38 protein-coding genes and 1 pseudogene are annotated in these 41,324 nt (G+C 66.5%); 20 read left to right on the forward strand and 19 right to left on the reverse strand.

Features of this window, described 5'->3' with window-relative positions:
- Positions 1–452: 452 nt before the first annotated feature.
- Entirely contained in the window at positions 453–917 is a 465-nt protein-coding gene (locus FV220_RS08555) for a hypothetical protein (protein WP_187273361.1), read from the forward strand.
- Between the two features lie 162 nt (positions 918–1,079).
- The gene (locus tag FV220_RS08560) at positions 1,080–1,421 is read left to right on the forward strand and encodes a hypothetical protein (RefSeq protein ID WP_147830742.1); all 342 of its coding nucleotides are present in this window, start codon (positions 1,080–1,082) and stop codon (positions 1,419–1,421) included.
- A gap of 1,268 nt (positions 1,422–2,689) precedes the next feature.
- Here the strand turns inward: FV220_RS08560 and FV220_RS08565 are convergent.
- Positions 2,690–3,889 carry a serine hydrolase gene (locus FV220_RS08565; protein ID WP_147830743.1) on the reverse strand — a complete coding sequence of 400 codons (1,200 nt, stop codon included), beginning with the start codon at positions 3,887–3,889 and terminating at the stop codon, positions 2,690–2,692.
- A gap of 6 nt (positions 3,890–3,895) precedes the next feature.
- Positions 3,896–4,225 carry a multidrug efflux SMR transporter gene (locus FV220_RS08570; RefSeq protein WP_018045616.1) on the reverse strand — a complete coding sequence of 110 codons (330 nt, stop codon included), beginning with the start codon at positions 4,223–4,225 and terminating at the stop codon, positions 3,896–3,898.
- A gap of 430 nt (positions 4,226–4,655) precedes the next feature.
- Between FV220_RS08570 and FV220_RS08575 the strand changes: the two genes are divergently transcribed.
- Complete coding sequence (locus tag FV220_RS08575) at positions 4,656–4,907, forward strand: hypothetical protein (RefSeq protein ID WP_056141265.1); 252 nt, start codon at positions 4,656–4,658, stop codon at positions 4,905–4,907.
- A gap of 21 nt (positions 4,908–4,928) precedes the next feature.
- Here the strand turns inward: FV220_RS08575 and FV220_RS08580 are convergent, their stop codons facing one another.
- Entirely contained in the window at positions 4,929–6,287 is a 1,359-nt protein-coding gene (locus tag FV220_RS08580) for a sigma-54 dependent transcriptional regulator (RefSeq protein ID WP_147830745.1), read from the reverse strand.
- Complete coding sequence (locus tag FV220_RS08585; RefSeq protein ID WP_147830747.1) at positions 6,284–8,161, reverse strand: ATP-binding protein; 1,878 nt, start codon at positions 8,159–8,161, stop codon at positions 6,284–6,286. Before FV220_RS08585 ends, FV220_RS08580 begins: the two co-directional genes overlap by 4 nt.
- A gap of 309 nt (positions 8,162–8,470) precedes the next feature.
- Between FV220_RS08585 and FV220_RS08590 the strand changes: the two genes are divergently transcribed.
- The gene (locus FV220_RS08590) at positions 8,471–9,814 is read left to right on the forward strand and encodes a dicarboxylate/amino acid:cation symporter (protein ID WP_056141256.1); all 1,344 of its coding nucleotides are present in this window, start codon (positions 8,471–8,473) and stop codon (positions 9,812–9,814) included.
- Positions 9,815–9,944: 130 nt separating this feature from the next.
- Here the strand turns inward: FV220_RS08590 and FV220_RS08595 are convergent.
- Positions 9,945–10,663: pseudogene (locus tag FV220_RS08595) on the reverse strand (sulfite exporter TauE/SafE family protein).
- A gap of 133 nt (positions 10,664–10,796) precedes the next feature.
- On the opposite strand from FV220_RS08595, the gene FV220_RS08600 reads away from it, so the two are divergent.
- The 3 genes from FV220_RS08600 to FV220_RS08610 all read left to right on the forward strand — a co-directional run bounded on the left by FV220_RS08600 (position 10,797) and on the right by FV220_RS08610 (position 13,038).
- A complete protein-coding gene (locus FV220_RS08600) occupies positions 10,797–11,711 on the forward strand; it encodes a LysR family transcriptional regulator (RefSeq protein ID WP_056141371.1) in 915 nt (304 codons plus the stop codon).
- A gap of 139 nt (positions 11,712–11,850) precedes the next feature.
- A complete protein-coding gene (locus FV220_RS08605) occupies positions 11,851–12,606 on the forward strand; it encodes a glucose 1-dehydrogenase (protein WP_056141248.1) in 756 nt (251 codons plus the stop codon).
- A 33-nt stretch (positions 12,607–12,639) separates the two neighbouring features.
- On the forward strand, positions 12,640–13,038 hold the full coding sequence (locus FV220_RS08610) for a cupin domain-containing protein (RefSeq protein WP_056141246.1): 399 nt from the start codon (positions 12,640–12,642) through the stop codon (positions 13,036–13,038).
- 60 nt (positions 13,039–13,098) lie between these two features.
- Here FV220_RS08610 and FV220_RS08615 read toward each other — a convergent pair whose 3' ends face one another.
- From FV220_RS08615 to FV220_RS08630, 4 genes are all read right to left on the reverse strand, one after another.
- Positions 13,099–15,210, reverse strand: a complete 2,112-nt coding sequence (locus FV220_RS08615) for a peptidase domain-containing ABC transporter (protein ID WP_147830749.1) — start codon at positions 15,208–15,210, stop codon at positions 13,099–13,101.
- 4 nt (positions 15,211–15,214) lie between these two features.
- A complete protein-coding gene (locus FV220_RS08620) occupies positions 15,215–16,492 on the reverse strand; it encodes an HlyD family efflux transporter periplasmic adaptor subunit (protein WP_147830751.1) in 1,278 nt (425 codons plus the stop codon).
- Between the two features lie 129 nt (positions 16,493–16,621).
- Positions 16,622–16,825 (reverse strand): hypothetical protein, encoded by a 204-nt coding sequence (locus tag FV220_RS08625; protein ID WP_018045605.1) that lies wholly within the window; start codon positions 16,823–16,825, stop codon positions 16,622–16,624.
- Between the two features lie 69 nt (positions 16,826–16,894).
- On the reverse strand, positions 16,895–17,098 hold the full coding sequence (locus FV220_RS08630) for a hypothetical protein (protein ID WP_018045604.1): 204 nt from the start codon (positions 17,096–17,098) through the stop codon (positions 16,895–16,897).
- A gap of 799 nt (positions 17,099–17,897) precedes the next feature.
- Here FV220_RS08630 and FV220_RS08635 point away from each other — a divergent pair.
- Together FV220_RS08635 and FV220_RS08640 are read left to right on the forward strand one after the other, a co-directional pair.
- Positions 17,898–18,794, forward strand: a complete 897-nt coding sequence (locus FV220_RS08635; RefSeq protein ID WP_147830753.1) for an AraC family transcriptional regulator — start codon at positions 17,898–17,900, stop codon at positions 18,792–18,794.
- A 103-nt stretch (positions 18,795–18,897) separates the two neighbouring features.
- Entirely contained in the window at positions 18,898–19,134 is a 237-nt protein-coding gene (locus FV220_RS08640; RefSeq protein WP_187273362.1) for a hypothetical protein, read from the forward strand.
- Between the two features lie 122 nt (positions 19,135–19,256).
- Here the strand turns inward: FV220_RS08640 and mepA are convergent, their stop codons facing one another.
- The 6 genes from mepA to FV220_RS08670 form a co-directional block, all read right to left on the reverse strand.
- Complete coding sequence (mepA, locus tag FV220_RS08645) at positions 19,257–20,186, reverse strand: penicillin-insensitive murein endopeptidase (RefSeq protein WP_018045601.1); 930 nt, start codon at positions 20,184–20,186, stop codon at positions 19,257–19,259.
- 46 nt (positions 20,187–20,232) lie between these two features.
- A complete protein-coding gene (locus FV220_RS08650) occupies positions 20,233–20,766 on the reverse strand; it encodes a hypothetical protein (RefSeq protein ID WP_238253980.1) in 534 nt (177 codons plus the stop codon).
- 109 nt (positions 20,767–20,875) lie between these two features.
- Positions 20,876–21,190, reverse strand: a complete 315-nt coding sequence (locus tag FV220_RS08655) for a DUF2293 domain-containing protein (RefSeq protein WP_147830755.1) — start codon at positions 21,188–21,190, stop codon at positions 20,876–20,878.
- Positions 21,191–21,200: 10 nt separating this feature from the next.
- Positions 21,201–21,704, reverse strand: coding sequence for a TIGR00645 family protein (locus tag FV220_RS08660; protein WP_056141226.1), 504 nt, complete (start codon positions 21,702–21,704; stop codon positions 21,201–21,203).
- 85 nt (positions 21,705–21,789) lie between these two features.
- Positions 21,790–22,449: a peptide-methionine (S)-S-oxide reductase MsrA gene (msrA, locus tag FV220_RS08665; RefSeq protein ID WP_056141223.1), complete on the reverse strand. Its 660-nt coding sequence runs from the start codon at positions 22,447–22,449 to the stop codon at positions 21,790–21,792.
- A 99-nt stretch (positions 22,450–22,548) separates the two neighbouring features.
- Positions 22,549–22,869 (reverse strand): PetM family of cytochrome b6f complex subunit 7, encoded by a 321-nt coding sequence (locus FV220_RS08670; protein WP_147830757.1) that lies wholly within the window; start codon positions 22,867–22,869, stop codon positions 22,549–22,551.
- A gap of 179 nt (positions 22,870–23,048) precedes the next feature.
- On the opposite strand from FV220_RS08670, the gene FV220_RS08675 reads away from it, so the two are divergent.
- Both FV220_RS08675 and FV220_RS26040 read left to right on the forward strand, forming a co-directional pair.
- Positions 23,049–23,741 (forward strand): HAD family hydrolase, encoded by a 693-nt coding sequence (locus tag FV220_RS08675; protein WP_147830759.1) that lies wholly within the window; start codon positions 23,049–23,051, stop codon positions 23,739–23,741.
- 425 nt (positions 23,742–24,166) lie between these two features.
- On the forward strand, positions 24,167–24,496 hold the full coding sequence (locus tag FV220_RS26040) for a hypothetical protein (RefSeq protein ID WP_238253983.1): 330 nt from the start codon (positions 24,167–24,169) through the stop codon (positions 24,494–24,496).
- Between the two features lie 62 nt (positions 24,497–24,558).
- On the opposite strand, the gene FV220_RS08685 is transcribed toward FV220_RS26040, so the two are convergent.
- Positions 24,559–25,464, reverse strand: coding sequence for a GlxA family transcriptional regulator (locus FV220_RS08685; protein WP_238253984.1), 906 nt, complete (start codon positions 25,462–25,464; stop codon positions 24,559–24,561).
- Positions 25,465–25,686: 222 nt separating this feature from the next.
- Here FV220_RS08685 and FV220_RS08690 point away from each other — a divergent pair, with 222 nt between their 5' ends.
- The 4 genes from FV220_RS08690 to FV220_RS08705 are packed head-to-tail and all read left to right on the forward strand — an operon-like array spanning position 25,687 to position 30,900.
- Positions 25,687–26,937, forward strand: coding sequence for a sarcosine oxidase subunit beta family protein (locus FV220_RS08690; RefSeq protein WP_147830763.1), 1,251 nt, complete (start codon positions 25,687–25,689; stop codon positions 26,935–26,937).
- Between the two features lie 30 nt (positions 26,938–26,967).
- A complete protein-coding gene (locus FV220_RS08695) occupies positions 26,968–27,255 on the forward strand; it encodes a sarcosine oxidase subunit delta (protein ID WP_056164073.1) in 288 nt (95 codons plus the stop codon).
- On the forward strand, positions 27,252–30,290 hold the full coding sequence (locus FV220_RS08700) for a sarcosine oxidase subunit alpha family protein (RefSeq protein WP_147830765.1): 3,039 nt from the start codon (positions 27,252–27,254) through the stop codon (positions 30,288–30,290). The genes FV220_RS08695 and FV220_RS08700 overlap by 4 nt, the downstream gene beginning before the upstream one ends.
- Entirely contained in the window at positions 30,283–30,900 is a 618-nt protein-coding gene (locus FV220_RS08705; protein ID WP_147830767.1) for a sarcosine oxidase subunit gamma family protein, read from the forward strand. The genes FV220_RS08700 and FV220_RS08705 overlap by 8 nt, the downstream gene beginning before the upstream one ends.
- A 14-nt stretch (positions 30,901–30,914) precedes the next feature.
- Here FV220_RS08705 and FV220_RS08710 read toward each other — a convergent pair whose 3' ends face one another.
- The gene (locus FV220_RS08710) at positions 30,915–31,520 is read right to left on the reverse strand and encodes an XRE family transcriptional regulator (RefSeq protein ID WP_056141207.1); all 606 of its coding nucleotides are present in this window, start codon (positions 31,518–31,520) and stop codon (positions 30,915–30,917) included.
- Between the two features lie 427 nt (positions 31,521–31,947).
- Here FV220_RS08710 and FV220_RS08715 point away from each other — a divergent pair, with 427 nt between their 5' ends.
- The 5 genes from FV220_RS08715 to FV220_RS08735 all read left to right on the forward strand — a co-directional run bounded on the left by FV220_RS08715 (position 31,948) and on the right by FV220_RS08735 (position 39,255).
- Positions 31,948–32,841, forward strand: a complete 894-nt coding sequence (locus FV220_RS08715; RefSeq protein ID WP_147830769.1) for a glutamine amidotransferase family protein — start codon at positions 31,948–31,950, stop codon at positions 32,839–32,841.
- A complete protein-coding gene (locus FV220_RS08720) occupies positions 32,841–33,530 on the forward strand; it encodes a protein glxC (protein ID WP_018045584.1) in 690 nt (229 codons plus the stop codon). Before FV220_RS08715 ends, FV220_RS08720 begins: the two co-directional genes overlap by 1 nt.
- Positions 33,530–34,891: an FMN-binding glutamate synthase family protein gene (locus FV220_RS08725; protein WP_018045583.1), complete on the forward strand. Its 1,362-nt coding sequence runs from the start codon at positions 33,530–33,532 to the stop codon at positions 34,889–34,891. Before FV220_RS08720 ends, FV220_RS08725 begins: the two co-directional genes overlap by 1 nt.
- Before the next feature lie 87 nt (positions 34,892–34,978).
- Positions 34,979–36,277, forward strand: a complete 1,299-nt coding sequence (gene glnT / locus FV220_RS08730; RefSeq protein ID WP_147830771.1) for a type III glutamate--ammonia ligase — start codon at positions 34,979–34,981, stop codon at positions 36,275–36,277.
- A gap of 224 nt (positions 36,278–36,501) precedes the next feature.
- A complete protein-coding gene (locus FV220_RS08735) occupies positions 36,502–39,255 on the forward strand; it encodes a PAS domain-containing protein (RefSeq protein ID WP_147830773.1) in 2,754 nt (917 codons plus the stop codon).
- A 60-nt stretch (positions 39,256–39,315) separates the two neighbouring features.
- Here the strand turns inward: FV220_RS08735 and FV220_RS08740 are convergent, their stop codons facing one another.
- Together FV220_RS08740 and FV220_RS08745 are read right to left on the reverse strand one after the other, a co-directional pair.
- Positions 39,316–39,774, reverse strand: coding sequence for a response regulator (locus tag FV220_RS08740; protein WP_147830775.1), 459 nt, complete (start codon positions 39,772–39,774; stop codon positions 39,316–39,318).
- Positions 39,771–40,838, reverse strand: coding sequence for an HWE histidine kinase domain-containing protein (locus FV220_RS08745; protein WP_147830777.1), 1,068 nt, complete (start codon positions 40,836–40,838; stop codon positions 39,771–39,773). Before FV220_RS08745 ends, FV220_RS08740 begins: the two co-directional genes overlap by 4 nt.
- Positions 40,839–41,324 lie beyond the last annotated feature (486 nt).

The raw sequence follows: 41,324 nt of genomic DNA on the forward strand, positions 1-41,324 counted from the left end.
CCAGGCGGCGTAGGCGGCGGGACGGGGGTGGGTCGGTCTGGGATCCGATGGGGTCGCCCCGACCTCGGAGCGTTCGGGCGACCATTGCTATGATGGGGATAGGCAGATTCCCACGTTACCCAACCACAGCGTCGCCGTGTCAGCGTGCCGGAGCGACAAGACCCGCTTCCGCTGGTCGGTGACGACGGCCGGGTTCCATGCCTGCCGTTCGACGACCTCCTCTTCGTCCGCCGCCATGGCATTGGCCGCCGGCATGTCTCACGCCCACGTCCTGGCGGAGCCGCATCGTATCAGGGCGCGGATCAACGATGGCGGGTGGATCTAGTCGGCGCTCCTGCGTGTTTTTGGGATGTCGTTGATCGCGTGGTCGCCATCTGACGGATGGTCCCCGCGCCTTGAGCGTCCGAAATGGGCGGATTGCGGACCCTGCGCCGTTGGTCATGATCACCCCTATGACCGACTGGATCCAGCACTTCCGCACGGCGGCTTGTGGGTTGGCCGTAGCACATGTCTGGCGTGGGCATGGCTCGGCGCTGTTCGTGGAGCTTGGCGCGCTGACATCAACCACGCGCCGTAATGGCTTCCCCGGTCAGCCAGAGGGCGAGATCGGCCTGATGATTGAGTGGAGTTGGCGAATCGAGGAGGGAAGGTCCATCGCCTGCGGTAGTTGGAGCGACGAGAACCTGTGGTCCCCGACCTTTGCGCTCCTCCTCGGCCGCACGGTCCAAGACCTCTCGATGTTTGGCCATCTACCGGAGGTGGTTCTATCGGTGACAGGCGATCTGCGGCTGGCATCGTTCATGACGGCGGGAGGCGATCCGGCATGGGCGCTGTTCGACCGGCGTGGCCCTCGCCCCGTCGCCGTAGGCTGTCGGTCGGGAGTGGTCTGCGTCGAGCCGTATGACTGTAAAGAATGAGATGCGGACCTTATGCGTGAGGCGCGCTGGGCTCATCCACCTTGAAGGTGATCGCGACTGAGCGGGCACGGATCGGGCCGTCCCAAGGCTTAAGTTCGATCTCGATGTCCTGCGGGAACGGGCCGACCGTAATGCATGACGGGCGATAGGAGGTTATCGAGAGTGAACGACTCTGAACGGAAGCTCGTCGATGCCATTCGAGCTATGACGAATCAGTACGTGAGCACAAAGGCATCAAAGAACTTGGCTCTCCCTGGCGCCGAAGGTAGGAGCTTCGAGGCGCGCGAGCCGGAACTAGTAAAGTTGTTGGCTGCGATGTGCTCGAAGTACCTTGAGCGGACGGACACGGGCGAGGTCGTTCTAGACAATGGAGCTATATCGGCCGGTGAGCATGCCTACGAGCAATTGGAAGCACGAGGACTGATCGTCATTGAACCGACCGGATATCGGTTCGCCCGTTGGACCGAGGCGGGAAGCAAGCTCATTGCCAAGCGCGCCCTATAGTCGGAGTTTGACTGTTCCGGCGCCACAATGATTCACTAAGGATAGATATATGGCTGGCAGTTGCAAGGCATGAAAAGCCTGAACATGTCTCGGGTCGGCATACCTTTATCCTGCGCGATTGCTGCAGCTGGGCTGGGGTGGGGCTGGATGATGGTCGAAGGGTTCTCTTGTACCGTTGGAGACCCTCCCTACGAGCAGGGATGTCCTGATATCGATTTCCGGCTCGTCTGGCTCAAATCCTCAGTCTATGTTTTTGTCGTACTATACGCGATCTACTACTTTGCTCTGGTGGCTTCATACGCAATCGGTAAGGCGGCCCGCGCATTGGCGAAATCGCGTAGACAGCAGAGCACCCCGCGTAACGAGCCAAAGGTCCATTAAGGGTGGCAAGCGGACCTTAGCTTTTTGTCCTGAAGCGGACGTTCCGCATCCAGTCTAAAAGTATATGCTTGGTATTTTTAGAGAAAGATTATGAGTTGGCAATTTCTAAAGACGTAACACAATTAGCGTATCGCTATTAAGATCAGCCACATGGTTCCAAATAAAAAAAGCATCCAAGATACTCCGTATTCCCATCTCATGATGCGACGAAACCGAACCGGATCGTCACGTTTCGAAACAGGGACCAATCCTTTTATATAAACAAATCCTTTTATATCGCGCTTTAATGAGTAATAGTATCCAAAAATACTGAGCGCGATTGAAACAAATCCGATTGTCATGTTTCCGATTGAGGTCATGGAGTTGCTTTGCAAAAAATCTATCGTCCGCCTTATCTTCTAATATCTCATTGTCCGCTTACCACCCAACCCAGTCTTAGGTCATCGACCACCAAGCCGCCGCGAAGCGGACGTTCCGAAGGTCGCTGAAGGATCGAAAGCAGCCCCGGCAGCGGGTGTCAAACGTCAGATTTTCACCACTCGATCGATATAGTCCTATTCAAGTTGTTCTTCCCAACGCTTTACCTCATCCTGAGGTGCCGCGGAGCGGCCTCGAAGGAGGGCTCCAGGGATCGCGCGACCACTGGAGGGCTCCTTCGAGGCCCGCTGATGCGGGCACCTCAGGATGAGGTGGTCTGATGGGATGATCGGACTGAGCATGAAAATCCGCTGATACATCCACTCCAACACGCCCTCGGCACACGCATCAAGGCTGAAGATGCCTCTGTGCAAATCCATGCCGAACACCTGAGCTTGCGTATCGTCGGCCTATACCCTTGGCTCCGACGACGGAGAGAGCCGTGTGTTCCCGCCGCCCGGCCCTTCGCCTCAGCGCGCCGACCGTGAGCCAGCGAGCTCCCGCGAGATCGCCAGCATCACCGCCAACGTGTCCGCCTCGTCCTGCTCGGCGCCGTGATCGCTGAGCTTGACGATGACCGTGCCGGTGTCGCGGTTGATGTAGATGTACTGGCCGTAGACGCCGATGGCGGAGATGTCGTCGTCCCCTTCCGGCACGTGCCACCATTGCGCCGAGTAGGGCCAGCCGTCGACATCCCGGCGCGCCGGGGTCTCGATCCGCTCGATCCAGCGTGCCGGGACGATGTGCGTGCCGCCGACGCGGCCATGGTCGGCCACCATCAGCCCCAGGCGGGCAAAATCCCGCGCCACGGCATTGATGCAGCAGAAGGCCTTCTCCGTCCCCCCCGGCCGGTCGAGATTCCAGGTCGCCTTCGCCTCCGCGCCCATGGGCTTCCAGATCGCCTCCGAGAGGAGGTCGGCCAGGGGCTTCTTCTGGACCTCCGCGAGGATCAGGCCGAGGATCTCGGTGTCGATGCTGCGGTAGTGCCCCGTGCTGCCGGGCTTCGACGACAGGGTGGCGTGGTCGCGCACGAACTCCCGGATGTCGCGGGTGAGGTACATGCCGGCGGTGCCCGTGAGCGGGTCCCACGGGTCGTAATTCTCCGGCACCGCGAGTCCGCTCGTCATGTCCAGGAGGTCGCGGACGGTGATGCGGCCGAAGGCCGGCTCGTCCCGCAGATACGGCAGCAGGGCCGCCACGTGGTCGGTCTCGGCGAGTTTCCCCTCGGCGATCGTCTGTCCGACCAGCAGCGAAACCACCGATTTCGCCACCGACCAGGACGGGAACAGCGTCGCCGGCCCCGAACCGGGGCGGTACCATTCGTGGACGAGAACGCCGTCCTGGGTCACCAGCAGGGCGTTGGTATGGGTCGCCCGCAGCATCTCCGCCAGGGGAACGCTCCGTCCCTTCCAGGGAACCCGGTCGGGAATCGCGTGGAGCCGGACGGGCAGGGGGCGGGACGAGGGCGGCGCCGCCACCACCCGGTTCGCGAACCAGGTGCCCACGGAGGAGGGCTCGACGATGGCGAGGGCGGCGAGCGTGATCGGGTTCGGCACGCCGAGCAGCGGCCCGATGGCGGCCGCCAGCCCGCCCAGCGCCAAGGCGCAGATCAGCGCCCCGGCGAGCCGGGGGCGGCGAAAGCGGGGCCGGAGGCGGGCAAATCGCGACATCACCCCTCAGTGATGCGCGGTCTGGCCCGAGGCGAGGATCGTCACGCCGACGGCGATCACCGCGATCCCGATCATCATCGGCAGGGTGATCGGCTCCTGAAACAGCAGCGCGCCGCCGACCGCCGCGCCGACCATGCCGACCCCGGCCCAGATCGCGTAGACGATCCCGATCGGCAGCATGTTCATGCTGTTCGACATCAGCCAGAACGCCGTGCCGTAGCCCAGCACCACGATGATCGTCGGCACCGGCTTGGTGAGACCGTCGGCCGCCTTGAGGGCGAGGGTCGCCGTCACTTCGGCGCCGATGGCCAGGGCGAGGAGGAGATAGGGGTTCATCCGTGGGTCGTCCGTGCGGTCGGCGGGCTGAAGGCGGGTCGGGCGGCCATCCGCATGGCGATGGCCGCGTCGTGGCCGATACCGGGGGGAAATCCACCGGTACGGCTCCGGATTTCCAAGAGCACGCCGGCCGTTAATGTCCCGTGTGGATGGCGCATGAAAGGCCGCCCGATGGCGGTCGAAGCAGGGTGCGCGTGGCGGTGGCGATCCGGCTCGGGTGGCGCGCGCCGGATTCGAAGTCCGCCCGTCGATGGCGTCTTGCCCCGGTCGGGGTCTCACGGCACAGATCGAAGACGGACTGCGCGAGATTCTCTTTCGTCCTTTCGGCGCCGGCGAGTCCGCAAGGGGAAGGGGCTCCCGGCACGATCTTCGTCACCACCGCGACCCTTCCCCTCCCTATGTCCCTCTCCCCGCGACGGAATCCGACACCATGCGCACGACCCTGACCGCCTTTCTCCTCATCGCTTTCACGGGTGCCGCCCTCGCGCAGCAGGTGAACGAGCCGCCGATCCAGAGCCCGCAGGACGCCGCCTGTCGCGAACAGGCCAGGGCGCAGGTGTTCAGCGCCGCCAACCCGAACAACCTCAGCCTCTACGACCTCGGCTCGCAGATCTATCACGCCTGCATGGCCAGCTATCACACCACCGGCCCGAACCCGGACCGCAAGGACCGCCGCTTCTGAGGAGAGCCAAGCCCTTCCGTCTCAACGATAATCGGTGGGCGTCAGGCCGTGCCGGGCGATCTTGTCGTAGAGGGTCTTGCGAGGTGTGCCGAGGGATTCGGCGGCGATGCGGACGTCCCCGCCGGCCATGATCAGCTCCTCGCGGATCAGGCCGCGCTCGAACCGGTCGACCTGTTCGGCCAGGGTTCCGGCGGTGGCGGCCTCGGGCGGCGACACCTCGTTCTGCCCGAGGCCCAGGGCGTGACGCTCGGCGAAATGGCCGAGTTCGCGCACGTTGCCGGGCCAGTCGTGCCGGCGCAGGTGCTCCCGCACGGCCGGCGTGATCGGCGCGGGCTCGCGGCCGAAGCGCGTCGCCGCCCGGGTCAGGAACTCCTGGAACAGCAGCATCACGTCCTCGCGCCGGTCGCGCAGGGGCGGGATCGCGATCGTGATGACGTTGAGCCGGTGGTAGAGGTCGTCGCGGAAGGTGCCCTGCGCCGCCGCCTGGCCGAGATCGACCTTGGTCGCCGCCACCACGCGCATGTCGATGGGGCGGATCTCGTTGGTGCCCAGCGGCTCCACCGCCCGTTCCTGCAGCACGCGCAAGAGCTTGACCTGGAGACCGAGCGGCATGCTCTCGATCTCGTCGAGGAACAGCGTGCCCCCCTGCGCGTGCTCGATCCGGCCGACGCGGCGCTTGAGGGCGCCGGTGAAGGCGCCCGCTTCGTGGCCGAAGAGCTCGCTCTCGACGACGCTGTCGGGCAGCGCCCCGCAATTCATGGCGACGAAATTCCGGCCGGCCCGCCGGCTCCAGCGATGCAGGGCGCTCGCCACCACCTCCTTGCCAGACCCGGTCTCGCCGAAGACGAGCACGTCCACATCGGCCTGGGCGACCTCGCGCACGAGGCGGCGCAGGCGCACCATTTCGGGTGAGATGCCGAGGAAGGCCGGGTCCTCCTCCACCGCCGCGTCCAGCCGGGCGCGCAGGGTGCGGTTCTCGAGGACGAGCCGGCGCCGCTCCAGGGCGCGGCGCGCCGAGGCGACGAGGGATTCGGCCGGATAGGGCTTGGCCAGGAAGTCGTAGGCCCCGTCGCGCATGACGCCCACCGCCATGCGGATGTCGCCATGCCCGGTGATCAGGATCACGGGCAGTTCCGGATCGATCGCCTTGATCCGCCCGAACAGGGCGATGCCGTCGAGATCGGGCAGGCGCACGTCGGTGACCACAAGGCCGGGCGGATCGGCGAGGATGGCAGCCAGCGCCGGTCCGGCGGCCCCGAAGGTCTCCACCGTGAACCCGTCGAGCTCCAGGCTCTGGCGGTTGGCGCGGCAGACATCCGTCTCGTCGTCGATGAAGACGACCCGTTCGGCCGACCCGCCCGCACCCTCTTCAACGCTCACGGTGTCGTCTCCACGGGGGCTTTGGCCAGTTCCATCCGAAACACCGCGCCGCCGGCCGGATCGTCCATGGCGTTCAGGCTGCCGCCGCAATCCTCGACGATTCCGCGCGCGATGGCGAGCCCGAGACCGAGCCCATCGGATTTGGTGGTGAAGAAGGCATCGAAGACCTGCGCCCGGATGGTCTCGGGGAGGCCCGGCCCGGTATCGCGGACCTCGATGGCCACGCGATTATCGGGCACGTCCCGCACCAGAAGGGAGACCCGTGGATCGGTGCTCCCCGCCGCCGCGTCGAGGGCGTTCTGGAGCAGGTTCACCACGACCTGTTCGAGGCGCGGCCCGTCGCCGAGGACGTAGAGGCCGGGAGCCGGCCTCTCCGCCGAGACCGCAATCCGGGCCGCCTGCGCCCGTGCTTCCACCAGTTCCAGGCTGTTGGCGAGGATATCGGCGAGCGCCACGGGCTCGCGCCGCGGCGACGAGCGCCGGGCGAACCCCTTGAGCTGCCGCGTCAGCCCGCCGATGCGGTCGGTGAGGCGGCCGATGGCGAAGGCGTTCTCCGCCGCCTCCTCGCCCCGGCCCCGCCGCACCAGGATCGCCGCATTGTCGGCGTAGGAGCGGATGGCGGCCAGCGGCTGGTTGATCTCATGCGCCATGCTGGCGGCGAACTGCCCCAACGCTGCGAGCCGTCCGGCCTGGGCGAGTGCGCGGCCCAGGCGCTCCCGCTCGGCTTCCGCCTGTCGTCGTTCCTCCTCCGCCCTCCGCCGCTCCTCGATCTCCAGCCGAAGCATCCTGTTGGCGTCGGTGAGCTCCAGCGTCCGCTCGCGTACGCTCCTCTCCAATTCTTCCCGGCGCGCCGCAGCCTGAGCGAGGTGCTGGCGGGTCCGCCGCCGACGGCCCGCCAGGGTCGCGATCCCGATACAGGCCAGGCCGGTGCCGAGGGCGGCGATGATCCAGGCCTGCACCCGCTCGCGGTCCACGGCAGGGCCCACGGGCGTCAGGGTATGGAGCCGCCAGTCGGTGCCCGGAATGGGGGCATCCAGGGCGAGGGCCGTCCGGGCGGGCCGCGATCCCCGGCCGACGCGGACGAGATCCCGCATCCCCCCGACCGGATGGAGCGGGAGCGCCGAGAGCGGCGCCTCGCCGAATTCCAGCGCCGCGCGGATGCGCTTCCGCTCGTCGTCGCCGACCTCGCGCAGGGTGGCGAAGCTCCAGGCGGGATCGCTCGCCACGAGGACGATGCCCCGCGCATCGGCCACGAACACCCCGTCTCCCGATTGCCGCCACGCGGCCTCGACCCCATCGAACTCGATCTTCACCACGACGACGCCGCCAGCCTCGCCGATCCGCCGCGACAGGTAGAGCCCCGCCCGGCCGCTCACCGTGCCCAAGGCGAATTGCGACCCGGCGCCATCGGCCATGGCCTGCCGGAAGTAGGGTCTGAACGCGTAGTCCCGGCCGACGAAGCTGCGCTCGGCCTCCGCGTTGCTCGCGGCCACGGTGATGCCGTCGGGGCGAATGACGTAGATCACCGCCGAGCCCGTGGCGGCCGCCACCTGGGCGAGGCGCTTGCTCACCTGCTCGACCATGGCCGGCGTCGGATCCGGCCCCGCCACGGCGGCGATTTCCGGGTCCGCCGCGAGGGCGAGGGGGAGCGAGGCCTGCTTCTGCATCTCCGCCCGCAAGGCGCCGACCTGCAGCGCCAGGGTCGACTGTGCCGTGCGGCGCAGGTCGGACAGCGCCCAGCGTTCGGCGGCCTGCCCAGCCAGCCACGCCGCGACCCATACGAGGACGAGGCTGGCGGCGAGGGCGAGGCTCCGGCGCGACCGTTTCAGAAATCCGCGATCGGTTCCCTCGCGAGGCGGGACATTCGAATTCAAGGGGCTCGCTCCAGTGCGGAATTCCGGACGGAATTTCGCGGCGGGGTGCGGATAACCGCATTCGACGTGAGGAGGAGATTGGCGACCATCTGAAAAATATGTCTCAAATCAATGTTTTAACGAATTATTTCAGGAGTTCCCGATCTGGCACGGCGGTTGCCATTCTCAGACCGAAACGCAGGCCTGCGTTCATCGCAGAGCTGTGCGCCGAAGGGGTCTAGCCCCGGACGCCAAGACCAAAAGACGACGAGGCCCGGACACCCCGGCGCTTCGATCCGAACCGATCTATTCCCAAGGGAGAAGCCCGCCATGGCCGCCATACCGTCACCGCTCACCGCGCCGCACGCGCCGGCAAAGCCCAAGCCCCTCTATCGCACGCTGTATTTCCAGGTTCTCGTCGCCGTGGCGATCGGCATCACCCTCGGTCACTTCTACCCGCAGGTCGGCGCGGACATGAAGCCGCTCGGCGATGCCTTCATCAAGCTCGTCAAGATGATCATCGCGCCGGTGATTTTCCTCACGGTCGTCTCCGGCATCGCCGGCATGACCAATCTCGAGAAGGTCGGGCGCGTCGGCGGCAAGGCGCTCATCTACTTCATCACCTTCTCGACCCTGGCTCTCATCGTCGGCCTGATCGTGGCGAACCTCGTCCAGCCGGGCGCGGGCATGCACATCGATCCGAAGTCCCTCGATCCGAAGTCGATCGCGATGTACGCCGACAAGGCGAAGACGCAGTCGATCACCGACTTCCTCATGAACATCATCCCGACCACGGCGGTGGGTGCGTTCTCGGGCGGCGAGATCCTTCAGGTCCTGTTCTTCTCCGTGCTGTTCGGCTTCGGCCTCGCCTTCCTGGGCGATCGCGGCAAGCCGGTCCTCGACATCATCAAGGTGCTGTCGGAAGCCATCTTCGGCGTCGTCAACATCATCATGAAGGTCGCGCCCATCGGCGCCTTCGGCGCCATGGCCTTCACCATCGGCAAGTACGGCATCGCCTCGCTCGCCAACCTCGCCTACCTCGTCGGCGCCTTCTACCTGACCTCGGCGATCTTCGTGCTCGGCGTGCTCGGCCTCGTCGCCCGCTACAACGGCTTCTCGATCATCAAGCTCATCCGCTACATCAAGGAGGAGCTCATGCTTGTCCTCGGTACCTCGTCCTCCGAGTCGGCCCTGCCTTCGCTGCTCGAGAAGATGGAGCGCGCCGGCTGCTCGAAGCCCGTCGTCGGCCTCGTGGTCCCCACCGGCTACTCGTTCAACCTCGACGGCACCAACATCTACATGACCATGGCGGCGCTCTTCATCGCGCAGGCCACGGACACGCCGCTCACCTATGGCGAGCAGGGCCTCCTGCTTCTCGTGGCCATGCTCTCTTCCAAGGGCGCGGCCGGCGTCACCGGTTCGGGCTTCATCACCCTGGCGGCGACCCTCGCGGTGGTGCCCTCCGTGCCCGTCGTCGGCATGGCGCTGATCCTCGGCGTGGATCGCTTCATGTCCGAGTGCCGCGCGCTCACCAACTTCATCGGCAATGCGGTGGCCTGCATCGTGGTCGCCCGCTGGGAGGGCGAGGTCGACGAGGTCAGACTCGCGGCGGCACTGGGCGGCAACCCGATGCCTCTGGCAGCCGAGATGCCGGTTCTCCAGGCTGCGGAGTAACGCCCGTCCCGACTTCGAGCCGGGTGGCCATCCAGCCGGCTCGAAGACGATCCGAAAGGAGCTGCCGGACCGCAATGGCCCGGCAGCCTCTTTCGCGTCGAGCATGGCCTCGGTTTCTCGATGCGATGAGTCACCCGAGGCCATTCCAGACGAGACACGTGCCCGAGATCGCCAGAAGCCCGTCCATCATGAACCGGAACGTCTCCGGGGCGAGGCGAAGCACGAAGGGCTTTGCCTCGCCCCCACCATGAGAGCCGCGCCCACGGCGAGGCCTCTGACGAAATCCGCGACCGGCAATGCGCCGGTTCCCTGAAAGGTCAGGGTCTTGGTCAGGTAGATTGCCAGCGACGCAGCGGCCTCCGTGCCGATGAACGCACCCTTGGTCAGGCCGTAGCCGATGAAGACCGGAACCGAGGCCGGGCCGGTCGAGGCGACGATGCCCGTCAGGAAGCCGATGACCGCTCCGGCAACCGCCAGATGGGGGAGCCGCACTCTGACGAGGCGGTCGGCCAGCCAGCGGCGTCCGGGGATCATCGCCAGAAGAAACGCGCCGATCGCCAGATCGACAGCATGCGGCGGCAGGACCAGCATCGTGCGGGCGCCGAGCATCGCCGCCGGAATTCCGGTCGCCGCATAGGTAGCGACGGCCCGCCAGTCGACCTCTCGCCACCATGCCAGGATGCGGGAGAGGTTCGCCATTACGGCCGCGACCGCCATGATCGGAATGGCTTCCTTGGGCCCGTAGACATAAGCGAGGACCGGCACCAGCATGATCGAGGAGCCGGTGCCGATGATGCCGCTGACGACGCCCGCCACGAGGCCGATGGAGAGGATGAGAAGCAGGCCCATCGGCCGATTGTGCCCGGTCGAACCGGAAGTCCCTAGGGACAATGCCTGACGTTGGATAACCTCGGCCTGCGAGCCTGTGCTGACGGAGGCCGGCTCGGATCACTTTCCCGCCAGCGAACGTTCTCCTGCCCTCATGCTGACCAGTCGGACCGATCTTGCCGATCTCGGCACCTTCCTCGCCATCGCTCGCCACCTGAGTTTCCGGCGCGCAGGGCTGGAACTCGGTGTCAGTGCCTCCGCGCTGAGCCATGCCCTAAAGGCGATGGAGGCTCGCCTCGGCGTGCGGCTGATCAATCGCACCAGCCGGAGCGTCACCCTGACCGCAACGGGTGAAGAGCTTCTGGCGTCGCTCGATGCGCCCTTCGCGGCGATCGGTTCGGCGCTCGACGGACTCAACCGCCACCGGGAGCCAGGGAACGCCGCGGGGCGCATTCGTCTCAATGTGCTCGAACATGCCAGCACGCTGCTGCTCGCGCCAGTGCTGCCCGTCTTCACCGAGCGCCATCCGCATATTGAGATCGACGTCCGCGTCTCCAACGAGCTGCTCGACATCGTGGATGCCGGGGCCGATGCGGGCATCCGATATGGCGGCACCGTCGCTCAGGACATGATCGCCCAGCGCCTGTCGGCCGACCTTCGCTGGGTGGTTGTCGGCGCACCCTGTTATCTCGATCGGCATGGAACGCCGGCGCATCCACACGACCTGTTGGCGCATCGGTGCCTGCGCATCCGCCTCGGCGACGAACGGCTCTACGGTTGGGAGTTCGAACGGGCCGGTGAGTCGCTCGCGCTCGACGTGCCCGGCGCCGTGACGATCGACAACACGCACTTCGCACTGTCCCTCGCGATGGCAGGCGGGGGGCTGGCTTACCTCCCCGAACCATGCGTCAGGTCGCCGGTCGGTCGCGGTGAACTGCGCGTCGTTCTGACGGATTGGGCACCCGAGGGAGCCGGCTTTCACATCTACTATCCGGGACGTCGCCAGTTGCCGACAGGCCTGCGGCTCCTCATCGATCTGGTTCGCGAGCTTCGCCCGCTCGGTCTGTAGGCGCGATGTCGCCAGCGATGAGCCATGCTCATCGGTCTGTTGAAGCAATGGCGGGTCATCGGAGTGAGGCCGTGAGCCTACTTGTCGCTGATCGGTGAGCGGTAAGGCTCGCCATCACGCCCAGCCGGAGGCTTCCGACATGCTCACCACGCACCGTTTCACCGAAAAGGTCGTTTTCGTCACCGGTGCCGCCAGCGGCATCGGACGTGCCGCCGCCCTCGCTTTCGCGGCCGAGGGGGCTCGCGTGGCGATTGCCGACCGGACTGAGGCGACCCTGGAACACTTGCGGGCCGAGATCGAAGCGGCCGGCGGAGAAGTCCTGGCGATCCGTTGCGACGTGTCTCTGCCGGAAGAGGTGGAAGCGGCGATTGCCGGAACCGTCGAACGCTTCGGGCGCCTCGACTGTGCCTTCAACAATGCCGGAGTCGAGAACAGGGCCACGCCGGTCCACGAGATCGAACTCGACGAATGGGACCGCATCCTCGACATCAACCTGAGGGGGACCTTCCTCTGCATGAAGTATGAGCTGGCGCAGATGGTGCGCCAGGGTGGCGGCGTGGTGGTCAACACCTCCTCCGGTGCCGGCATCCGCGGTGTCGCGGGCGGCGCGGCCTATGCCGCTTCCAAACACGCCATCATCGGTCTGACCCGCTCGGCGGCGCTGGACTATGCCAGGAAGAACATTCGGGTGAACGCCATCCTGCCCGGCAATATCGAAACGCCGATGATGGACCGTTTCACGGGAGGCGACGTTCAAAAGGCGATCGACCTCGAACCGGTAGGGCGCCTCGGCAAGCCGGAGGAGATCGCAGAAGCGGTGCTCTGGATGTGCTCGGACCTCGGTGGGTTCGTGACCGGAGCCGCCACGGTGATCGATGGTGGCTGGTCGCTTTGACGGTCGATCCGGCGAAAACGGAGGAGCAGGCGAATGGAGATCACACGCAGCGGGTCGCGACCGTCCGGCAGGGGACCGTCCGAATGGTTCACCGGGACCGTGCGGATCGACCCTCTTTTCTCCGCGCCCGAACCGGCGAGGGTCGCTGGAGCGAGCGTGACGTTCGAGCCGGGCGCCCGCACCGCGTGGCATACGCATCCGCTCGGCCAGACCCTCATCGTCACCTTCGGGGCCGGCTGGGTTCAGCGGGAGGGCGGCCCTAAGGAGGCTATCGGGCCGGGCGACGTCGTCTGGTTCGAGCCGGGCGAAAAACACTGGCACGGGGCAACGGCAACGACGGCCCTGACGCATATCGCGATCCAAGAGCAGCTCGAAGGCCGGGCGGTGACGTGGTTGGAACAGGTCACCGACGAACACTATCGCGGCGTCTGACGCTCGCGCAAAGGTGGCCCCTCGACGGGCGGGCGCGAAGACCCCCGTCCCGACGGGGCCTCATGTGGAGGGGATCAGGGTGAAGACGTGGTCCGCTCCGGCAATGGTGGCCGGGCGGTGGGCGACGATGATTCGGGTCATGCGCAGATCGCGCAAAGCCTCGGCGATGACCGCTTCCGTCGCTTCGTCGAGATGGCTCGTCGCCTCGTCGAGGAACAGGATCTCCGGTTTGCGGTAGAGGGCGCGGGCAAGGATGACCCGCTGCTTCTGGCCGCCCGAGAGCGTCGAACCCATATCGCCCACGAGGGTCTCGAACCCCATCGGGGTGCGCTTGATGTCGGCGAGAATCGCGGCGCGCGCGGCGCATTCCTCGATCCAGCCGGCATCCGGCCGCTCGTCGAAACTGGCGATGTTCTCGGCGATGGAGCCGGCGAAGAGGCCGTCATTCTGCATCACGCCCGCGATCCGGCGGCGATAGCTGGCCGCCCCGAGGGTGCGGATCTCTTGCCCTTCGACGAGGACGCGCCCCTCGCTCGCCGGCAGCAGGCCCATCATGATCTTCATCAGCGAGGTCTTTCCCGAGCCCGAGGGGCCGGTGATGGCGAAGCTCGTCCCCGCCGGCACGTCGAGGCTGAGGTCGCGGAAGATCCAGGGCTCGTCCGCGCCGTAGCGCAGGGCGAGCTCCTTCACGGCGACACTCCCCGTACCCTCCGCCGCCCGGATCAGCGCCGGGGCGGCCGGTTCCAGGGTGGAGCCGGAACCCTCCTCGGGCTCGCTCATGACGATGTCCGACAGCCGATCGGTCTGGACGTTGAGCATGCGCAGCTGGAAGCCCGACTGGATCAGGTTGCCGATCCGCTGCGAGAACTGGTCGCGATAGGCGAGGAAGGCCACCAGCATGCCGAGCGTCATCGACTGGTCGATGACCGCCCGCGCGCCGAGCACGAGCAGGAGCAGCCTGTCGACGCCGAACAGCAGCTCATTGGCCCGGCCGAAGACGAGGTCGAGGCGCTGGAGCCGCAGCCGCGCATTCAGCGAGGTGACGAAGTGGTTCATCCAGGTGCCGCGGCGGCGCTCGCGCAGATCGAGGAGCTTCACGCTCGCCATGCCGCGCACGGTCTCGATGAAGTGGCTCTGCTGGCGCGCCTCGGCGACGATCGCCTCCTCGGTGCCCTCGCGGTAGGAGGCGTAGGCGGCGATCCGCAGCGCTGCGGCGAGCGCCGTCGAGGCGACGACGACGAAGGATAGCCAGCCGCCATAGACCACCAGCATGGCGAGCATGCCGATGGACATGATCCCGTCGAGCACGGCTTGGACGAGATCGGTGGTGAGCCCCTTCTGGATCGTCGCCAGGGAGCCGAAGCGCGAGATCACGTCGCCGACGTGCCGCTTCTCGAAATAGTCCAGTGGCAGGCGCGAGAGGTGGTCGAACAAGCTCCCCGACCATTGGTAGTTCAGCTTGGTCCCGGTGAGCATGATCGCCCAGGTCCGCGCCACCGAGAGGACGAGCTGGACGACGAGCAGAAGGGCGAGCCCCACCGCCACCACCAGCAACAGGTCGAGATCGGCGTTGACGATGACCTCGTCGATGACGATCTGCGAAGCGATCGGCATCAGGATCGCGACGAGCTCGATGCCGAGGGACAGGGCCAGGATCTGGGCGAGCGCAGGGCGGATGCCGCCGATCGTCCGGAACAGGTCGCCCAGCGCCAGTCCGCGCTGCCGCTTCTCGCGCACGAAGCTGGTGGTCGGGCTCGCTTCCAGGGCGACGCCCGTGAACTCCCGCGACGCCTCCGCGAAGGTGAGCTTGCGCCGCCCCCGGGCGGGATCGTGGATGACGATCCCCCTGCCGCTCACGGCGGTGAGCACGACGAAGTGGTTGAGCCCCCAATGCAGGATGCAGGGCGTCTTGAGCTTGGGCAGGTCCTTCAGTTCCGCCCGCAAGGCCCGGGTGGCGAGGCCCATCGAACCCGCCAGATCGATGAGGTTGCGCAGGGTCATGCCCTTGAGCGACAGGGCGTGGCGGCGGCGCAGGGCGCCGAGATCGACATGGCGGCCGTGATACCCCAGCACCATGCCGAGGCAGGCCATGCCGCATTCGGCGGCCTCCGCCTGAAGCAGGACGGGCACGCGCCGGCCGAAGCCGAACTGAAGGGTGCTGAGCAGGCTCACGCTTTCATCCGCCGCGGGTCACGAGATCGACGCTGCGCTTGACCCGGTAGAGCGGGTCGAGAAGCCATCGGTAGAGGGGGCGCTTCTCCAGGGCGATGTCGGCCTCGACCCTCATCCCGGCTTCCAGACGGCGGCTCTCGCCATAGGCGATCACGCTGTTCTCGTCCGGCCGCACGATGATGCGGTAGATGCCGTCGCCGTTCTTCGCCTTGGCGCCGGCGGCTTCCGGCAGGTCGGCGGCCTCCAGGGGCGCGCGGGTCACCTCCGAGACGGTGCCGCGATAGAGGCCGAAGCGTTGGAAGGGGAAGGCCGCGTAGCGCAGCATCACCGCCTCCCCCGTATCGATGAAGCCGATGGCGGAGGATTCCACGAACAGGTTCGCCTGCAGCCTACCCTCGCTCGGCAGCAGGGTGAGCAGCGTGGCACCCGCCGCCACGCCCTGGCCGGCCTGGACCCGGATGGAGGTGAGAATGCCCTTCTCCGGCGCCCGCACCTCGATGGCCCGGCGGGCCTCGCTCTCGGCCCGCTGCTGCTCCAACTGGGCGGCGGTGCGGTCCATCTCGGCGAGGTCGCGGGCGAGCTTGTCGTCGAAGGTGGCGAGCGTCGCCTGCAACTCGCCGACCTTGCCCATGAGCTGCAGGCGCGAATTGCGGAACTGGGCAAGCTGGGAACTCGCCTGCAGGTAGAGGTAATTCTGGTTCTGGAGGTCGGCCGAGCGGGCAAATCCGTCGCTCACCGCCTTGGCGAGGACATCGACCCGCTCTTTCAGCGGCGGCACCAGCTTCTCCTGCAACTGGACCTGCTCCTCCAATTGCCGCGACTGGGATTGGAGGTTGTCGATCTGCTCGGCGAGCGAGCGCTTCTCGGTGGCCGCCATGGCCGACCGCAACCGAGATTGCGCCTCGATCGTCTCCTTCTGCCGGGCCAGCTGATCGATGATGCGCTGCTGGGTCGGGCCGTTGGCTGAGACGGCGTCGAGGTCGAGCGTGTAGAGAAGCTGGCCCTGCACGACCCGGTCCCCCTCCTTCACCCCCGAGGCGCTGACGCGTCCGGCCACCGGGCTCGCCACGGTGATGAGACCCACATCCGGTGTGAGCATGCCGAAGGCGTGGATACGGCGGGTGTAGGTGCCGAAGACCACGTACAGGATTGCCGCGATGGTGATCAGGATCGTGATCGCGGTCATCAGCCGGATTGAGAGCGGCTGCACGATCTGGGCTTCGCCCAACCAGGAATCCTGGCGCGCTCGGGCGACCTCTGCGCGAAAAAGCGGCGACGTCATCGGGTTCGGCGGTCCTCCTAGCCCAATGGCGGCGTAGTTCGATGTTGAGGCGTCTTATGCACGAGAAGCGCGGCGGGCCTACTGGCCCGCCACGCTTATTCACCGATCAGGATTGATGCGGATAAGTGCTCAGTGGCCGCCGAGGAGGCCGCCGACCGCGCCGAGAAGACCGCCGACGAGGCCGCTCACCAAGCCACCCACCTGACCGACCACGCCGGAAACGGCGCCGAGTTCGCTGGACAGGTCGAGGTCCAGGCCGAGGGACAGGCCGCCGCCGACGGCGTCGAGTTCGGTGGCGTCGAGTTCGCGGATGGTGTCCAGGTTCTGGGTCATGTCACATCTCCAAGATTAGGCGGCGCGTTCGCTTCGCGCCACGCCGAGAAATCGGGTTGGCGGGCCGGGCTACTTGCCGCCCAGGAGGCCACCAACGGCGCCGAGCAGGCCACCGACGAGACCGCCGACCAAACCGCCGACTTGGTCGATCGTGCCCGAAACGGCACCGAGTTCACTCGAAAGGTCGAGGTCGAGACCCAGGGAGAGGCCGCCGCCGACCGCATCGAGCTCGGATGCATCGAGGGTGCGGATGGTGTCATTCGTCTTAGACATTCATTCTCTCCAGAGTGTATTCGGTACGTCGATCTTTTTCTCTAGTCTATGTTTGAAAGCATTCGGTCTTGCTTTCTGTTATCCAGACTACACGCTCAGAATCGTCCATCAACCCTCAATTTCGACCTTCTTGCCCGAGGTCGCCCCTTGGTGAGCTTTGTTGTCGATTGATGACGGCGTGGCTGTTTCTTCGGCTACGGTCGGCGAAGGTCTGATTTTCCTCACCAAGTTTGCTGGAATTTGGCGATTCTTGCTGAGGATGAGGCAAGGCTTAGAATTCTGTATTTTCCTAATCAAAACACTGATAAACATCATGTTTTTTGAATTATTTGACAATTTGTCGCAGGTAAATCAATCGGCAAAGTGAGGCTTGACTGTTTGGAATTTGCTTCCCCTCCTATCGGATTAGGCGACAACAATGATCTGCGGCCCCCGGAGCGAGGCGGTCCGAGGGCGGTAAGTCTTATTATAGATTTGACAAAGGGCAGTCGCATTGCCCGAGGAGGCCGTGGCAGTCACCGTCAGCGGGCTAGGCTGAGCGACAAAGGCAAGACATTTCACAATAGGCTTCGTCGCGTTGGATGCAGGTTCATTGGATCTCACCCTTGCGTGCTGCATCGCTTTGCACGAAAGTGCAGATCGAACGGCTTGCGGTGGCGGTTGTTCGTCAAAGCGGCTCATCGCCGATCGAATGCCCAAACTGGGCGCTCGAGGACGGGGCCTTTCGAGACGCGTTTCTTGCGACCGTCTGGGAGACGGGCTGCCAATGGGAGTTTTCGCATGCATCATGATCGCGTGAATGCGGATTGATCAGAGCGAATGCGGTTGCACGATCGAACTCGACGGTGAGATCGAGGCTGTGCTCCAGACCAGCACCGGCCTCGGGTGGTCCGGCATCGGCTTCAGCGACATCATGCTCGGCAGCCAGGGGACGGTGTCCATCGTCCAGCAAGGCGTCCACTTCGCCCTGTCGCTGGCGCCGCCGAGTCAGCGCTTTCTCTGGTCGGGCCAGACTTACGATTTCTCGGAGGACAACATCATCGTCCTCGAGCCGGGGGCTGCCGTGGTCGAGAGTTGGACCGGGCCGTTCCGTACGCTGACACTGAGAGTGGCCCCGGAGGCCGTCGAGCGCATCACCGACGCCTCCCTCACCAAGACACAGATCCGGACCCAGTTCGTTCCGTCGCGCTCGCAGATCGCGGTGAGCCATCTGCTGCAAGCCGTGTCGGCCGACCTGGAGACGGGATGCTCCACCGGGCCATTGTTGGTGGAAAGCGTATCGGCGACGCTGCTGCAGTTGTTCTCAGGCGGTGAAACGATGCCCCGTCGCACCGGCCCCACGCTGACGTCGCCACAGGCCGCGACCCTTCGCGAACTGATCCTCGCCCGCCTCGCTGAACCGCTGAGCCTGCAACATTTGGCGGACGCCGTCGGCACCAGCGTCGGCCATCTCGTTCGCGCCTTCAAGACATCCTTCGGCGTGACACCCTATCAGTTCATCCTGCGGGAGCGGGTGAACCGGGCGCAGGACCTGATTGCCAGCGGGACGTTGAGCCTGAGCGAGATCGTTCCCCTGGCGGGGTTCAACGATGCGAGCCAGATGTCGAAGACCTTCCGCCGTCTCACGGGACAGCCGCCACGCGCCTTCCTGCGCCGCGCGCGCGAGACTCGGCCCCTCGGCCCATCGAACGGTTAAGTCCCCCCGCGAGGAGTTCCGGCTGTGCCCCCGATTCTTCAGCGGTCGGGGCGATCAGCATCGCTCTTGAATGCCTCCGACCCCCAGGCCGTCATTACCGGATGTGATCGTTATCGACGAGGCGACGAGTTCCCGCGACGGCGAAACCGATGCGGCGGAGATGGCGGCCCTGTCCGGCACGCGCACGCTCATGCTGACCGCGCGCCGGCTGACGAATCTGAACGGAACGGATGTTGTCCATGCCCTGGACGAAGCCCGGCCGATCGCTTCGGGACCACCCGATATTGTCCTGCCGACGACCACAGTGGAACCAGTCCGTTCGATTGTGGGACTCCGATAAGGGATGGTGCGGTCGCAATGCAGGACCGCATGGCCTATCCGGCCTGCCGTTCCGGATCCCCGCCCGTCAGCACTGCGTCGCGGTACATCGGTCCATGCTCCTGGCCCGCAGAACCGTAGCGCTCACCGGGCCTTCAGCACCACCCGGCAGGCGGCGGGAAGGGCCGCCATGGTCATCGGCGGCTTGGGCCTCACCGGCTTCGTCGATTTCGGCGGGTTCAGCACCGCGTCGCTGAACCAATAGGCGAGTTCCTCGCCACAGCCGTCGCCGGGGGGCGGCGGGGCCTGGTCCCCGCACTGATCGTCGCCGGCCGGGCAAGAGAGGCGAATATGGTAGTGGTAATTGTGCCCGTACATCGGGCGAACCTTGTTGAGCCAGGAGCGGTCGCCACCCGCTCCCCGACACAGGGCCTTCTTGATCGCCGGGTTGACGAAGAGGCGCGCGACTTCTGGCTGCTGTGCCGTGAGGCGGATCAGCTTGAGATGTTCCGGTGTCCAGACCTGCGGATCGATGTCGAGGCGGTCCGTGCGCACCACGTTGGTGGCCGAGGTCTCCTCGCGCTCCGCGCGTGTCATGCGATGGTTTGGCATCGGTGTCAGCCAGATATCCGCGTCGAGGCCGAGCTGGTGGGAGGCGTGGCCGGTGAGCATCGGTCCGCCGCGAGGCTGGGACATGTCGCCGACGAGAAGGCCGTTCCAACCGACGCTGGGCGCCTTGGCCGCCAGTCGCTCGATGAAATCCACGAGATTCGGCGTGCCCCACATCCGGTTGCGTGAGAGGCGCATCACCTGCCAGTTCTGTCCGTCCTGGGCCAGCGCCTCGCCGCCGGAGAAGCATCCCTTGGCATAGGACCCATAGGGTCTTGCAGGACCGGGAGCCGGCGTCGTTGCCCGCCCGAAGAGGGCTTTGGCCGGTGTCGAGGGCGCGTCGGGATTGTCCAGTGGCGGTAGGGGCTTGGGGTTCACACTGCCCCTGTCCTGGGCCTGTGCGGCCCCTCCGCAGGCGAGGAAGGCGAGGGCCGCGAGGCGGAACGAGCGTAAGGTCAGGTGCATGGCGCCAACCTAGTCCATCGGCCGTCGGGCCGTCGAGAGCTCTCGGCTATTCCGCTGGCGAGACCGAGATCTTGATCGCGTCCGATTTCGCGCCGCTGACGACGATGAGAATGGGCGTGGTGCCGAACTGGAACCGGACGCTCTTCGAAACGCCCGGACATCCGGGCCGCATCGTGCTCGCCACGGGTTTGCGCGTCGTCGTGCCGTCCTGGCTCACGTCGATCCAGGCATTGTCCGACAGGGTCACCTGATACAGGCCGGGCATAACGACGGGCGGTATTCGCAAGCTGCCGCCGAATGTGCCGGGATTCGGTTCCCGCGAGGGCACGAAGGGGAGATCGGCCTCGGCGATCGGCTTGAGTGCCAGGACGGCGCCCGGCATCTCTGCAGAGAGGGTCGCGCCGGAATCGAGCCGGGGGAGAGAAGGAGCTTCGAACCAGGCCTGCTCACGCAGGAGCGGCCAGTCGAACGAGGTGCAGGCGGCCGGATCGGCGACCTGTTGCGCCGACGCCCTATCGGCGTCGAGACCCGCGCCGGATGCGAGCACCAGGCCGGCGATGATCGGGAGCATTCTGCGCATGGCCACTGTCCTATGAACGGTCGCGGGCCCCTCGACGGTGAGAACGGTGCCGTGACCGGAAAGGTTTCCCACGGTTGTCCGCTTTGGGGGGGCAGTGCGGACCCGGTGATCACTCGTCGTCCGGTTGCTCGACGTCCTCGGACACGGTTTGGCGTACGCCCCAGCCGCGCAACGTCTCGTTGAGCTCGTCGAGGACGAAATGGCGGGCACTGTCGCGGTCGTAGCCTTCGTCGAGATAGGAATCGTATTCGGTGAAGACGTGGCGGGCAAAGGCGACGAGGGCGAGCCAAGCCGCGTTCTCGGGGCTCGCATTCCGCAGCCCCGGACTTGTCAGCGCCCGGGAGAGGACGGAATCCGTCTCGAAAGCGGGCAGGCGCGGAGCGAGGATACGAAGCGCTTCGCCGACGGCGTCCGCGCGGGTCATCGCGGCGTCTTTACTTGTCGTGGTGGCCGGCGGCGATCCGATCCGTGAGGGCCATGAGGATTCCGGACACGACGAAGACCATGTGGAGACCGACGAGCCAGTACAATTCGCGGTCCGGCGTCGCCTTGATGTCCATGAAGGCTTTCAGCAGCGAGATCGCCGAAATGGCGACGATCGACGACATCAGCTTCAGCTTCAGCCCGGTGAAGTCGATCGTCCCCATCCATTCGGGCCAGTCCTTGTGGTCCGTATGATCGATCTTCGAGACGAAGTTCTCGTAGCCCGAGAACATCACGATGATGAGCAGCGACGCGGTGAAGGACAGATCCACCAGGGTCAGCACGCCGAGAATGATCTGCGACTCGGTGGCGCTCCACATGTGCAGGACGAAATGAGCGAGTTCCTGAAACAGCTTGACCAGAAGCACGACGATGCCGATGCCGAGCGCCGCGTAGAACGGCGCCAGTAGCCAGCGGCACGCGAAGAGTACGCGTTCGAAAACCTGTTCGATCATCCGTCTCGAATCCCCCGCCCGACCGGGCGGGGTTTGGCATGTGCGGCAAAGCTCGACAAGCGGTGAGCTCGGCGGGCGAGGCGCCTCAGGCGGCGACGCCGGTACCGATCGGACAGGTCACGCCGGTGCCACCGACACCGCAATAACCCGCAGGGTTCTTGGCGAGATATTGCTGATGGTAACCCTCGGCGAAGTAGAACGTATCGAGGGGGACGATCTCCGTGGTGATCTCGCCGAACCCGCGTGCCTTCAAAGCTTCCCCGTAGGCCTCCCGTACGCGTCGGGCGGTCTCGGCCTGCGCCTCGTTCGCCGTGTAGATGCCCGAACGGTACTGCGTGCCGACATCGTTGCCCTGGCGCATGCCCTGGGTCGGGTCATGGTTCTCGAAGAACGTCTTGAGTACCGCCTCCAGGGGGCGCACGGCCGGATCGTAGACGACGAGAACCACCTCGTTATGCCCGGTCATGCCCGAGCAGACCTCTTCGTAGGTCGGGTTGGGCGTGAAGCCGCCGGCATAGCCCACCGCCGTCACGACGATTCCGTCCGGCAATTGCCAGAACTTGCGCTCGGTGCCCCAGAAGCAGCCGAGCCCGAGGACGATCTGCTCGCTTCCCTCCGGATAGGGGCCCTTCAGCGGATGGCCGTTGACGAAATGGGTCTCGGTGGTGGGGATCGGTGTCGACCGGCCGGGCAGCGCGTCGGCGGCGCTCGGCATTTCGGGACGTTTGCGGAAGAACTGGAGCATCGGGGCCTCCGTGAGAGGGCGGGATGTTCCCTATATGGGGTGCCGGACCCTCTTCCTGAATGCCCCGTGTCGAAACGGCCATGCCTTACGGTCGAGGCGTCAGGGCCGGCTGAGAAAGCCGATCGGCTCTCGGGGCGGCTGGCCGAGCCAGAGCAGGAAGGCCCCGAGACCGAGTCCGAGGAGGCAGGCGGGGGCCAGAGTGAGCGGCAGGACGAGGGCCTGCCACAGCCATGGGGCCACGCTCTCCACCGAGCCCTGGAGCGCACTCCCGCGCTCCTTGAACAGCGTCATCAGAAGGTCGCTCAGGCTGGTGAAGCGGACGCCGTTATTGGCGATCGAGCGCGCGCCATCGTAGACGAGGCCGACGAAGCCCGCCGCGAGGACGACATATCCGAGGAGGCGGCTTAGGAAGCGGAGCATCGCGGCTTGCACACACGCCGGCTCCCGTGCCGGCCCTGCGGGATTAGGGGGCGCCGTCGCGAGGCGCAAGGTCTCCGAGGCACACGCCGTCCCGGCAGCGAGCGTGCATCGGCCGCCATTGCGCGCCGTGACGGCTCCGTGGCACAGCCCGTCCCAGCCATTTCCAGCGGACCATCGCCTTGCCGACCGAACCCGAAACTTCCACCGGACTGGTGATCTTCGATTGCGACGGCGTGCTGGTCGACAGCGAGCCGCTGAGCCTCGGGACACTGACGGCGGGGCTCAACCGGATCGGCGTCGCCATCGATGTGGATACGGTGAGGGAGCGCTTCGCCGGCACGTCGATGACGTCGATCATGGGACATATCGAGCGCGATTACGGGATCGCCGCACCCGACGGCTTCGTCGAGGCGGTGAAGGCCGAAACCCTTCGTGCCTTCGACCGCGACCTGCGCGCCATGGAGGGAATCGCCCTGGCGGTGCGGGCGCTGGAGCTTCCGAGCTGCGTTGCATCGAGCAGCGATCCGGCGCGGCTTGCCCATTCACTCGGCCTCACCGGTCTGCTGCCCCTGTTCGAGGGCCGCATCTTCTCGGCGACCATGGTCTCCCGCGGCAAGCCGGCGCCCGATCTCTTCCTCCTGGCCGCCGCCGAGATGGGATTCGCCCCCGGCCACTGCCTCGTTGTCGAGGACAGCGTGCCCGGCGTCACGGCGGCGCGCGCCGCCGGAATGCGCGTCCTCGGCTTCATCGGCGGGGGCCATTGGGAGCACGATCCCACGGGGGCGGACCTGATCGCGGCCGGGGCCGAACGGGTCTATGCGCATCATCGCGACCTTGCCGGCCTGATCGGGCGCGCCGCCGCATCCGTCTGACCTCGGCTCGTCCCGAAGAAACCGCCTGCGCTCCGTTGATCTGCGCGTCATTCATGCCATGAGGGCGCATGCATTCGGAAGATGCATCCGTTGACGAAGCGGAGGACTGCTATCATTCTATAGGTGCGGTTGTGGTCCGTATTGGCCGATCCGCCGCGGTGATTTGAAGTGTGTAGCTTGCGCCGCGTCATCAAACGCTAAAGCACTGCGGAGCGCTCGCGCCTCGTGGTCCTTCATCGAAAGGATGACTTGCCGTGATTGATCGAACCTCCTTCCAAGCTCTTCTGCATGCCTGCTCCGGCTGTCGATGCTGACCGACCCGTCAGATCGAGCCGCTTTCAGCAGATGGCCCTCGGGCCGCGTCAGGAGTTCACGACACCATGCCCCATCTCCAGCAGGACGACGCTCGTCGGGCGTTGAATCGATTGCACACGCCTGATGCCCGGGCGGATCATCTCCAGGCCCGTGCCCGCAACCGCCTTCATGCCGCCCCGCCGCCGCGGGTGATCGAAATCGGCGAAGTGACGGCCGGAATCGCCGTGCCCGAACGGGGCGGCGTGCGGTTCTTCTCGTCGGAACGCGATTTCGACCCCCTCGACGGGCTCGTCTTCCGCAGCGTCGAGCAGGCGGCAAAGGCGGCGCGGGACCGTTTCGCGGCCCGTCGTGCGCCGCGCCGGCACGCCGTCCCAACCCGGCTCGATCTCGTGCGTCCCGAGGCGGATCTCGACCTTCATCGGACGGCGTACGGGCGCTGAGCGTTCGTGAGCCTTCGACAGTGGACGTTCCGGTAGGGACGCCCACTGCGGGGACAGGCCGTTTACGCTTCGACGACGGTGCTCGACGGACGCGTGGCCCTGAGGCGTCGCCGGCGCTCGGCTCGGGCGAGTTCGGCCGCATTGGCAAATCCCGTCGCCATGGCGATATCGGCCGAACTCAGCGCGCTCTCGCGGCGGAGCTGATGGGCCCGGTCGAGCCGCAGGGCGAGATAATGCTGGTGAAGACTGATACCGATCCGGTTTCTGAAGAGCAGCTCGAGTTGGCGGATCGACACGCGGGCGAGTTCGGCCAGGCCCTGCCGCGAAAGCGGCGTTTCCAGATTGGTTTCCATTGCGGCGAGGACCCGGAGCAGGCGCGGATCCCGCACCCCGATCCGCAGGCGCAGGTCCATCCTCTGCGGGCTCAGGCCCTCCCGGATCTGGTTGTGTAGGAACCAGTCGCTGACGCCGTTGGCGAGGCCCGGACCGTGGTCGCGCTCGATCAGGTTGAGCATCAGGTCGAGAGCGGCGATGCCGCCCGAGCAGGTGATCCGATCGTCCTGGATCTCGAACAGGGAGCGCACGACCTCGATATCCGGGTAGCGTTCCTCGAAGGCGGGAACATGCTCCCAGTGGAGCGTGCAACGGCGCCCCGTCAGCAGACCCGCGCGGGCGAGCAGGTAAGGCCCTCCGGAAATACCGCCGAGCGTGATCCCACGCCGGGCGAGATGGCGAAGCCAGGCGGTCAGGGCCGGGTCGTCGAAGGCAGCAGGATTTCCGCCCGCACAGACGAAGACCCGATCGGCGTCGAGTTTGGTGTCTCCGACATCGACATCCGGCAGGATCGCGATTCCGTTCGAAGCCTGTACGGCGTCTCCCCCCGGTGCCGCATGCCACCAGCGGTAGACTTCGCTGTCCAAGAGAGTGTTGGCCGCCCGCATGGGCTCGACCGCGGCCGCATAGGACATGAGCGGAAAGCCGGGCAGCAGGATGAAGCCGACGGTCAGCGGCTTCGGCTTTTCCGGCGCGGCGGTGTTCCGATCCAAGCGTGAAGGAGTGGGAGCTGGGGGGCGGATGCTCATTTCTGCGCGAATTGTCCGAATGACGTCGCAAAATGCAAGGGGCGCTGGCCGGCGATCAGCTACCGATGAGGCTCACACGCCGCATTCAGCCCCGGAGCATGTCCCGCCATGCGCTATTCCCTTCTCAGCGTCCTGGGTCAGGCCCTGCGTGGCCAACGCGATTGGAAGCCCCAATGGCGCGATGCTGCGCCCAAGGCCGAGTATGACGCCGTCATCGTCGGCGGCGGCGGCCACGGTCTCGCGACCGCCTATTACCTCGCCAAGGAGCACGGCATCACCAACGTGGCCGTGCTGGAGAAGAGCCATGTCGGCTCCGGCAACGTCGGGCGCAACACCACCATCGTCCGCTCGAATTACGGGCTCGCCGGCAACATCCCGTTCTACGAACGGTCGATGAAGCTCTGGGAGGGGCTGGAGCAGGACATCAACTACAACGCCATGGTGAGCCAGCGCGGCGTGCTGAATCTCTACCATTCGGATGCGCAACGCGATGCCTATGCCCGGCGCGGCAACGCCATGCGGATGGCGGGCATCGATGCCGAACTCCTCGACCGAGAGGGGGTTCGGGGAATAGTGCCGTTCATCGATTTCGACAATGCGCGCTTTCCCGTGAAGGGCGGTCTCCTCCAGCGCCGGGGCGGCACCGTGCGCCACGACGCCGTGGCCTGGGGCTACGCCCGCGCAGCCAGCGACCGAGGCGTCGACATCGTCCAGAACTGCGCCGTCACCGGCATCCGCCGCGAGAACGGGCGGGTGGTCGGGGTCGAGACGAGCCGTGGCTTCATCCGGGCGAGGAAGGTCGCGCTCTCGGTGGCGGGCTCGACATCGCTGCTGGCCTCCATGGCCGATCTGCGCCTGCCGATCGAGAGCCACGTGCTCCAGGCCTTCGTCAGCGAGGGCGTGAAGCCTTTCATCGACACTGTGATGACCTTCGGGGCCGGCCATTTCTACGTCAGCCAGTCGGACAAGGGCGGCCTCGTCTTCGGGGGCGATATCGACGGCTACAATTCCTACGCCCAGCGCGGCAACCTCGCGACGATTGAGGACGTGATGGAGGGCGGCATGGCCCTGTGGCCGGGCCTCGGGCGCCTGCGCCTGCTGCGGCACTGGGGCGGGATCATGGACATGTCCATGGACGGCAGTCCGATCATCGACCGTACACCGATCGACGGCCTCTATCTCAACGCGGGCTGGTGTTACGGCGGCTTCAAGGCGACCCCGGCGGCGGGCTTCTGCTTTGCCCATCTCATCGCCCGCGACACGTCTCACGAGGACGCCGCCGCCTACCGACTCGGCCGTTTCGCCACCGGCCATCTCATCGACGAGAAGGGCATGGGCGCCCAGCCGAACCTGCATTGAGCGCGGATCTGGATTGAGGGAACGACGATCATGCGTATCCGATGCCCCCATTGCGGGCCCCGTGACAACGGTGAGTTCAGCTATCTCGGCGACGCCGCGCCGATCCGGCCCGACGGCATGGAAGCGCAGCCCGTCGCCATGCACGACTACGTCTACCTGCGCGACAACCCGGCCGGCCCCCATCGCGAGCTCTGGTATCACGGCGCCGGCTGCCGCTCCTGGCTCGTGGTCGACCGGGATACGCGAACCCATGAGATCACCGGGGTGTCCTCCGCCCGCGACGTCGCGCTGAGCCGCCGGACAGGAGAGGTCGCATGACCACGATCACCCTTCGGGACACCGCCCTCCCGGGCGTTGCCGCGCCAGCAACTTTCACCGGCCAGGACTTTCGCACCGCGACCGGCGGGATGATCGACCGCCGCCGCCCCCTGGACTTCACCTTCGACGGCCGCCGCTACAGTGGGTTCCAGGGCGATACCCTGGCCTCGGCGCTGTTGGCCAACGGCGTGCGGCTCGTGGGCCGGTCGTTCAAGTACCACCGCCCGCGCGGCATCCTCACCGCCGGTTCGGAGGAGCCGAACGCCCTCGTCGAGCTGCGTTCGGGCGCGCGCCGGGAGCCGAACACCCGCGCCACCGTGGCCGAACTCTACGAGGGGCTGGAGGCGTCGAGCCAGAATCGCTGGCCGTCACTGAAATACGACGCCCTCTCGGTCAACGCCCTGGCGGCGCCGGTCTTCGCGGCGGGCTTCTACTACAAGACCTTCATGTGGCCGGCCGCTCTCTGGGAGAAGCTCTACGAGCCGATGATCCGCCGCGCCGCCGGCCTCGGCCGGGCCGCGCACGCGCCGGATCCCGACACCTACGACAAGGCCTTCGCGTTCTGCGACGTGCTTGTGATCGGGGCCGGACCGGCCGGGCTCGCTGCGGCCCTGGCCGCCGGACGCTCGGGTGCGCGCGTCATCCTCGTCGACGAGGATCACCGGATGGGGGGGCGCCTGCTCGCCGACCGGCGCGAGATCGCCGGGCGATCCGGTGCGGATTGGGTGGCGGATGCCCTCGCCGAACTGGAATCCATGCCGGAGGTGCGCATCCTTCCCCGGACCACCCTGTTCGGGGTCTACGATCACGGTGCCTACGGGGCGGTCGAGCGCGTCGGCGATCATCTGGCCGTGCCACCCGCCCATGCGCCGCGCCAGCGCATGTGGCGGATCACGGCAAGGCAGGCCATCCTCGGTGCCGGAGCCATCGAGCGCCCGCACGTCTTCGGCGGCAACGATCGGCCCGGCGTGATGCTGGCCGGCGCGGTGCGGACCTACCTCAACCGATACGGCGTGCTGCCGGGGCGGAACGTGGCCGTATTCACCTCTGGTGACGACGGCTGGCGCACCGTGGCCGATGTCGTCGCGGCCGGCGGGCAGGTGGCGGCGGTGATCGATTCCCGCGCCTCGGTGCCGGCCGACCTGCGCCGGGCGGCCGAGGCAGCCGGCGCGCAGGTGATCTGCGACGGCTACGTCACCGGCACGAAGGGGCATCTCGGCCTGGAGGCGATCGAGGTGGTGGACACCTATGGCAGCCGCCAGACCATCGCCTGCGACTGCCTCGCCATGGCCAATGGCTGGAACCCGATCGTGCATCTCGATTCGCATCTGTCGCGGCGCCCGGTCTGGGACGAGGCGATCCACGCCTTCGTGCCGGGTGCGCTTCCCTCCGGCATGGTGGCCGTCGGGGCGGCGGGCGGAGCCTTCACCCTCGCTTCCTGCCTGGAGACCGGCGGCCGGGCCGGTGCGGAGGCCGCCTCAGCCTGCGGGTTCGCCGGCGCCGCGCCTGAGATTCCGAAGACCGACCCCGAGAGTATCGCCCATACGCCGCTCTGGCGCGTGCCGGTCTCGAAGGGCAAGGCCTTCGTCGATTTCCAGAACGACGTGGCCGCCTCCGATGTGGAACTCGCCCATCGGGAGGGCTTCCGCGCGGTCGAGCTCCTGAAGCGCTACACCACCCTCGGTATGGCCACCGACCAGGGCAAGACCTCGAACCTCGCCGGGCTCGGCATCATGGCGGAGCTCACCGGCCAGCCGGTCGCGAGCGTCGGCACCACGATGTTCCGGCCGCCCTTCACTCCCGTCGCCATCGGCGCCTTCGCCGGGCATCACCGGGGCAAGGATTTCCGCGCGACCCGGCACGTCCCCTCCCATGCCTGGTGCGAGGAGCAGGGGGCGGTCTTCGTCGAGACCGGCCTGTGGCTCCGCCCGGCCTATTTCCCACAGGCCGGCGAGAACGACTGGCTGGAAACGGTCAATCGCGAGGTGAACACGGTGCGCGCCCATGTGGGCGTCTGCGATGTGACGACGTTGGGCAAGATCGACATCCAGGGCCAGGACGCCCTCGCCCTCATCGAGCGGGTCTGCGCCAATCCCTTCGGCACGCTGCCTGTGGGCAAGGCGCGCTACGCCGTACTCCTGCGCGAGGACGGTTTCGTCCTGGACGACGGCACCATCGCGCGGCTGGGCGAGAGCCATTTCGTGATGACGGCCTCTACGGCCAACGCTGGAAAGGTCATGCAGCACCTCGAATTCTGCCACCAATGGCTGTGGCCTGAACTCGATGTGCAGATGGTTTCGGTGAGCGAGCAATGGGCGCAATACGCCGTAGCCGGCCCGCGCGCCCGCGACACGTTGCTGGGCATCGTCGATCCCGGTTTCGACCTGTCGAACGAGGCCTTCCCCTTCCTGGCCTGCGCCGACGTCACGGTCGGAGGGGGCATCCCCGCGCGGCTGTTCCGCATCTCGTTCTCGGGCGAGCTGGCCTATGAACTCGCCGTCCCGGCGGCATATGGCGATGCCGCCTGGCGGGCGGTCATGGCGGCGGGCTCGGCCCACGGCATCACGGCCTACGGCTCGGAGGCGCTCTCGGTGATGCGCATCGAGAAGGGCCACGCGGCCGGTGCCGAGATCAACGGCCAGACGACGGCACGCGACATCGGCCTCGGCGGCATGCTGGCCAAGAAGAAGGACTATATCGGCCGCCTGATGAAGGAACGCCCGGCCCTCGTCGATCCCGAGCGGCCGATCCTCGTGGGTTTCCGCCCGGTCGATCGCAGCCAGCGCCTACGCGCGGGGGCACGTTTCCTCGCCATCGGTGCTGCCCCGAGCCTCGCGGCCGATGAGGGCACCATGACCTCGGTCGCCTATTCACCGAGCCTCGGCCACTGGATCGGGCTCGGCCTGATCCGCCGCGGCCCCGAGCGCCATGGGACACGGGTGCGCGCCTACGATCCGGTGCGCGACGGGGATATCGAAGTCGAGATCTGCTCACCGGTCTTCGTCGACCCGAAAGAGGAGAAGCTGCGTGTCTGATGCTATCGAGACGACATGGCGGCCGAGAAGTGCCTGGGCGGGAATCGCACCGGTTGGTCGGCACGGACGTCCGGGCGGAGAGCCCGGCCTCCGTCTAACCCTGCGCGAGGAATTCGGCCTCGCAACGCTGATCGCGGTGAAGGGCCGGACCGACGCCCTGCGGCAGGTCTTGGACGAGCACTTCGGCTGGTCGCTGCCCGATACCGGTACCGCCAGCCTGACGGGAGAGCGGGGATTGGTCTGGTCCGGACCGGATCAATGGCTCGCGCTGTTCGAGACGCCGAGGGAGATGGCCGGCCTTGTCCAGGCCTTGCAGGGGCTCGCTGCGGTCACGGACCAGAGCGACGCCCGCGCGATCGTCCGCGTGTCCGGGCCGGACGCCCGCGCGTTCCTCGCCAAGGGCCTCGCCATCGACCTTCATCCCCGTGCCTTCCAGCCAGGGCAGGTCGCCGTCACCGCCCTTGCGCATATGGGCGCACAGGTCTGGCAGCGGGACACTTCCCCCACCTATGATCTCGCCGTGGCACGCAGCTTCGCCGGCAGCGTCTGGTCGTGGCTGAGCCATGCCGCGGACGAGTTCGGCTACGACGTGCGCAACTCGACGCCTTGAACCGAGGCGGTGGTTCAGCCGCGCGGGTAGACGATGATGGACAGGTAGGTCATCGGCGTCTTGATCAGTTTGGCCGGCCCGTGGGACGCCGCCGAATCGAACAGCAGCGAGTCTCCCGGCTGAAGCGTGTAATCGTGCTTGTCGTGACGATAGACGACTTCGCCGGTCAGCATATAGATGAACTCGGTCCCCGCATGCCGAAATCCGGTATAGGATTCGGCATCGTTTTCCAGTGTGATCAGGTAGGGCTCGACGACGATTTCACCGCGCAGGCCCGCCCCGAGAAGCTCGTAGAGATGGCCGGCTTTCGTCCCGCGCCGCTCGATGACTACACCCTGTCCTCGCTTGACGAAGGAGCAGTCGCGGCTCTCCTCGAAAGCCGAGAACAGCACGGTGATGGGCACGTTCAAGGCCTTCGCGACGGCATTGATCGACGATAGGGACGGTGAGATCTGCCCGTTCTCCATCTTGGAGATCATGCCCGGCGAGATCCCGGCGGCTGTTCCAAGATCAACTACGGAGAGGTCCCGCTCGCGACGCAGGTGCCGGATCTGGTGGCCCAATGCCCGCTCGAGGCTTCGTTCCTGATCGGTGGGTGCATTGGAGGCAGTGTTCAACATCGTTTCCAAGCAATCTCATCGCAACGTCGGTCGTTCGAAAGCACGTCTCGTTCCTCGGCACTGCCGATTCCATCACGACAGGTCGTCGATCTCCAGCGAGGAGCGATCGCCACGGACCTTTCGCAGGCGCGTCGGCTCTCGCCGAAGAGGGCGCAAGGTTGGCGGCCATGTCTCCGTCGAGGAAGTGTAAGTCCTCAGGCCGTGCATGACTATGTGGCATCACGAGCGGTCATCGCGATGCGTGGAGCATGCTGCCGGTGCGCCGGAACCCCGATCCGTTGCACTCTCTACCTCCATGCGCTCCCGAGCCCAGCGACCGCCCGCCTACCGTGTTTCTTTTGAAGAAATAATTGTTCCCGAGATTGACCCCTGCGGGTGATCCATGCGACCAGTCCTTTCAAGGGACGGGTCGGCGTGGAGACCAAGTATGTGCGGTATTGTCGGGTTGTTTCTGAAGAATCCTGATCTGGAGCCTCGTCTGGGGTCTCTGCTGTCGACGATGCTCGAGACGATGACGGGGCGTGGTCCGGACAGTGCGGGCTTTGCCGTCTACGGAGCCGACGGGGCCGGGGTGAAGCTGACCCTGCGTGGAGCCGACAGGGCATCGCTCGCCGACGCGGTAGCCCGCCTCGAGAGCCGGCTGGGGCGCGGCGTCGAGGCGGTGGCGCGCGACACCCATACGGTGATCGACGTTCCGGCGGCTCTCGAGGGCGACGTGCGTGGCTTTCTCGGTGCCGAGGCGCCCGGCATCGACGTGGTCAGCGCCGGCCGGCGGATGGAGATCTACAAGGAGGTCGGGCTACCGGCCGCCGTCGCCGCGCGGTTCGATCTCGCCGGCATGACCGGCACCCACGGCATCGGCCATACCCGCATGGCCACGGAGAGCGCGGTCACCACCAACGGTGCGCACCCGTTCTCCACCGGCATCGACGAATGCCTGGTCCATAACGGCTCGCTGTCGAACCACAACGACATGCGCCGCCGCCTCGAGCGCGAGGGGCTCACCTTCGCCACCAAGAACGACACCGAGGTCGCGGCCGGCTATCTGAGCTGGCGCATGCGAGAGGGCGCGTCTCTCAAGCAGGCCTTGGAATCGAGCCTGTCGGATCTCGACGGCTTCTTCACCTTCGTGGTCGGCACCGAGACGGGCTTCGCCGTGGTGCGCGATCCGATCGCCTGCAAGCCGGCGGTGATGGCCGAGACCGACGACTACGTGGCGTTCGGCTCCGAGTACCGGGCCCTCGTGGGTCTACCCGGGATCGCCTCCGCCCGCGTCTTCGAACCCGAACCCGCCAAGGTCTACGCCTGGGAGCGTCACTGATGTCGTCCTACGATCTCAACCAGGCGCCCCTGCGCGACCTCAACCGGGCATTGCACGCCCTGCGCCCCGACACCAACGAGACCCACTGGACCATCACCGGTCCGGATGGCCGCCACGCCATCGCGGTGGGCCTGGATGCGCCAATCTCCGTCGAGATCGAGGGGAATGTCGGCTATTACTGTGCCGGCATGAACAAGCTCGCGAGTGTCGTGATCAACGGCAATGCGGGCGTGGGTGTCGCCGAGAACATGATGTCGGGCTTCGTCCATGTGCGCGGCGACGTCAGCCAGTCGGCCGGCGCCACGGCGCATGGCGGCCTCCTCGTGGTCGACGGCAATGCGGGCGCGCGCTGCGGCATCTCGATGAAGGGCATCGACATCGTCGTGAAGGGCTCGATCGGCCACATGTCGGCCTTCATGGCCCAGGCCGGAACCCTCACCGTGCTCGGCGATGCCGGCGAGGCTTTGGGCGATTCCCTCTATGAGGCGCGGCTCTACGTGCGCGGCTCGGTCAAGAGCCTGGGCGCCGATTGCATCGAGAAGGAGATGCGCGACGAGCACCGCGAGCAGCTCTACGCCAAGCTCCAGGCCGCCGGCCTCGCCGGCGAGGTCAGCCCGTCGGAGTTCCGGCGCTACGGCTCCGCCCGCCGCCTCTATCATTTCAACGTCGACAACGCCGGAGCCTACTGATGGCCGAGACTCCCAAGGACCCGACCCTCAAGGATGCGCGTCCCCTGCCGCGCACCAAGCCCCGCTTCTCGGCGACCTTCACCCCCGACGTGATGTCTGAGATCCGCCGCGCCGCCGCCACCGGCATCTACGATATCCGTGGCGCGGGTGCGAAGCGCAAGCTGCCGCATTTCGACGACCTCCTGTTCCTGGGCGCCTCGATCAGCCGCTACCCGCTGGAGGGCTACCGTGAGCGCTGCGGCACCGAGGTTGTGCTGGGCGCACGCTTCGCCTCCAAGCCGATCCACCTCAAGACCCCGATCACCATCGCGGGGATGAGCTTCGGCTCGCTCTCGGCCCAGGCCAAGGAAGCGCTCGGGCGCGGTGCGACGCTGGCCGGCACCTCGACCACCACCGGCGACGGCGGCATGACGCAGGAGGAGCGCGGGCATTCGCAGACGCTGGTCTACCAGTACCTGCCCTCGCGCTACGGCATGAACCCGGACGACCTGCGCAAGGCGGACGCGATCGAGATCGTCATCGGCCAGGGCGCCAAACCCGGTGGCGGCGGCATGCTGCTCGGCCAGAAGATCACCGAGCGTGTCGCCGGCATGCGCTGCCTGCCCCCGGGCGTCGACCAGCGCTCGGCCTGCCGCCATCCGGACTGGACCGGGCCGGACGACCTCGAGATCAAGATCGAGGAACTGCGCGAGATCACCGATGGCGAGAAGCCGATTTACGTGAAGGTCGGCGCCTCGCGGCCTTATTACGACACCGCGCTCGCCGCCAAGTCCGGCGCCGACGTGGTCGTGCTGGACGGCATGCAGGGCGGCACGGCAGCGACGCAGGACGTGTTCATCGAGCATGTCGGCATCCCGATCCTGGCGGCGATCCGCCCCGCGGTGCAGGCGCTGCAGGACCTCGGTCTGCACCGGAAGGTGCAGCTCGTCGTCTCGGGCGGCATCCGCTCGGGAGCCGATGTGGCCAAGGCCCTGGCGCTCGGCGCCGACGCCGTCGCCATCGGCACCGCTGCGCTCATCGCGCTGGGCGACAACGATCCGCGCTGGGAGGCCGACTATCAGGCCCTCGGTACCACCGCCGGAGCCTACGACGATTGGCACGAGGGCAAGGATCCCGCCGGCATCACCACGCAGGACCCGGAACTGGCCAAGCGCCTCGACCCCGTCCTCGCCGGCCGGCGGCTGGCCAACTACCTCGCCGTGATGACCCTGGAGGCGCAGACCATCGCGCGCGCCTGCGGCAAGAGCCACCTGCACAACCTCGAACCCGAGGACCTCGTGGCGCTCACCATCGAGGCCGCCGCCATGGCGCAGGTGCCGATGGCCGGCACGGGCTGGATTCCGGGCAAGACCGGCTTCTGAGCACAACGAAGGGCCGTCCCACGGGGGCGGCCTTTCCCTTCGACAGCACGGCCGAGCGGGCCGCCCGATTCAACGCAGGGTGACGCCATGAACACGGATCTCGAAACCGTCGCGAAAGAGCGCGGCATCAAGTACTTCCTCGTCTCCTACACGGACCTGTTCGGCACGCAGCGCGCCAAGCTCGTCCCGGCCGCCGCTATCGCCAGCACCTGTAGAAACGGCGCCGGGTTCGCAGGCTTCGCCACCTGGCTCGACATGAGTCCGGCCGATGCCGACCTCCTCGCCGTGCCCGATGCCGCCGGCCTGATCCAGCTGCCCTGGAAGCCGGAGGTGGGCTGGCTGCCCGCCGACCTCGTCATGGGCGGCAAGCCGGTGGAGCAGGGGCCGCGCAACATCCTCAAGCGCCTGATCGCCGAGGCGGCCCGCGACGGTTTGCAGATGAAGACCGGCGTCGAGTGTGAGTTTTTCCTGATCACGCCGGACGGGTCCGAGCCCGCGGACATGGCCGACCGGCAGATGAAGCCCTGCTACGACCAGTCGGCCCTGATGCGCCGCTACGATGTGATCACCGAGATCTGCGACGCCATGCTGGAACTCGGCTGGAAGCCGTACCAGAACGACCACGAGGACGCGAACGGGCAGTTCGAGATGAACTGGGACTACGACGACGCCCTCGTCACCGCCGACCGGCACGCCTTCTTCAAGTACATGACCCGCTCGATCGCAGAGAAGCACGGCCTGCGCGCGACCTTCATGCCCAAGCCCTTCATGGACCTGACCGGCTCCGGCTGCCACGCCCACGTTTCGCTCTGGAAGGGCGACCGCAACGTCTTCGCCGATGCGTCGGACGAGATCGGAATGTCGCGGGAGGGCTACCACTTCATCGGCGGGCTCATCCACTCCGCCGATGCGCTGGCCGCCATCACCAACCCGTGCGTAAATTCCTACAAGCGCATCAATGCCCCGCGCACCACGTCCGGCGCGACCTGGGCTCCCAACACCGTGACCTATACGGGCAACAACCGTACCCACATGATCCGCATCCCCGATGGCGGGCGCTTCGAGTTCCGCCTCGCCGACGGTGCGGCCAATCCCTATCTGCTCCAGGCGGGCCTCCTCGCCGCCGGCCTCGACGGCCTGCGCAACCGCCGCGATCCGGGCCAGCGCCTCGACATCAACATGTACACGGACGGCCATACGGTTGAGGGCGTCAAGTGTCTGCCGCTCAACATGTTGGACGCCATGCGGGCCCTCGAGAAATGCGACGTGCTCAACGAGGCCTTGGGTTCGTTCGTGCCGAGCTATCTCAAGCTCAAGACCGAGGAATGGAACGCCTATTCGCGCCACCTCACCCAGTGGGAGCGCGACACCACGCTCGACTGCTGAAGCCCGGACCACCCGCCGGTCCCGACGGGGAAAGTCGCGCGAGTTGCCCCCGCCCTCGCGCGGAAGGGGTTCCCGGCCGAAGGGATTCCGGCGGGATCATGCTTGATTAGAACCAGACTGAAGGACATATCGCTTCCGGTTGCCGGTCCCGAGATTTGGGTGCATGAACCGGCTGATCTCGGCTTTTCGGTCCGAAACAGACGACGACGGGCGGGAAGAGCTCTGTGGACCACGACGACAGCAGCGCAGGAATCGAGGCCGACCGTCGTGCGGCCCTCGTGCGCTACGGCATCCTCGATACGGAGGCCGAAGCGGATTTCGACGATATCGTGAAGGCCGCGTCGGCGGCCTGCGATATGCCGATTTCCCTGATCTCCCTGCTCGACGGCGACCGCCAATGGTTCAAGGCCGAGACGGGTTTCGGTCGGCGGGAGACCCCGATCTCCTCTTCGATCTGCCGCCATGCCGTCCAGGAGCAGGACGCGGTGTTCGTGATTCCCGACACGACCCGCGACGAACGGACCTCAGCGAACCCGTTGGTCACCGGCGACTCGCATGTGCGCTTCTATGCCGGTGTGCCTCTGCAGACGTCGAAAGGCGTCACCCTCGGCACGCTCTGCGTCCTCGACACAAAACCGAACAGCCTGACCGCGGCGCAGAAGCTGATCCTGCAGACGCTGGCCAAGCAGGTGATGGCCCTGCTCGAACTGCGCCGTGCCCTGCAGGACCGGCGCGAGAGCGACCGGCTCAACAAGGCGATCCTGGAAAGCGCCGTCGATTACGGCATCATCTCCATGGATCTGTCCGGCCGGGTGACGAGCTGGAACACCGGCGCGGAACGCGTCATCGGCTGGAGCGAGGCCGAGATGCTCGGCGAGCCCGCCCATGTCTTCTTCACGCCCGAGGATGTCGAGACCGGCGCTCCCGAGCAGGAGATGGGTGCCGCACTGCTGCACGGGCGGGCTAGCGACGAGCGCTGGCACCGGCGCAAGGACTGGACCCTGTTCTGGGGCCTCGGCGAGATGATGCCGCTCAGGAACGAGGACGGACATCCGGAGGGATTCATCAAGATCCTGCGCGACCGCACGGAACAGCGCCTCGCGAACCAGAAGCAGCGCGACGACGCGGAATTCATGCGCAGCGTCCTCGCCTCGTCGGCCGATTGCATAAAGGTGATCGACCTCGACAACCGCCTGACCTTCATGAGTGAGGGCGGGATGCGGGTGATGGAGGTGAGCGACTTCAACGCGATCCAGAACTGTCCCTGGCCGGATTTCTGGCAGAACCAGGGCAATGACGACGCCTATGCGGCTCTTGCTGCCGCCAAGGCCGGGGGAACGGGCCATTTCCAGGGTCAGGCCAACACCATGGCGGGCAATCCCCGCTGGTGGGACGTGCAAGTCACCCCGATCCTCGATGCCGAAGGACGCCCCGAGCGGCTGCTCTCGGTCTCCCGCGACATCACCGTCCAGAAGACCGCCGAGCAGCGGATCAGCGCCAGCGAGGCGCGCTGGCGGGGCCTGTTCACCAGCATGCAGGAAGGGTTCTTCCTCGGCGAACTCGTTCGCGACGGGGCCGGGCGGGCCTGCGATTACCGCTTCCTGGAGATCAACCCGGCCTTCGCCCGGCAATCGGGCCTGTCGGAGCAAAGCGTCGGCCGTACCGTTCGAGAGCTCGTTCCCGAGATCGACCAGGGGCTGATCGACCGTTATGCGAGCGTGGTCGATACCGGCGAACCGAGCCTGTTCGAGATCACCGTGCCCGGCCTCGGCCGGACCTTCGAGGTCCGCGCCGGACACGAAAGCGGCCAGCGGTTCAGCTGCCTTTTCCTCGACGTCACCGAACGCAAGCAGGGCGAGACCCGCCGGCTCGCCATCGCGGAACTCGGCGACCGCCTGCGCGACCTGAGCGACCCGGAAGCGATCGCGTTCGTCGCGGCAGAGATCACGGGCCGGACCCTGGGACTGTCCCATTCCGGTTACGGAGCCGTGGACCAGGAGCGCGAGACCATCGTCGTCGGTCGAGGGTGGTCGGCGCCGGGCTTCCCCGGCATCGACGGAGCCCGCGAGTTTCGGGATTACGGCTCGTGTATCGACGCGCTGAAGGCTGGAACGGCGGTTCTGATCGAGGATGCCGCCGCGGATCCGCGCACCGCATCGGATGCGGTTTCGCTGAACGACATCCGCATCCGTTCGTTCGTCGACTTGCCGGTCATGGAGCACGGACGATTCGTCGCCGTATTCTACGCAGCCAAGGACGTCCCGCACGCCTGGAATACCGAAGAAATCGGGTTCATCCGCAACATCGCCGACCGGACACGTGCCGCCATCGCGCGGATTGAGGCGGAGGCGCAGCAGCGCGTCCTGAATCTCGAACTCAGCCACCGCATGAAGAACATGTTGGCGATGGTGCAATCCATCGCCACTCAGACCATGCGGAACGCCACCGATGTCGTGAGCGCCAAGGAGGTGCTGGCAGGACGTCTGATCGCGCTGGGCAAGTCGCACGACCTGCTACTGGGCGGGTCGCTCGGCGATACGCCCCTGAAGACGCTGATCGAAAGTGCCCTGGAGCCTCACAAGGACAAGCCAGACCGTTTCTCCCTTCGCGGGCCGGCCCTGAATGTGGGTGCCAAGGCCGCGATGTCGCTGGCCCTCATCCTCCATGAGCTCGCGACCAATGCCGCCAAGTACGGCGCCCTCTCTACCGCCAAAGGCAGCGTCTCCATCGTCTGGGAGATCTGTCGGAGCGAGGGCGAGGGCGGCGATCAGGTGCTGCTGCGCTGGATCGAGGCCGGAGGGCCGCCGGTCAGTCCGCCCACCCGCACGGGGTTCGGGACACGCTTGATCGGGCGGGGACTTGCCGGCAATTTCGGCGGCGAGGTCTCCCTCGATTACCGCACGGCCGGTGTGGTCTGTACGCTCGAAGCGTCGCTGAAAGGTCTGCAGGCCGTGGATACGCCGCCCGACTTCCGTTGAGGCGATAGCAGGGAAGCGGATGCCGCTCTCCCGAAAAGCGGATGCCGGGCAGGGCCGGCCTCAGTCTGCGCGGATCTGGGCCGCGCCGGGATCCTTGGAGTTGAGCGCGCAGCCGCAGGTGAACACCCTGGCGCCGCTGTCGGCTCCCCGCGAGACCGCCTCGCAGGTGAGAAGATGCCGGAGCTGCGCCTCCAGCTGATCCTTCTGATACGGCTTCTGCATCACGGGCACAGCCTGATAGGCCGGCTCCAGTCCGGCCGAGCCGTAACCTGTTGCGAACAGGAACGGGATGCAGCGCTCGAACAGCTGATCGGCCACGGGATAGCTGCGCGTTTCGCCGAGATTCACATCGAGGACGGCCGCATCGAAGTCGCCGGCCTGAAGCCGCCGCAGCGCCTGGTCGAGGCGCATGGCGACAACGACCTCGCAGCCGAGATCGATAAGCATGTCCTCGGCGAGCATCGCGACAAGGCTTTCGTCTTCCACCAGCAGGACCCGGCGTCCCTCCAGGATACTCATGAGACCGGACGCCCCGTCACGACATCCTGTCCATGCCAACCCAGCGCGGTCAGTGGGATGTCGAGGCGGCATACGAGTCCGGCCGGTGCGAAATCGATCTCGGCGCTGCCGTCGAATTCCAGCGGCAATTGCCGCTCGATGAGCCTCGAGCCGAAACCCCTGCGGGTCGGAGGGATCACTTCCGGGCCGCCCGTCTCCGTCCAGGTGAGGGACAGGCGTTCGCGCCCGCCATCGGACGTCAGCGTCCATGTCACTGAGACGCGGCCTTCGGGAACCGAGAGGGCGCCGTATTTGGCGGCGTTGGTCATCAATTCGTGCAACGCCATCGCCAGCGTCACGGCGACCTTGGGGTGGAGGCGGGTATCCGGGCCGGTGATGTTGAACCGCGTCCCGTCGGTCTCCGCGACCGCATGGGGTGCGATCGCCCGCTCGACGACACCGATGAGGCTGGCGCTCTCCCAATTGGATTCCGTCAGGACATTGTGGGCGTCCGAGAGCGCCACGACGCGGGCATCGAACACGGCGCGGGCCGGCTGGTCGGCGACGTTGCGGAAAGTCTGCGCCGCGATGGACTGGACGGTGGCCAGGGTGTTCTTCACCCGGTGGTTCAGCTCGTTCGTCAGCAATTTCTGCCGCTCGGCCGCCGCCTTCTCCTCCGTGATGTCGCGGACTTCGATGATCGTACCGATGATCTTGGCCGCATCGTCGCGAATCGGGCTCGCGGTGAAGCCGACGGGGTAGAAATGCCCGTCCTTGTGGACGAACACCTCTTCACCGCGTTCCTGGTTGTTCTCGGGGAAGGCACGGTCGATGGCGCATTCCTCTAACGGGAACGGACGGCCATCGGGGTAGGTGTGGTGGACGATGTCGTGCAGCGGACAGTCGCGCGCGAGCACCTCTCCGACGCTGAATCCGGTGAGCAATTCGGCGGCGCGGTTCATGTAGACGCAGTGCTGCCGGTCATCCATCAGGAAGATCGCCACCGACGCGTTGTTGAGCACGGCGTTCAGCCGGCGCTCGGTCTCGTGGAGCTGTGACCCGCGGCGCAGGGTCGGCAGGGACATCGAGGCTTCGGCGGAGGAAACGAGTGGCGGCCGGGTCGGCACGAGGCAGGCTCTCTGCAAGGTTGGGTGGGCACCCGATGGCGCACCGCAATATCCTAACGGCTTCGATAGGGTTCGGCGAGGAAAGATCGGCCGATCCCCGATATCCCCGCGCACCGACATGCGAAAGCGTGAGGGGCGGCGGTTTGTTCCGCGCCACGGGCTTCGGCAAGCGATCCGGTGTCGAAACGCAGACGGCAGCGAGAATTCTCTGGGATGGCACAGCGCCGTCGTGCCGGACGATCGCATCGCGTCGGTCCTACTCTCCTGACTGAGGAGGGGGGGGATGGATGGATCGGCCCCGTATTGCAGGTCGGGCCGGGATCGTATGGGGGACGGTCGGACGCCATGCCGCAAGCCGGGATGGGGATGAGACTCTTGATCGACATGGGATCCGCCCGAGTTCCCGGCGCATGCCAAACTCTCCCGCCCCCCACACTACCATCC

Source organism: Methylobacterium sp. WL19, assembly GCF_008040005.1.
GTDB lineage: Bacteria > Pseudomonadota > Alphaproteobacteria > Rhizobiales > Beijerinckiaceae > Methylobacterium > Methylobacterium bullatum.

Bases quoted from the DNA above. Each gene is read 5' to 3' on its own strand.
- FV220_RS08715 (WP_147830769.1), top strand. From the start codon at position 31,948: ATGTGCGGTATTGTCGGGTTGTTTCTGAAGAATCCTGATCTGGAGCCT.
- FV220_RS08670 (WP_147830757.1), bottom strand. From the start codon at position 22,869: ATGCTCCGCTTCCTAAGCCGCCTCCTCGGATATGTCGTCCTCGCGGCG.
- FV220_RS08565 (WP_147830743.1), bottom strand. From the start codon at position 3,889: ATGTCGCGATTTGCCCGCCTCCGGCCCCGCTTTCGCCGCCCCCGGCTC.
- FV220_RS08600 (WP_056141371.1), top strand. From the start codon at position 10,797: ATGCTGACCAGTCGGACCGATCTTGCCGATCTCGGCACCTTCCTCGCC.
- FV220_RS08700 (WP_147830765.1), top strand. From the start codon at position 27,252: ATGACCACGATCACCCTTCGGGACACCGCCCTCCCGGGCGTTGCCGCG.
- glnT (WP_147830771.1), top strand. From the start codon at position 34,979: ATGAACACGGATCTCGAAACCGTCGCGAAAGAGCGCGGCATCAAGTAC.
- FV220_RS08740 (WP_147830775.1), bottom strand. From the start codon at position 39,774: ATGAGTATCCTGGAGGGACGCCGGGTCCTGCTGGTGGAAGACGAAAGC.
- FV220_RS08660 (WP_056141226.1), bottom strand. From the start codon at position 21,704: ATGATCGAACAGGTTTTCGAACGCGTACTCTTCGCGTGCCGCTGGCTA.
- FV220_RS08685 (WP_238253984.1), bottom strand. From the start codon at position 25,464: ATGTCCTATGCGGCCGCGGTCGAGCCCATGCGGGCGGCCAACACTCTC.
- FV220_RS08555 (WP_187273361.1), top strand. From the start codon at position 453: ATGACCGACTGGATCCAGCACTTCCGCACGGCGGCTTGTGGGTTGGCC.
- FV220_RS08655 (WP_147830755.1), bottom strand. From the start codon at position 21,190: ATGACCCGCGCGGACGCCGTCGGCGAAGCGCTTCGTATCCTCGCTCCG.
- FV220_RS08605 (WP_056141248.1), top strand. From the start codon at position 11,851: ATGCTCACCACGCACCGTTTCACCGAAAAGGTCGTTTTCGTCACCGGT.
- FV220_RS08575 (WP_056141265.1), top strand. From the start codon at position 4,656: ATGCGCACGACCCTGACCGCCTTTCTCCTCATCGCTTTCACGGGTGCC.
- FV220_RS08610 (WP_056141246.1), top strand. From the start codon at position 12,640: ATGGAGATCACACGCAGCGGGTCGCGACCGTCCGGCAGGGGACCGTCC.
- FV220_RS08690 (WP_147830763.1), top strand. From the start codon at position 25,687: ATGCGCTATTCCCTTCTCAGCGTCCTGGGTCAGGCCCTGCGTGGCCAA.
- FV220_RS08630 (WP_018045604.1), bottom strand. From the start codon at position 17,098: ATGTCTAAGACGAATGACACCATCCGCACCCTCGATGCATCCGAGCTC.
- FV220_RS08720 (WP_018045584.1), top strand. From the start codon at position 32,841: ATGTCGTCCTACGATCTCAACCAGGCGCCCCTGCGCGACCTCAACCGG.
- FV220_RS08620 (WP_147830751.1), bottom strand. From the start codon at position 16,492: ATGACGTCGCCGCTTTTTCGCGCAGAGGTCGCCCGAGCGCGCCAGGAT.
- FV220_RS08590 (WP_056141256.1), top strand. From the start codon at position 8,471: ATGGCCGCCATACCGTCACCGCTCACCGCGCCGCACGCGCCGGCAAAG.
- FV220_RS08650 (WP_238253980.1), bottom strand. From the start codon at position 20,766: ATGCGCAGAATGCTCCCGATCATCGCCGGCCTGGTGCTCGCATCCGGC.
- FV220_RS08695 (WP_056164073.1), top strand. From the start codon at position 26,968: ATGCGTATCCGATGCCCCCATTGCGGGCCCCGTGACAACGGTGAGTTC.
- FV220_RS08710 (WP_056141207.1), bottom strand. From the start codon at position 31,520: ATGTTGAACACTGCCTCCAATGCACCCACCGATCAGGAACGAAGCCTC.
- FV220_RS08725 (WP_018045583.1), top strand. From the start codon at position 33,530: ATGGCCGAGACTCCCAAGGACCCGACCCTCAAGGATGCGCGTCCCCTG.
- mepA (WP_018045601.1), bottom strand. From the start codon at position 20,186: ATGCACCTGACCTTACGCTCGTTCCGCCTCGCGGCCCTCGCCTTCCTC.
- FV220_RS08570 (WP_018045616.1), bottom strand. From the start codon at position 4,225: ATGAACCCCTATCTCCTCCTCGCCCTGGCCATCGGCGCCGAAGTGACG.
- FV220_RS08625 (WP_018045605.1), bottom strand. From the start codon at position 16,825: ATGACCCAGAACCTGGACACCATCCGCGAACTCGACGCCACCGAACTC.
- msrA (WP_056141223.1), bottom strand. From the start codon at position 22,449: ATGCTCCAGTTCTTCCGCAAACGTCCCGAAATGCCGAGCGCCGCCGAC.
- FV220_RS08635 (WP_147830753.1), top strand. From the start codon at position 17,898: ATGCGGATTGATCAGAGCGAATGCGGTTGCACGATCGAACTCGACGGT.
- FV220_RS08745 (WP_147830777.1), bottom strand. From the start codon at position 40,838: ATGTCCCTGCCGACCCTGCGCCGCGGGTCACAGCTCCACGAGACCGAG.